The 57,671-nt window shown below is 51.7% G+C and carries 46 protein-coding genes, 7 tRNA genes, 1 other RNA gene and 1 pseudogene (1 of these 55 running past the window's edge); 14 read left to right on the top strand and 41 right to left on the bottom strand.

The genetic code is table 11. The features are described from left to right. The 4 genes in view from msbA to B3007_RS07915 are tightly spaced (at most 33 nt apart) and all read right to left on the bottom strand, a layout consistent with a single transcriptional unit that may run on beyond the window. Positions 1–1,522 carry the 5' portion of a lipid A export permease/ATP-binding protein MsbA gene (gene msbA / locus B3007_RS07930; RefSeq protein ID WP_301378619.1) on the bottom strand. It extends 224 nt beyond the left edge of the window, so 1,522 of the gene's 1,746 nt are visible here — the first part of the coding sequence; the start codon lies at positions 1,520–1,522; its stop codon lies beyond the left edge, outside the window. Between the two features lie 4 nt (positions 1,523–1,526). Then, a complete protein-coding gene (locus B3007_RS07925) occupies positions 1,527–1,949 on the bottom strand; it encodes an ExbD/TolR family protein (protein ID WP_076517940.1) in 423 nt (140 codons plus the stop codon). After that, complete coding sequence (locus B3007_RS07920; RefSeq protein ID WP_068444293.1) at positions 1,946–2,581, bottom strand: MotA/TolQ/ExbB proton channel family protein; 636 nt, start codon at positions 2,579–2,581, stop codon at positions 1,946–1,948. Before B3007_RS07920 ends, B3007_RS07925 begins: the two co-directional genes overlap by 4 nt. Positions 2,582–2,614: 33 nt before the next feature. Next, positions 2,615–4,963 carry a DNA internalization-related competence protein ComEC/Rec2 gene (locus B3007_RS07915; protein ID WP_301378615.1) on the bottom strand — a complete coding sequence of 783 codons (2,349 nt, stop codon included), beginning with the start codon at positions 4,961–4,963 and terminating at the stop codon, positions 2,615–2,617. Between the two features lie 57 nt (positions 4,964–5,020). Here B3007_RS07915 and B3007_RS07910 point away from each other — a divergent pair, with 57 nt between their 5' ends. Further along, positions 5,021–5,557: a DUF2062 domain-containing protein gene (locus B3007_RS07910; RefSeq protein WP_273088158.1), complete on the top strand. Its 537-nt coding sequence runs from the start codon at positions 5,021–5,023 to the stop codon at positions 5,555–5,557. Here the strand turns inward: B3007_RS07910 and B3007_RS07905 are convergent. Both B3007_RS07905 and B3007_RS07900 read right to left on the bottom strand, forming a co-directional pair. Further along, entirely contained in the window at positions 5,545–6,225 is a 681-nt protein-coding gene (locus B3007_RS07905; protein ID WP_301378612.1) for an ABC transporter ATP-binding protein, read from the bottom strand. The genes B3007_RS07910 and B3007_RS07905 overlap by 13 nt on opposite strands. Beyond that, positions 6,218–7,459 (bottom strand): lipoprotein-releasing ABC transporter permease subunit, encoded by a 1,242-nt coding sequence (locus tag B3007_RS07900; RefSeq protein WP_068444281.1) that lies wholly within the window; start codon positions 7,457–7,459, stop codon positions 6,218–6,220. Before B3007_RS07900 ends, B3007_RS07905 begins: the two co-directional genes overlap by 8 nt. A gap of 199 nt (positions 7,460–7,658) precedes the next feature. On the opposite strand from B3007_RS07900, the gene B3007_RS07895 reads away from it, so the two are divergent. Continuing rightward, positions 7,659–8,288, top strand: coding sequence for a hypothetical protein (locus tag B3007_RS07895; RefSeq protein ID WP_297532524.1), 630 nt, complete (start codon positions 7,659–7,661; stop codon positions 8,286–8,288). A 189-nt stretch (positions 8,289–8,477) separates the two neighbouring features. Next, on the top strand, positions 8,478–9,749 hold the full coding sequence (locus B3007_RS07890; protein ID WP_301378610.1) for an alpha/beta fold hydrolase: 1,272 nt from the start codon (positions 8,478–8,480) through the stop codon (positions 9,747–9,749). Positions 9,750–9,841: 92 nt separating this feature from the next. Here the strand turns inward: B3007_RS07890 and dinG are convergent, their stop codons facing one another. The 6 genes from dinG to B3007_RS07860 form a co-directional block, all read right to left on the bottom strand. Continuing rightward, on the bottom strand, positions 9,842–11,932 hold the full coding sequence (dinG, locus tag B3007_RS07885; protein ID WP_301378608.1) for an ATP-dependent DNA helicase DinG: 2,091 nt from the start codon (positions 11,930–11,932) through the stop codon (positions 9,842–9,844). Further along, entirely contained in the window at positions 11,932–12,594 is a 663-nt protein-coding gene (locus tag B3007_RS07880) for a general secretion pathway protein GspB (RefSeq protein ID WP_068444275.1), read from the bottom strand. Before B3007_RS07880 ends, dinG begins: the two co-directional genes overlap by 1 nt. 1 nt (position 12,595) lies before the next feature. After that, positions 12,596–14,056, bottom strand: coding sequence for an ExeA family protein (locus B3007_RS07875; protein WP_301378605.1), 1,461 nt, complete (start codon positions 14,054–14,056; stop codon positions 12,596–12,598). An 88-nt stretch (positions 14,057–14,144) separates the two neighbouring features. Beyond that, positions 14,145–15,230 carry a hypothetical protein gene (locus B3007_RS07870; protein ID WP_301378604.1) on the bottom strand — a complete coding sequence of 362 codons (1,086 nt, stop codon included), beginning with the start codon at positions 15,228–15,230 and terminating at the stop codon, positions 14,145–14,147. Continuing rightward, the gene (locus B3007_RS07865; RefSeq protein ID WP_301378602.1) at positions 15,223–18,285 is read right to left on the bottom strand and encodes a hypothetical protein; all 3,063 of its coding nucleotides are present in this window, start codon (positions 18,283–18,285) and stop codon (positions 15,223–15,225) included. The genes B3007_RS07870 and B3007_RS07865 overlap by 8 nt, the downstream gene beginning before the upstream one ends. A 138-nt stretch (positions 18,286–18,423) precedes the next feature. Next, positions 18,424–20,598 (bottom strand): malate synthase G, encoded by a 2,175-nt coding sequence (locus B3007_RS07860; protein ID WP_301378600.1) that lies wholly within the window; start codon positions 20,596–20,598, stop codon positions 18,424–18,426. A 333-nt stretch (positions 20,599–20,931) separates the two neighbouring features. Between B3007_RS07860 and B3007_RS07855 the strand changes: the two genes are divergently transcribed. Beyond that, the gene (locus B3007_RS07855; RefSeq protein WP_068444259.1) at positions 20,932–21,150 is read left to right on the top strand and encodes a hypothetical protein; all 219 of its coding nucleotides are present in this window, start codon (positions 20,932–20,934) and stop codon (positions 21,148–21,150) included. 48 nt (positions 21,151–21,198) lie between these two features. Here B3007_RS07855 and B3007_RS07850 read toward each other — a convergent pair whose 3' ends face one another. Further along, a complete protein-coding gene (locus B3007_RS07850; protein ID WP_301378598.1) occupies positions 21,199–24,135 on the bottom strand; it encodes a hypothetical protein in 2,937 nt (978 codons plus the stop codon). 175 nt (positions 24,136–24,310) lie between these two features. Between B3007_RS07850 and B3007_RS07845 the strand changes: the two genes are divergently transcribed. After that, on the top strand, positions 24,311–25,144 hold the full coding sequence (locus B3007_RS07845) for a 6-pyruvoyl trahydropterin synthase family protein (protein WP_301378597.1): 834 nt from the start codon (positions 24,311–24,313) through the stop codon (positions 25,142–25,144). A 33-nt stretch (positions 25,145–25,177) separates the two neighbouring features. Here the strand turns inward: B3007_RS07845 and B3007_RS07840 are convergent, their stop codons facing one another. Next, entirely contained in the window at positions 25,178–25,741 is a 564-nt protein-coding gene (locus tag B3007_RS07840) for a DedA family protein (protein WP_301378595.1), read from the bottom strand. Between the two features lie 233 nt (positions 25,742–25,974). Here B3007_RS07840 and purB point away from each other — a divergent pair, with 233 nt between their 5' ends. The 3 genes from purB to B3007_RS07825 all read left to right on the top strand — a co-directional run bounded on the left by purB (position 25,975) and on the right by B3007_RS07825 (position 29,556). Beyond that, positions 25,975–27,339, top strand: coding sequence for an adenylosuccinate lyase (gene purB, locus B3007_RS07835; RefSeq protein WP_301378593.1), 1,365 nt, complete (start codon positions 25,975–25,977; stop codon positions 27,337–27,339). A gap of 78 nt (positions 27,340–27,417) precedes the next feature. After that, positions 27,418–28,572, top strand: coding sequence for a cupin domain-containing protein (locus B3007_RS07830; protein ID WP_301378592.1), 1,155 nt, complete (start codon positions 27,418–27,420; stop codon positions 28,570–28,572). Between the two features lie 72 nt (positions 28,573–28,644). After that, positions 28,645–29,556, top strand: a complete 912-nt coding sequence (locus tag B3007_RS07825) for a GNAT family N-acetyltransferase (RefSeq protein WP_301378590.1) — start codon at positions 28,645–28,647, stop codon at positions 29,554–29,556. A 34-nt stretch (positions 29,557–29,590) separates the two neighbouring features. On the opposite strand, the gene B3007_RS07820 is transcribed toward B3007_RS07825, so the two are convergent. From B3007_RS07820 to B3007_RS07750, 16 genes and pseudogenes are all read right to left on the bottom strand, one after another. After that, the gene (locus tag B3007_RS07820; protein ID WP_297532561.1) at positions 29,591–30,007 is read right to left on the bottom strand and encodes a DUF3429 domain-containing protein; all 417 of its coding nucleotides are present in this window, start codon (positions 30,005–30,007) and stop codon (positions 29,591–29,593) included. A gap of 14 nt (positions 30,008–30,021) precedes the next feature. Further along, a complete protein-coding gene (gene kdsB / locus B3007_RS07815; protein ID WP_297532563.1) occupies positions 30,022–30,795 on the bottom strand; it encodes a 3-deoxy-manno-octulosonate cytidylyltransferase in 774 nt (257 codons plus the stop codon). Next, a complete protein-coding gene (locus tag B3007_RS07810; RefSeq protein WP_301378587.1) occupies positions 30,795–31,805 on the bottom strand; it encodes an NAD-dependent epimerase in 1,011 nt (336 codons plus the stop codon). Before B3007_RS07810 ends, kdsB begins: the two co-directional genes overlap by 1 nt. Continuing rightward, complete coding sequence (locus B3007_RS07805; RefSeq protein ID WP_301378585.1) at positions 31,802–32,377, bottom strand: KdsC family phosphatase; 576 nt, start codon at positions 32,375–32,377, stop codon at positions 31,802–31,804. Before B3007_RS07805 ends, B3007_RS07810 begins: the two co-directional genes overlap by 4 nt. A gap of 121 nt (positions 32,378–32,498) precedes the next feature. After that, positions 32,499–32,574 (bottom strand) — tRNA-Glu (locus tag B3007_RS07800). A gap of 22 nt (positions 32,575–32,596) precedes the next feature. Beyond that, positions 32,597–32,672: transfer RNA gene (locus B3007_RS07795), tRNA-Ala, on the bottom strand. A gap of 153 nt (positions 32,673–32,825) precedes the next feature. After that, positions 32,826–34,334, bottom strand: a complete 1,509-nt coding sequence (gene gltX / locus B3007_RS07790; protein WP_301376571.1) for a glutamate--tRNA ligase — start codon at positions 34,332–34,334, stop codon at positions 32,826–32,828. A gap of 98 nt (positions 34,335–34,432) precedes the next feature. Beyond that, complete coding sequence (locus tag B3007_RS15640) at positions 34,433–34,765, bottom strand: CZB domain-containing protein (RefSeq protein ID WP_414716219.1); 333 nt, start codon at positions 34,763–34,765, stop codon at positions 34,433–34,435. A gap of 84 nt (positions 34,766–34,849) precedes the next feature. After that, positions 34,850–35,101, bottom strand: a pseudogene (locus B3007_RS15635) (methyl-accepting chemotaxis protein); the annotation flags it as partial. A gap of 562 nt (positions 35,102–35,663) precedes the next feature. Further along, positions 35,664–36,752 carry an AraC family transcriptional regulator gene (locus B3007_RS07780; RefSeq protein ID WP_301376569.1) on the bottom strand — a complete coding sequence of 363 codons (1,089 nt, stop codon included), beginning with the start codon at positions 36,750–36,752 and terminating at the stop codon, positions 35,664–35,666. Between the two features lie 113 nt (positions 36,753–36,865). After that, positions 36,866–37,468, bottom strand: a complete 603-nt coding sequence (locus B3007_RS07775) for a hypothetical protein (protein ID WP_301376568.1) — start codon at positions 37,466–37,468, stop codon at positions 36,866–36,868. Between the two features lie 80 nt (positions 37,469–37,548). Continuing rightward, positions 37,549–39,339, bottom strand: a complete 1,791-nt coding sequence (locus B3007_RS07770) for a lipase family protein (RefSeq protein ID WP_301376567.1) — start codon at positions 39,337–39,339, stop codon at positions 37,549–37,551. A gap of 175 nt (positions 39,340–39,514) precedes the next feature. Further along, complete coding sequence (locus B3007_RS07765; protein WP_273090649.1) at positions 39,515–40,615, bottom strand: AraC family transcriptional regulator; 1,101 nt, start codon at positions 40,613–40,615, stop codon at positions 39,515–39,517. A gap of 371 nt (positions 40,616–40,986) precedes the next feature. Next, a non-coding RNA gene (locus B3007_RS07760) (RtT sRNA) lies at positions 40,987–41,104 on the bottom strand. 57 nt (positions 41,105–41,161) lie between these two features. Further along, positions 41,162–41,251, bottom strand: a tRNA-Ser gene (locus B3007_RS07755). 178 nt (positions 41,252–41,429) lie between these two features. Continuing rightward, on the bottom strand, positions 41,430–41,996 hold the full coding sequence (locus tag B3007_RS07750; RefSeq protein WP_076517227.1) for a nitroreductase family protein: 567 nt from the start codon (positions 41,994–41,996) through the stop codon (positions 41,430–41,432). Positions 41,997–42,165: 169 nt separating this feature from the next. Between B3007_RS07750 and B3007_RS07745 the strand changes: the two genes are divergently transcribed. After that, positions 42,166–43,632 carry an adenylate/guanylate cyclase domain-containing protein gene (locus B3007_RS07745; RefSeq protein WP_301376566.1) on the top strand — a complete coding sequence of 489 codons (1,467 nt, stop codon included), beginning with the start codon at positions 42,166–42,168 and terminating at the stop codon, positions 43,630–43,632. Here the strand turns inward: B3007_RS07745 and queF are convergent. The 3 genes from queF to B3007_RS07730 are packed head-to-tail and all read right to left on the bottom strand — an operon-like array spanning position 43,568 to position 46,088. Further along, on the bottom strand, positions 43,568–44,395 hold the full coding sequence (queF, locus tag B3007_RS07740; protein WP_348655065.1) for an NADPH-dependent 7-cyano-7-deazaguanine reductase QueF: 828 nt from the start codon (positions 44,393–44,395) through the stop codon (positions 43,568–43,570). The genes B3007_RS07745 and queF overlap by 65 nt on opposite strands. Continuing rightward, positions 44,395–45,171 carry an ABC transporter permease gene (locus B3007_RS07735; protein ID WP_301376565.1) on the bottom strand — a complete coding sequence of 259 codons (777 nt, stop codon included), beginning with the start codon at positions 45,169–45,171 and terminating at the stop codon, positions 44,395–44,397. Before B3007_RS07735 ends, queF begins: the two co-directional genes overlap by 1 nt. Beyond that, a complete protein-coding gene (locus tag B3007_RS07730; RefSeq protein WP_068444217.1) occupies positions 45,168–46,088 on the bottom strand; it encodes an ABC transporter ATP-binding protein in 921 nt (306 codons plus the stop codon). The genes B3007_RS07735 and B3007_RS07730 overlap by 4 nt, the downstream gene beginning before the upstream one ends. Before the next feature lie 26 nt (positions 46,089–46,114). On the opposite strand from B3007_RS07730, the gene B3007_RS07725 reads away from it, so the two are divergent. Further along, positions 46,115–46,492, top strand: coding sequence for a PA2817 family protein (locus B3007_RS07725; protein ID WP_301376564.1), 378 nt, complete (start codon positions 46,115–46,117; stop codon positions 46,490–46,492). A gap of 230 nt (positions 46,493–46,722) precedes the next feature. Here B3007_RS07725 and B3007_RS07720 read toward each other — a convergent pair. The 4 genes from B3007_RS07720 to B3007_RS07705 form a co-directional block, all read right to left on the bottom strand. Next, positions 46,723–46,798, bottom strand: a tRNA-Gly gene (locus tag B3007_RS07720). Positions 46,799–46,800: 2 nt separating this feature from the next. After that, positions 46,801–46,876, bottom strand: a tRNA-Glu gene (locus B3007_RS07715). A gap of 133 nt (positions 46,877–47,009) precedes the next feature. Beyond that, positions 47,010–47,085 (bottom strand) — tRNA-Gly (locus B3007_RS07710). A gap of 16 nt (positions 47,086–47,101) precedes the next feature. Further along, positions 47,102–47,177, bottom strand: a tRNA-Glu gene (locus B3007_RS07705). Between the two features lie 112 nt (positions 47,178–47,289). Between B3007_RS07705 and B3007_RS07700 the strand changes: the two genes are divergently transcribed. Further along, positions 47,290–48,036: a hypothetical protein gene (locus B3007_RS07700; RefSeq protein WP_301376563.1), complete on the top strand. Its 747-nt coding sequence runs from the start codon at positions 47,290–47,292 to the stop codon at positions 48,034–48,036. Between the two features lie 8 nt (positions 48,037–48,044). Here the strand turns inward: B3007_RS07700 and B3007_RS07695 are convergent, their stop codons facing one another. After that, entirely contained in the window at positions 48,045–48,527 is a 483-nt protein-coding gene (locus tag B3007_RS07695) for a glutathione peroxidase (protein WP_076517221.1), read from the bottom strand. 148 nt (positions 48,528–48,675) lie between these two features. Beyond that, positions 48,676–49,080: a peptide-methionine (R)-S-oxide reductase MsrB gene (msrB, locus tag B3007_RS07690; protein WP_301376562.1), complete on the bottom strand. Its 405-nt coding sequence runs from the start codon at positions 49,078–49,080 to the stop codon at positions 48,676–48,678. 82 nt (positions 49,081–49,162) lie between these two features. Between msrB and B3007_RS07685 the strand changes: the two genes are divergently transcribed. Both B3007_RS07685 and B3007_RS07680 read left to right on the top strand, forming a co-directional pair. Continuing rightward, positions 49,163–50,377, top strand: coding sequence for a pyridoxal phosphate-dependent aminotransferase (locus B3007_RS07685; RefSeq protein WP_068444208.1), 1,215 nt, complete (start codon positions 49,163–49,165; stop codon positions 50,375–50,377). Positions 50,378–50,400: 23 nt separating this feature from the next. After that, complete coding sequence (locus tag B3007_RS07680; protein ID WP_068444205.1) at positions 50,401–50,790, top strand: hypothetical protein; 390 nt, start codon at positions 50,401–50,403, stop codon at positions 50,788–50,790. A gap of 27 nt (positions 50,791–50,817) precedes the next feature. Here the strand turns inward: B3007_RS07680 and pdxB are convergent, their stop codons facing one another. Beyond that, entirely contained in the window at positions 50,818–51,960 is a 1,143-nt protein-coding gene (gene pdxB / locus B3007_RS07675; protein ID WP_301376561.1) for a 4-phosphoerythronate dehydrogenase PdxB, read from the bottom strand. An 81-nt stretch (positions 51,961–52,041) separates the two neighbouring features. After that, the gene (locus tag B3007_RS07670; protein WP_301376560.1) at positions 52,042–54,168 is read right to left on the bottom strand and encodes a molybdopterin oxidoreductase family protein; all 2,127 of its coding nucleotides are present in this window, start codon (positions 54,166–54,168) and stop codon (positions 52,042–52,044) included. 426 nt (positions 54,169–54,594) lie between these two features. Here B3007_RS07670 and B3007_RS07665 point away from each other — a divergent pair, with 426 nt between their 5' ends. Further along, the gene (locus B3007_RS07665) at positions 54,595–57,390 is read left to right on the top strand and encodes a bifunctional aconitate hydratase 2/2-methylisocitrate dehydratase (protein WP_301376559.1); all 2,796 of its coding nucleotides are present in this window, start codon (positions 54,595–54,597) and stop codon (positions 57,388–57,390) included. The last annotated feature ends 281 nt before the right edge of the window (positions 57,391–57,671 follow it).

The following is a 57,671-nucleotide window of genomic DNA, read 5'->3' as shown; positions in this document are numbered from 1 at the left end:
GGGCCGAGGTGGCTTCATCCAGAATAAGAATTGGGGCATTTTTAAGAATGGCCCGTGCGATTGCCAAGCGCTGACGCTGACCGCCCGAGAGCATGACGCCATTCTCGCCCACCTGAGTGTCATACCCTTCAGGGAGTTTCTCAATAAATTCGTGCGCATGTGCGGCTTTCGCTGCTTCAATAACGGCTTCGTCGCTTGCATCGGCAAGACTGCCGTAAGCAATATTTTCGCGAATACTGCAATTAAACAGGGTCACACTCTGTGACACGATCGCGATCTGTTCTCTCAATGAGTTAAGCGTCAGCTCATTGATTGGGTGGCCATCAATGCTGATGCTGCCCGACGTTAACTCGTAAAAGCGCGGTAGCAGATTCACCAGGGTGGTTTTACCGCTGCCAGAGCGACCGACAAACGCGACCGAAGTACCGGCTTTGATATTCAGGTTGATACCTTTAATAGCATCCGTTTCTGCTTGAGCATAACGGAAACGAGCCTCTTTAAACTCGACCGCGCCGGTGCTTTTCCCTAATTCTTTTGTGCCGGTATCCTTCTCAGTTTCAGTATCCAGCACACTAAATACAGACTCAGCAGCGGTAACGCCTTTCTGAATAACTGAATTGACATCGGTTAGCGCACGAAGAGGTTTAGCGATCAGAGACGCAGCAGTAATAAACTGGAGAAATTCACCTGCGTCCATGGTGCCACTAGCCACACGCTGAAACATCAGATAAATCATAACACCCAGACCCGTAGCAATAACCTGCTGAGACAGAGGGACGTTGATCGCATTCGTTAACGCGAATTTCATCACCTGCTTACGGTTTTCATTGCTTGCCTTCAGAAACCGCTGTTCCTCAACCGAGGTGGCATCATAGGTGCGAACCTCACGGTAACCGCTGATCGATTCGTTGGTAACCTGAGTTACCTGGCCCATGGATTTCTGGATGCGACGACTGTAACGGCGGAAAAATTTACTTGCTAAAGAAACGAGACCACCAATCACTGGAATAACGACAAGAAAGATCGCCGTCAGAGTGTAGTCCAGCCAGATCAGATACCCCATCAGAAGAGTCACTGTGAGACCTTCCTGAACCACCGTCGTCAACGCTTTGGTGCTGGCGCCGTTGACCTGTTCGACATCAAAAATAACCCGTGATATTACGCGCCCACTGGATTCATTATCATAATATTGGCTGGGCAGACGCAGCATACGATTGAACAGCTGGGTACGCAGTGCATGCACAATTTCACGCCCAACCAAGGCCGTAAAATACTTACCAAGAAAGGTACCGATACCACGAAAGAGGTAAACAGCAAAGAGCGCAGATACCAGAAGGAAAATATTCTCCTGCGTTGGCTCATTCAGGGTTTCTTCAACAACACCCATTAAATGAGCAAGCGCTGGAGCAGAAGCCGCAAACATGGCAAAACCGATGATACTCAGCAAAAAGTACCACTTCTGCGGCCCGAGGTAGGTCAGCAGGCGCTTATAAATAGCGCCTGCAGTTGCTTCAGTAGACATAGTTTCAGTCACCACCGGCAGATTTGCGTGTGGTAATGCTGAGGTTGATCAACCCCAACTGACCTGCCGCATCCATGGCGCGCACAACAGATTCATGGGACGTTCTGGCATCCGCTGAAATAACCACGGGAGCGATTTCACGTCCGTCTAAGATTTTTTCAATGGCACGTTTAAGAGTTTCTACCTTGGTATTCACCAGAGGTTGGCCATCAATACTGTACTCTCCGCTCTCTGAAATCAGGATCTCAATCGCTTTCGGCGGTTGGCCTGTCTCTTCCGAGCTGGACTCCGGCAAGCTGATGCTGAGATGATTTTCTTTCGTGAATGTCGTCGACACCATAAAGAAAATCAGCAACAGGAATACGATATCAATCAGAGGCGTCAGATTAACTGTTACCTCTTCTTTCGACTGACGACGAAAATTCACCCAGCGTTCTCCGGAGCGTCTGCTACTTCACGCTCACCGTGAAGTACATCAACGAGTTTCAGCGCTTCCTGCTCCATGTAAACGACAATTTCGTCGACACGGCGTTGCAGTATGCGATGACAAATAAGCGCCGGAATCGCAACAACCAGACCTGCTGCCGTGGTGATCAGAGCTTCCGAAATACCACCTGCCAGCAAATTAGCCTGACCAGTACCCTGAGCCATAATTTCAGCAAAGACCTTAATCATACCGATCACTGTACCGAGCAGGCCCATCAGCGGTGCGACGGCTGCGACAGTACCAAGAGCATTAAGATAGCGCTCCATTTCATGGATCTCGTGCGAAGCCACCTCTTCAATGCTCTCTTTCATGATCTGGCGACCATGTCGGGAGTTGATCAAACCGGCTGCTAAGACGTTACCTAACGGACTGGAATCTTTCAGAGACCGGATTTTCGCCGAGTCTAACTGTTTATTTTTCATCCAACCCCAAACCTGCGACAGCAGATTAGGCGGCGCAATTTTACCCGGACGTAGCGTCCAGAAACGTTCTACGGTAATCGCGAGTGCCAATACAGAGGCGATGATAATTGGCACCATCATCCAACCACCACTCTGGATGATCTCAAGCATGTCCAGCGTCTCCTGCCAGTTTTTGTTTGCGCGCTACTCTAGCACATGGCCGTGAAGTGAAAAATCCCTTTCCGCGTCTGGCGGCGCGTGCCATCGCGGCATCCACTGGGCGCGCATGAGTTTTATCTGTCCTTCTGGTGTTAATTCGATCAACCCAGACGTTGCTGTATTCACGTAAGGCAGCCCTTCCCGAACTATGCGGCCTATTACATCAGGGTGAGGATGATTGAAGCGATTGCGATAACCCGCACTGAAAACCACTACCTGAGGATCGACTGCTTTCAGCCACATCGAGCTGGTACTGCTGTTGCTTCCGTGATGACCCGCGATCAGGATATCGGACTTTAGCCGCTCAGCGTCGCCCACAATTAAAGCCCGCTCAACCTTCGAATCAGCATCCCCAGGGATCAGGATGCTATACCCTGACCAGTGCAAACGGACCATGCAACTCTGGTTATTGTCGCCATCCCTCACGCCCTCAGGAACTGGGACAAATTCGATGCGAAGATTTGCGCCAGAGACAATATGCGCTTGGTTATCTATCGAGCTTAGAGAATGGCAGTTGATCTGCTGCTTTAAATCTTGAAGCTGCTGCCCAACATAGAATCGCCCAACTGAAACAGCTTCCAGAATATCCCGAGTGCCCCCGGAGTGGTCATTATCCGAGTGAGAAACAATAAGAACGTCCAGATGATCGATTCCTTTCTGACGCATCAAAGGAAGAACAGCGGCGCTCGCTACCGAAAAGGAATCAGAATACGCAGGGCCTGTATCGATCAGTACCGACGTTACACCATCGCTGGCGAGTATCGCCTGCCCCTGCCCGCTATCTACAACCCATACGCCAGAAGCCTGAGAACCGATGCCACCGGAGGTAAAGAACATCAGTCCGTATATTGCAGATACACAGGCAGGAAGCGCCCACGATCGACCCGCCCAGATCCACGCTAAGACAGCGACTGCAAGTACCCCCAGTGTTGAATTGCCATGCAAGTTCAACGACGGCAATTCAGGCAGACCGTCGAGCAAGCCCCAGAACAAGCTAACAGAGAAAGACAGAGCCGGGTCAGCCCATGACATCAATTGCGAGGCACTCAAGAGTGATAGCGGGAGGATTATCAGAGTCACGAGCGGTATGGCAAAGAAATTAGCGATCAGGTGGCCCAGCGTCACCTCCTGACCGAAATAGAGCATAACCGGCAACATAGCGAACAGAATCAGAAGCTGAGGAGTTAGCAGTGCAGAAACACGCGTCGAACGTCGTCCTTCAAAGAAGAACACCAACGCTGCAACCGCACAAAATGAATACCAGAATCCCGCCTGGGTCCAGCTGAGGGGGTTAATGATCATGATAACCAGCGCCGCCATAAGCAACAAAGACGCGCGTCGTACTCGCATTGGTAGCTTCCAGATGGCCAGGGCGACGGCAAACATAAACCACGCTCTGATTAAGGAAATCCCCGAGCCCGCCAGCAGCACGTACGCGGCTGTCACCACAAGTGCGCAGGCGACAGGCAAAGCACGAAGTCCTGCAATCGATCGCTTAACAAGGAGTAGCTCAGAGAACAGTATCAACAACCGAGCGACCAAGGCCCCAAGAAACAACGCCATCGCTCCGATCATGCTGACGTGCAGCCCACTGACGACCAGCAGATGAAGCGTGCCGCTGTCCCTCACCCTCCGCCATTGCTCACCTGAAAAAGCAGCCTTATCTCCGAACACCAGTCCCTTAACCCAGGCAGATGATTCCGGCGTCAAGCCAGCCAACGCAACCTGCTTTATCTTATCCGCCAGATCAGAACCGAGCAGGACGCCGGGCGCTACACTCTCTACCTGCTCGCCGCGAGTCAGGTAGCCAGTCGCATCGATCTTCTGGAACATCATACTGGCGACATAGTCGTAGCTGAGACCATTGGCATAGCTGCGTGGCGGCTTAAGTCGGGCAGTGCCCTTCAGACAGGCTCCTGTCATCAGCCAATCCGGCGCATCAAACCAACTTACCCGCACAGAGCGGAGGCCATGTATTGAGAGCGAATTGGCGTGTAGTTCGAGAAGAAACCTGGCCCGGGATCTTGAAGCTGAGAGGTTCTGTCGATCAACCTCGCCGACAATGCAGCCTGTGACAGAGACATCCTGACCGTATAAAACATCAGGCAAGCGGTGCCCAAGCTGGGCATCGGTAAATCCACTCCCCCATAGCAGTGACAAAGCGAGAGCGCCGGACGTAAGAATAACTTTCAGGCCAGAATTGCGAGCCCTGACAATGACAACCATTGCCAGAGAGCAACTCACAATGGCAACAGATATCAAGGCTGCCGATGACATTGGTATGAGTGTCCCTGCAAGCAAAGCCGCAAGGCATCCCAGAAGGGTCAGATTCATTGCCACTCCATGGCGTAATGTGCATAATTCAGCCGCGATCAATGAACGGCGACCAGCATGCCCAAAAAGCTTTTAAAACGATTTTTCCCGTCGCCGGAACAGGTCCAGCGAAAACGCTCCCTGCGTTTCCTGTCACCACTTTTCAGCAAGCCCAACCTCTGGCACGTTAACCGCCGAGCTGTGGCCCGCGCTTTCCTGATCGGTGTATTTACTGCGTTTCTACCACTGCCCTTTCAGATGGGGATCGCGGCATTTCTCGCTTTCTACATCAATGCGAATGTGCCGATCTCTATCGGCCTTGTCTGGATCAGCAATCCAGTCACTATTCCACCGATCTTTTACGCAACTTACTTGCTTGGCGCTCAGATTCTGAACGCAGATCCGCTGGACTTTAACATCGAATTATCAATCGACTGGGTTCTGAATAATCTGGCCGATTTCTGGGCGCCGCTCTTTGTCGGCTCACTGGTCGCAGGCATTTTTCTGAGCGTTATCGCCTACTTTGCGATCCATCTGGTATGGAGACGCCATGTCAGCAAGGCATGGGCAAAACGCAAGCGCCTGCGGCAGCAAAGAGCGCTTCAGTCAGACTGAAGGCGCCCTTCTATCAGGTGATACACCCGATTCATTCTGCGAGCCAGAGCCTGATCATGCGTCACCGTGATAAACGCGGTTTCGGCATCCGTACGTAGCTCTGCCATCAATTGCTCAACCTCTGACGCCGTTCCCTGATCCAGGTTTCCTGTTGGCTCGTCCATCAGGACGAGCTTCGGACGCGTCACGAGTGCCCGGGCAATGGCTGTCCGCTGTCGTTCACCACCAGACAACTCTGAAGGTTTGTGAACAACACGACTTCCAAGGCGCAGTCTCTCAAGGCTATCCGTTGCCCGGCGCTTAGCTTCAGTGCGCGACACACCACCAAGCAGTAGTGGCATCATCACATTCTCGAGCGCTGAAAACTCAGGCAACAGATGATGAAACTGATATACAAAACCTACATCCTGATTACGCAGTTTCGTCTTTTCGTGCTCGGTGAGCTGACTTAACTTACGCCCGCAGATCTGAACGTCCCCCGCATCCATATCATCCAGACCACCAAGAACGTTCAGAAGTGACGTCTTGCCTGAGCCCGACGCCCCCACGATAGCAACAGAATCACCGGCATCCACCGTCAGGTCGACATCCTCCCAGACCGTAACCGCCTGTGGACCACTGGTGTAGGTCTTTTTAAGGCCTTCAGCGACAAGGATTGGATTACTCATAACGCAGGGCCTCCGCAGGCTGGACGCGCGACGCCCGGTAAGATGGGTACAGGGTAGCGAGGAAGCTGATAGTCAGCGATGCAGACACAACGATCAGAACATCAGACAGCTTCAGCTGACTCGGCAAGTACGAAATAAAGTAAACATCCGCATTCAGAATCTGGAACTGAAATAGCCTTTCCAGAGCCGCAATCAGATCTGAGATGGTCAATGCACCAATAATCCCGAGCGTTGTACCAAGCAGAACCCCTACTACGCCAATCGACAGGCCCTGCACCATAAAGATGCCCATAATGGTACGAGGGGTGGCGCCCATGGTGCGCAGGATCGCGATGTCCGCCTGTTTGTCGGTCACCACCATGATCAGTGTGGAGATAATATTGAAGGCTGCAACCGCAACAATCATCAGCAATAGCAGTCCGATCATGGTCTTCTCCATACGAATCGCCTGGAAGAGGTTGCCGTGTGTACGGGTCCAGTCGGTACCACTGTAGCGGCCATCCAGCTGCCCGACGATTTCCCAGATACCTGCTGGTGCATCAAACAGATCATCAAAGCGTATGCGCAGAGACTGAACCTCTGCGTCAATGCGACCCAGTTTGCGGGCATCATCAATATTGATAACAGCAAGATTCGAGTCCAGCTCAGCTCCGACTGAAAATATCCCTGTGACAGTGACGCGCTTAATACGCGGGAGAACACCCGCTGGAGACAACGTCGCCTCGGGCAACATCATGGTGATTTTATCGCCCATGCCTACTTTCAGGTGCCTCGCGAGAAGCTCACCGATCACTACGCCGAACTCACCCGGCTGCAGCGACTCAAGCTCACCTTCTGTCATATGCTGAGGAAGGATAGATACACGCTCTTCGACGCCGGGCTCAATGCCGGTGATCATTACCCCCTGCACCCGACCGCCATAACCAAGCATCCCCTGGAGCCGGGTTAGAGGTGCTGCCGCGGCAACGCCCGGCAGGCCCTCAACACGCGTTGCCAGAACTTCCCAGTCCTCAATGCCTCCATATTTATAGAGCACTGCATGAGGCACCATACCGAGGATGCGTTCCCTCAACTCACGGTCGAAGCCATTCATCACGGAGAGAACGAGGATCAGAACCGCCACACCGAGCGTCATGCCGATCATCGATGACATTGATATAAAAGAAATAAAGTGATTTCTGCGTTTCGCGGCCAGATAACGCAGGCCAATCCAGAGGGGGATATTGGCTCTCATAGGGACTACAACCAGTGATAATAAAGCGTGCGCGCAAGTGTGCCCTAAGTTGTACCCGTGTTCCAGCTTACAGAGAGCTTACCGTTCAGATTCAATTGTTAACTGAAAGGCCTGAAATGCGGCACTGCTGACGCTAATGTACGCTTGTAACTCTGCGGCATTCCTCTAGGATTAGTAAAACATCAATGGGAGTCTCATCATGAAAGATATCAATAACTTCTCAGTCCTCGCCGGCGCCGTGCTGAGCCTCTCTATCGCTGCATCTCCTCTCACATTCGCCGAAATCACCGAAATTCCGGCTGAAGAGATGACCGAGTCCTACATCCGCGATACCACCGTGATTGTGCGCAAGAAGGCGCCTACTCAACAGAATGAGCGTCGCAGCATTATTCGTGTATCGCCACTTGAAGACGACTTTTCTGAGGGCGAATCCACGTCGCAGTCCACGATTGATATGCGTGAGCAGTATGAGGCGATACCTTATGACATGACGGCTCAGTCAGAATATGAGTTCGCGCGTATTTCTCAGACGATTCCTGATACGCCTATTTATGATCACGACAAGTTCGTTAATGAGACGAGACTTCGCGATGCACTGGGGCTCGACGAAGGCACTCCGATCGATTACGAAAACCTGAGTCTTTCAAACGCGGTGTACCCAGACGGTGCGGTCCCACCATCCGAGCTTGCTATCAACCCGTATTCATTCGAAATCGTTATTCCGAACGCCGGGAACCTGGCGCCAGAATCGCACTCTACTCCTAACGGAGATTTTGATATTGACGTGACGCCTGACGAGATCCGGTTTCAATTTAATTCGCCACGTTAAGAAATGTGACGAGAGCAACAATTTTTTTTCACCGACCCACTCGACTCGCGTTACATTTTTTAAAATAACCATATAAATCAATAAGTTATAAAGACTTCAATGTAACGTAAAGAAAACATACAAGTGTGGCATTCTGTCTATAAGTGCGATAGAGTGATCACACTATAAGAATAAAGAGTCGACACCATCATGCAGTTTGCCAACTACTCCCCAGCAGCGTTAAAGCAAGCACCAAACATCCAGATGATTGGTGACTATAAGGTTGAGTTTGTTGCCTACGAAAGTGAGGGCAACATGGATAAGGCGCCAGTCATGTTTCTTGGTGGTGCTTTCCAGAGCTTTTCTTCGTTCCGTAACGAAGTTGAGCAAATGCTTGAGCACTGCCCTGTTATCCTTGCAGACTTCCCTTCTCAGGGTGGCAACGACCAGCTTGCGCCTGAACTCGATATGGAAGACTTCGCAGACCTGATCGCGGGTTTCCTGACGTCACAGGGTGTAAGCAAGGTTCAACTGATGGGTGTGAGCTATGGCTCTGCAATGGCGACTCTTTTCGCATCTGCTTACCCGCAGATGATCGACCGTCTTCTTATTTCCGGTATCACCTGCTTCCGTCGCGAAAGCCTGATCACACTGCTCGAAGATTCTCTCAAGCTACTCGACAACGGCGACATGGATGCCTTTGCAACCACAGCCGTCTGCAACCTGATCAATCACAACCGTATGGAAGACACTCAGATCGGCGCAACCTATCGTCGCCTTCTGTTCCGTCAGATTGCTCGTCTGAATGATAATGAGCGTCAGCGTTACGCTCAGAACACACGCCGACTGCTGCGTTTCCAGGGCTTTAAGTCGTTCCCGACCTGCGAAACCCTGATTGCGACTGGCGAGTTCGATAATTTCACCCTGCCGCAGGAAAACGCTGCGGTAGCACGTCAGTGCGTTAACGGTAAGTTTGCCGTTATCCGCAATGCCGATCACCTGGCACAGTTCGAACAGAAATCTGCTTCAATGGAAGTCGTATGTCGCTTCATGAGCGGCCAGTCACTCGAAGGTATCCAGGGCGTCGACCTGTATGACCCACAAGCGTACGACTTCGCCAACCAGCGCCTGCAAGCTCGCCTGCGCCCAATGGAGCAGCCGTATAGCCTTCACGACAAGGCCACTGGCAAAGAACACACCGTACGCATCAGCAACATTAACTTCAGCGGTTGCGAAATTGAGCAGATCAACATGGATATGACGCTGAACGAGTCGTCTGATCAGCTCTGGCTGGAAATTCCAGAAACGGGTCACACTTACCATGTTCGTGTTCTGGATAAAGACAAAAAATCATTGCGTTGCCTGCTGATGCAGCGCGAAATGAAAGGTGCAGAAGCCCTTTTGAACTACCTCCAGGACCACCTGCTTATGGTCCGTGAAGATCAACCAACAGTTGAGGAAGTAGCAGGCCAGCTGGCCTGAGACTGAGTGCACGGCAGGACTGCCAGATACACAGCCCGCTTCGGCGGGTTTTTTATTGCCTGAAATCCGAACTGCAGGAACTGAAGCGTGAGTCACACTCGCCGGAACGGAGGCAGAGAATCAAGTAATAACTGCCCGTATCGGGAAGACACCAATCTCTTATCGAGAATACTGACTTTGCCGTGATCGGATTCCTTACGGATCAGTCGGCCGCATGCCTGGATAAGCCGTATAGACGCCGCTGGTAGCGTTAACTCCATAAAAGGATTGCGCCCCCGGCTCTCCATCCACTCCGATATGGCAGACTGGATAGGATCATCTGGTACCGCAAACGGAATCTTAACGATCACAACATGAGTTACGTACTCACCGGGTAAGTCGATCCCCTCGGCAAAGGATGCCAGTCCGAAGATCACATTTCCTTTCCCGTTATCAATGCGTTCCTTGTGACGACGTACGATTTCACTTTTGGGCAGGTAACCCTGACACAGGAGGTGTTCGTACCAGTCGCGAATAAAATAGTCTCTCGTCGCTTCTAGCTGTGCACGCGAACTAAAGAGCACAAGAGTGGCCTCATCTGGGTTCACGGCCTCTTTCAACCAATTCTGAACGTCACTTTCAAACGCTTCGCTCTTCGGGTCTGAAGCCAGCTGGACAACTTCGAGCTGGCCGAGTTCTGGATAATTAAACGGACTCGCGACCCGCTCGTAGACCGCCCAGTCTGGCAGGCCGGCTTCCCATTTCAGCGAGTTGAAACTGTTCAACGCTGTGAGCGTTGCCGAGGTGACAACGGCACCGTAACAGCGGTTCCATAGGTTCCTGCGCAACTGCGCTGCCACTGAAATTGGCGACGCCGACAGTGAAATATCCCAATCATCACCGTACGGACGCTTACTAAGCCACCGGGCCACAGGCAATTCGCCTTCTGCCTCTTCCGCCGCTATCCACGACAGCGCCTCTGACAGCTCTTCTGCGCGAGCTAGCATAATACCGACTGGCGCCTGCCAGGCCTCGGCAACCTCACGCTGAAAGTCTCCAGTCTCATTCGGATCGAGAGACTTCTGCAGCATATCCGACATTTTGTCGAGGCAATGAACTACGGGCTGCAAGGGGGCCTTCATTGTCTGTAAAAGCTCGCGTAGCGATTCGGGTAACACACCAAATTCAAACCGCTGACGATCTCTGTCCTGCATCAAGTCCATCACGAGTGGCCAGACAAGGCTCGCGCTCTGGGACAACGCCTGAAGATTCGCCGGCATCTCTTGCAGCGAATGCATTAACCCTACGGGCATTCCGGCATCAGCAATAAATTGTTCGATGACTTTTTCCAGCTGTTTCAGCCATTGGCGTGTTGAGCGCACGCCAAATTCCAGCCGGAAGTGGTTCAGTGCTTTATCGGCGAGGTGATGCCCTTCATCAAACACATAAATGGTTTTCTCAGGCGCCGGCAAAATAGCACCACCACCAAGCGAAAGATCCGCAAGCACCAAGTCGTGGTTAGCGACGATGACATCTGCGTCTTCCATGGCGCTTCGCGCCTTGTAAAAAGCGCAGTTCTGAAAATGCGGGCAACGACGGTTCGAGCATTCCCGGTGAGTCGCCGTCAGGTGGGACCATTGTTTATGCTCAATTTCATCATCCCAGCGATCCCGATCTCCATCCCAATCACCGCTGCCGTATTTCATCAGCATCTTTTCGTAGAGCTCGCGGTCCTGCTCTTCGGGTGTCTGTTCGAACAGATCGACCGTAGACAGAATGCCGGAGAGTTGCTGCAAGGCTTTATCCAGCTTCGCCAGGCACAGGTAACGACCTCGCCCTTTTGCCAATGCAAAATTAAACGGTAGAGAGAGGTGTTTTTTCAGTGCAGGCAAATCCTTATCAAGGATCTGCTCCTGAAGGGCAACGGTTGCCGTCGAGACCAGTAGTTTACGTTCTCGTTCTATAGCTACTGGCAGAGAAGCGATAAGGTAAGCCAGAGTCTTACCAGTGCCGGTCCCCGCCTCTACGACTGCAATTCCGGCGTCGTTGTCACGCTCGTCTTTTTCGCCTTCATGAATCGAGCCCAGGGCTTTCGCGATTTCTGCAATCATGACGCGCTGGCCATAGCGTGGACGTAATTCCAGTGCTTTGATCGCTTCGCGGTAGAGCGACTGAATGCGCTCTTTAGTTTCTTTTTGCAGCATCAGCGAATAGCCTTCCATCCGCGCGTACGACCAATCACTACAGGCCACCCGGAAACGTCGAGCAGAATGCCGTCGCGCGTAATCTCCTGCAGAACTACACCGTCCACCAATTGCTCACCTTCTCGCCAGAGACGGTCGTTCATGGTCACTGTTCGCTTAGCTGGCACGGAACTGAACGTATGCCCCGTAATATTCAGATCCGGAATTCGCTCCAATGCTTCGAACGGTGCTCGCGCTTCTTTAAGAGGCGCTTTTGGCTCAACGTCGCTTTGTTCCGCCTCAATATCCTCAATTGCACTTTCTGCTACCACGATTTGAGTTGCAGAAAGCTCTGCCGTCGTCATAACCGCTGCAGGTTCTGAGTCCGTTTCAGAAAGCGAAGTCTCTTCGGCAGCCGATGGTGTAGCGCCCTGCTTGTCAGCGGGCGAAAAATAAAAGGCTGTAGCGATAGCACCTAAGATAAGCACAACGGCCAGAGCGGCAGAAATTCCCATGCGAGCAGAAGTATTACTGTCCGTATTACGTTGCTGCTCGTGCTCTGAAGCCACTTTTCCAGTCTCAGCAGATTCTGAGATCAGGCCCTTTTTAGGCGGCATTTGGGCCGGGTTGCGCTCATCCCGCTCTTGTTCGGATTTCTTCAATGCATCGAGGATGTATGACATGCTATTGCCTCGCCTGCAGATACATCAGGGTTTTCGGCCCAATAATCCGATCTGCTTTTAAACCTTCAGCGATCTGAAATTCAGCAACTGCTCGTTCTAGCAATGGGTCGTAAAATTCCGGGTTGACCTCAACCTGAACACCACCCGGCCCGATACTGGTCCACTCCTTATCCCAGCCAGCGCCGAGACGCGAGCGCACCCAACGAATCACTGGAGCTGTTTCCCCTGGCTTTACAGCACTGGTGTAGTCGGCAGGCGCCTGCCATAAAATCACAGCCTCACCAGCATACCCACGCTCGTATTCTTCAAGGTCATACCATTCTGCTTCTGCACCCCCGCTCCCCACTCTGACGACCGTGATCTGATTCAGCTCGCGCAATTCAGAGATATCCCAGTCGACCGGAATACACCGCCAACCTGAAGAGTCACAATTCGCGGCGCCCTCAGTGCGGGAGGCCTCAAGTACGGCATACGGATCACTGCGGTCTAATGAGACCGTCTTAAGTGCAGGAATATTCTGGTACGCAATCACACCCGCAAAGACAAACACAGCAGCCGCGCAGAAAGCGAGTGCACTTTTTAATATGTATTTGCCTGAGGTCTCTGCAATGCCAGCCGCCCCTTTTCCTACATGAACTTGAGGAACTGCATCATAATCTGCCCCAAGCACTTCAATAATCGCCTGACTTGCGATATCCGAACTGACCAGGTGACTGCCCGTGGCATAAGCACCCAATAGCGCTCTATCGCAAATACTGTTAATCAGGCGTGGAGTTCCCTCACTGGCCCGCCAGATAGTCTCGATCGCGGCAGGATCAAATAACATCTGATTCCCGCCAGCGCAGACCAGGCGGTGCTCAACGTATTCGGAGGTTTCGGTCAGACTCAGCAAATCGAGGTGATAACGAGCAGTAATGCGCTGATTCAGCTGGCGTAGATCATGACGCTTAAGCAGATCGCGAAGCTCTGGCTGCCCTACCAGAACGAGTGTCAGTAGCTTTTCCCGGTCTGTTTCCAGATTAGTCAGCAGGCGAACCTGCTCCAATAGCGCGACAGGCATGGACTGGGCTTCGTCGATCACGCAAATAATACGCTGATGTTTCCCGTAGAAGCTCACCAGTGCTTCATTGATCGATGCGTAAACTTCCTTGAGCGTTGCGCTTCTTTCATAGGCGATGCCAAGGTCATCGCAGATGCTTTGCATTAACTCTATAGGCGAGAGCTGCGGATTGAATATATATGCAACATGATCACCTTCTGGGATAGACGCCATAAGCGCCCGGCACAGTGTCGTTTTACCCGTACCCACTTCGCCAGTAAGGCAGATAAGCCCGCCCTGATCCGTCAGGGCATAGCTCAGATGTGCCAACGCTTCCTGATGCCCAGGTGAAGGGTACAGAAAATCCGGATCCGGAGAGATGGTAAATGGCAGTTTGTCTAAGCCGAAGTACTCAAGGTACATGCTGCATCCTGTCTGATTGATGCCGGCATGATACCGGAATTGCACGTCTGACGCAGTGGTGACTTAGCCTGAAATCGCCGGCATCAGCTTACCAGCGATACTGATACGACAACCCTATACGGGCATCGCGGACTTGTTTGATATTAAGATCATCTACGATGTAGCTGGCTGAGAGCCCCCGCCAGTATATAGCAGCACCGAGCTGACGCTTCGACGTTCCAACAATACCCACCTCACCATTACCAAAAGGATATCGTTTTTCGACAGATAGGTTCCGGTAAACGTCATGCCAGTAGTACTGAACGTATACATCGAGCGGCTTATAAACCCCGTTCGCGATTACGGTAGACTTAATCGATGTTTCCAGTGTCTGCGGGTTATCGTCGCCACTGGCAGCTCCTCCACTCGAACAGACTGGATTAGTAACTTCACCGACTTCTGCGCATATAGAACGATGTCCTGAGTTACCCATATCGAGAAGATTCCAGAGATCTTTCACTTGCAGAGCAAGTTCCAGCTCATCCGTGGGGGCCCAGGTTCCTGAAAGAGATGCACTGTAACCAAACCACTCCTGAGATGCAGTGCCTTGCGGGTCTTCATATTCAGGAAGCGTATCGAAAGAAGGAAAGCGATACTCGTCAAAATAGTACGACAGGCTTGCCGAGAAATTAGAGCCCTCGTCAGCAAAGCTTCTCCCAACAAACGAACCAAACTGATAATGAATCAGCTTGTACACCATAAAAGCGGGTGACACCGTCCAGTTCTTACCCTCAAAGTGATAGGAACCACCAATACCGCGAGCCTGAAATACCTTGGCCACCAGATTAAGGTCTCTATCCTGCTGGGTTTCTATTCCAAACTCGGCGTCCAGGTAGACCGCTGTTGTGTCAGGAGAAAACTTAAGAGAATAGAACCAGCGACGCTCCGCATTCAACGTGAAGTTCCGGTAAGACGCCGATGCTGCGAGACTCATATCCGCATACGCGTACTCGCCGGTATCAGCGTCCTGCTCCCAGCCTTCGATCATCTGATCAATCGGAACGGGCTCAGAGCTTGCCTCAGCGGACAACGCGAAGCGGACCTCGCCTAAGTGCTCCTCAGACTGCCCTGCTGTCGCATCAGCAATATTCGCTATTGCGATAGCAGAAGACAGCAGTATGACCTTCTTAATCACCAATAATCATCCAGGTGCCATCAACGAAACGGGCGACAAATACGTTCTCGCGCTCTTCGCGAATTGTGCCTACGAGTGCACCACGTACCGTCAGATAGGCGACTGCTTCGCAGCCATCATTTGAATCTGCATCTGTTGGCGCTGCTGCTGACAATTTATCGCGGTCGTTAAAGCCGCAGGCCGTTTCATCGTTGCCTTGCGTGTATTCCGTACGAGTAGCTATTTGAGCAAGAACCGATTGATCAGTACCACCCATAGATACGTTTGAGCGGGAAATCAACCAGTAACCACGTTCGACTTCGATGGTTTTCAGTCCGCCTTCCCCATCACTGATCTGCTCTTCCGAGACGGCCAATTCGAGATAAAAGCCCTGTGCATCTCCGCCAGCAACAACACCTAACTGGTTGCTGATATTTTCATAAGTTTCCTCGGAGCCGAAGCCGTACGAGGCACTCAATGCGAACTCGTCCTCAACCTGTCGTTCAAGCGCTAGCTCGAAGATAACAGGAATCAGCGCTTCGTCTTCTGGGTCTTTGAGGTAACTTTCTGCAACGGCAGTAAGACGATCTATCCCCAGCTCTATATCATCATAGAAGGTACCGCTGAACGGCCCATACTCTACGCCTTCTGTCAGACCCTGATACTCAGTACCAGATACAATTGCAGACGTAGACAAATCGATTTCATATATCCCGTTGCCAGGCACGCTGTATCTGGATAAAACATTATTTTCGAAATTTCTCTCGAGAAGCTCATCAAGGGTTACTTCTCCGGCCAGCTCAATAACTGTATCGCAACTCTGCTCAACTCTTTCATCATCCCCGTCCATATCGACATCCACCCAGGATACGTTACAGGATTCGGAACGGGTCGTATTGGTACTAGAGTCGTAGGGGTACAACTTGATCCGACTAATGAAGTCCCTCCCACGAAGCTCTTCATCAAAATATTCTATAACCCGACCATCCGATAAGACGGTCTGGTCGCGATACAGGCTTTCAACGAGATCTGTAATTTCCGTCGGAGCATCTGGACGCCCAAGGAAAAACTCATGGGTAGCAGGCCATTTACTGGTTGGGTAATACGATGAAGAATTCGTCGTTCTGAGCTGAACGTTCAGATCAGTCCTGTTTTCTGCATCCGGTTCCAGCGTGGACCTTGCACGGACGACAAATGTAACTGGGTTATACCTGGTCTGGGAGGCATCATCGAGCGGGTCTTTGACCCCTACCAGGTTGGCCTCAATGAGCGCGTTGAATTCATGTTCACCATTATCGCCCGCCTGGGCGCCATCGATATTGCCTTCAAACCTGACCAACGGCCAGACAATCGCAATCTGCGTTGGCGCAACGTGTGAAGGATCTGAGTCATCCAGAAATGATCCAGCAGGAGGCGACGCGTAGCTATCCTCATAAAACACCCGAACATAAGGACGAGTAGTGATGCTTCCGTCAGAGATGGCCTCCGTGTACCAGTAAAGCTTTTTACCATTACCTAGTGCCAAAGCATTCTTAATTTCGGCTGGAATAGCATCAACCCCCTCATCAGGGTTATCAGCCGACTCTATTTCGAAATCAAACACATTATAGAGCCCGGCATCCGCATCCGTGGTTTCAATCGGGCGCATAACAAGCCGAAGTGAACCGTCAATAAGTACACGGTCACTAGGAAGCCCTGCCGAATCGCTCTCATCAGTTTCGATGGCGAACCCCACTGGCGGGGTGCAATCACCCTCTCCGAACTCACAACGAGCAAGGATCTCAGCACCTTCCAATATTTCATTGAGAACACCAGTAGGCCCAAATGCCAGGTCTGCCACTGTGTTCAGCGCTGTTTCATGCGCCAGATAATATGAATCAACGCGACGTCCATGAACAGGATCGATGAAGCTGGGCTGATTTTCATCATAGCCCCAGAAATTCTTCACTGCCGCAGTAAGGTCCGTCAGAAAATATTTGCTGTTTTCTATTGCAGTACGCCAACCCGCTAACCTGGCTGGCACATCGACATCTACCGATGTTTCAACGTCCTCTCTCATAGAGGCTGCGACGCCGTCGAGCCGTTCGAGAGCTGTGACTGCACCAGCAGGGACTCTGGCACCAAGCCCGTTAAAGTAATTGATGTTATCCCGGAGTATTGTGCTGGCCGCAGAGAAAATCTTGAACTTAGTTACAACATCCGAGGCGTTACTTTTTTTCTCCAACAACTGCCCGCGCCGATCAATTACATCACCGGTAATTTCACCCAGTTTCGTTACGAAGTCGGTGTTAGCCGAATCAGCGAGATACGGCAAAGCAGCAATTAACGCACCGTAATAGACCCCTTCGACCAGAGCGTCACCTGAAACTGTCTCAACTTGCGTAATCTGACTGGGGGCAACTACAGGCGACGAAATAATATCCGTCAGACCGAAGAGCTCAGAGACATGAAGATTGGCCAACTCCATCGTGTATTGGTTATACACACCTGTTTTCGCTTTCTCGATGTCATCCAACACAGCCTGATTGATGTCCGCCCGGTCGTCTGCAGAAAGGCCGTTCGTGACTGCGTCGATATAAACCGTTCTGGCCATACTGCTTGCAATATCAGTAATCCAGTTGACATTGACCGTCATGCCGTCGAGCAATTCACCGACGCCAGCCCGGACATCCAGATCATCTGGAAGCGGAACATATTTCCCGTAAGCGAGCGAGTCGCACCCCTGTACTCGCTCACAGCGATAGAACACATCCCCGTTGTCCGTATTCGCGATAAAGATAAACGATCCTGATACGTCTTCGGCCTCTGCCGTCAGCTCGTAAGTACCCGTTTGAGAAGACTGCGAAGCTGCACCATCGTATACAAGATTACCGCTATCGTTTTCTATGAGCGTCGGGCCACCCTCATAGTTGATCGGTGTTGCACTGATTCGGCTACCCCAGGTCGCCGTCCCTATTCGACCGCTAATACCATAAGTCTCCTCTTCACCGCTGACGGTGCGGGTAGAACTGGAGTTCCCTGAACAGGCCTGAAGGAGCACGCCGATAAGGATTACTGAGGTAAGCTTATGAACCATCTTCTTATTACTCTTATTCTGTTCTATGTCATTCTACGTTTGGAGTAGGCACAGGATAGCTCTCAGACAGGTGTTTTACTGCCCCTTTACACAAAAAAACCCGGCATTTGCCGGGTTTTTTACAGTGCTTGACGCTACTTACTGAGCTTTGAACTTCAGACGGTATGCGTGCAGCAGCGGCTCGGTATAACCACTTGGCTGCTCTTTACCTTTGAAGATCAGGTCAGACGCCGCTTTAAACGCGATAGTGTCGAAGCCTGGCGCCATATTGATATAAGAAGCGTCACCCGCATTCTGACCATCAACAACCGCAGCCATGCGCTTCAGGCTGTCTTCAACCTGTTCGCGGGTACAGATACCGTGTTCCAGCCAGTTAGCAACGTGCTGAGAAGAGATACGCAGCGTTGCGCGGTCTTCCATCAGGCCAACGTTGTTGATGTCTGGCACTTTAGAACAACCAACACCTGCATCAACCCAGCGAACAACGTAACCCAGGATACCCTGACAGTTGTTGTCGATTTCCTTCTGAATCTGTTCTTCAGTCAGAGCTGAAGCTTCTTCAGCGGTCATCAGAGGGATGCTCAGGATGTCGTCAACAGACGCGTGCTCACGGCTCTTCAGTTCGTTCTGAACAGCGAATACGTCTACCTGGTGATAGTGCATCGCGTGCAGAGTAGCGGCAGTCGGAGATGGAACCCATGCGGTGTTCGCGCCAGACTTAGGATGGCCGATCTTCTGCTCCATCATCATGCCCATCTCATCAGGGATAGGCCACATGCCTTTACCGATCTGTGAACGGCCCTGCAGACCTGTTTCCAGACCAGTATCAACGTTCCAGTTTTCGTAGGCGTTGATCCAGGTCTGCTGCTTCATGACAGTCTTAGGTACAAACGGACCTGCCAGCATAGACGTGTGGATTTCGTCACCAGTACGGTCCAGGAAGCCAGTGTTGATGAATACAACACGGTCTTTCGCAGAACGGATACATTCTTTCAGGTTAACCGTGGTGCGACGCTCTTCGTCCATGATCCCCATCTTCATAGTGAAGCGTGGCAGACCCAGTGCGTCTTCGATGCGACCGAACAGTTCGTTGGCGAATGCCACTTCTTCTGGGCCGTGCATCTTAGGCTTAACGATGTTGACAGAACCGGTAGTCGAGTTCTGGAACGGGGAGTTACCCTTCAGATCGTGCATAGCGATCAGGGTAGTCATCATGCCGTCCATGATGCCTTCTGGGATCTCGCTGCCATCGGCCAGCAGGATCGCAGGGTTAGTCATCAGGTGACCCACGTTACGAACGAACAGCATTGAGCGACCTTTCAGCTTAACGGTTTCACCGTTCAGGCCAGTGTACTCACGGTCTGGGTTCATAGTACGGGTGAAAGTCTTGCCGCCCTTGGTTACGTCTTCCGCCAGGTCACCCTTCATCAGGCCGAGCCAGTTACCGTAGGTCACGACTTTGTCTTCTGCATCAACAGCAGCAACAGAGTCTTCACAGTCCATAATGGTGGTCAGTGCCGCTTCCATCAGAACGTCTTTTACGCCAGCAGCGTCGGTTGAACCGATTGGGCTGGTTGCGTCGATCTGAATTTCGAAGTGCAGGCCGTTGTTAACCAGCAGAATCGCTTCTGGTGCAGCCATTTCGCCTTTAAAGCCAACCAGCTGAGAAGCATCTTTCAGGCTGGTAGTGCTGCCGTCTTTCAGCGTAACGACCAGTTTACCTGCGTCGATAGCGTACTTAGTGCTGTCAGCGTGATCGCCAGCCGCCAGTGGGGCTGATTCGTTCAGGAAGTTACGCGCATAAGCGATAACTTTGTCACCACGTACTTTGTTGTAGCCCTGACCTTTCTCAGCACCGTCTTCTTCAGAAATGACGTTAGTGCCGTAAAGAGCATCGTACAGTGAGCCCCAACGAGCGTTCGCAGCGTTCAGAGCGAAACGAGCATTCATAACCGGTACTACCAGCTGAGGACCAGCCATCTGGCCGATCTCTGGCTCGACGTTTGCGGTAGTTGCTTCGAAGTCTTCGCCTTCTGGCAGCAGGTAACCGATTTCCTGCAGGAACGCTTTGTATTCTGCAGCGTTGTGAGCCTGACCTTTACGCTCAGTGTGGTAAGCATCGATTTTGGCCTGCAGATCATCACGCTTAGCCAGCAGCGCCTTGTTCTTTGGAGCCAGTTCATTGGCAATAGCATCAAAGCTCGCCCAGAACGCATCCTGTTCAATACCAGTGCCTGGCATTGCTTTGTCATTGATGAAATCGTACAGCTCCTGGGCGATCTGGAGTCCACCCTTCTGAACGTATTCTGTCATTGTTTAGCCTCAACTCTTTTGGGGACACAGCCAAATGTACGGCTGCATCTTAGACCGGTGAAATTTCAGGGCCGGGAGTATAACGCAACTGTTTTCGTATCGCGACCACGTATCGCAGCCCCCCTCTCCGACTCCGTGCCAGATATTCCCGGGCAGCCCCTCAAAAACCTCCATACCATTGCCTGCCAAAAGCAATACAAAACCTATACATACAATATACAAGGTGTTTATAATGACCCAGGAGCTTGGCCGCACCCGAAGTAACTGACATTGACTCTGCCGTTAGCAGTCTGACTTACAACCAGATCTGACGCGGCGCACAGGAGAACCGATATGGCTTCGAAGAAAGGTGCAGATAGACGTAAAGCAAGTCCCGAAGAGCTTCGTCAGCAACTGGAAGCTGACGTACAGGCTTACCTCACGAGCGGCGGAAAGATTCACCGCATTAAAGAAGGAATTAGTGGGGAGACCGGCTGGAAGCGCCCGCGCAACGGATACAATCCCAATACACGGGTGAATATACAGCTTCCTATCTCCTACGGAACACTCTGATTCAACACGGGAACCCCAATAGCACCGGCGCTGCCGGTGCTTGCAGAATCAGTTCAGTGACTCCCAGGTGCCATCGATATAACGGATGATCCAGACACCGCTTTCATAGACAATTTTTCCGTAAACCTTATCGCGATAATTCAGCACGTAGACGGCTTCCTGAGGATCGCGACTGAACGAAGGCTCGGCCGTGTTTGACACAACACAGCGACGGTACTCGCCATCATCACCGACGATATAACGATAAACCGGTGCACCATCGACCAAATCAAGGTTGCTGCCCAGGATAATTTCGCTGTCCACCGTGTCGGTTGAGCCATCAGCGAGAGAGAGTTCAACACCGTCTTTAAATACAGACAGGCTCGTGGCTTCAACCGTACCGCTCTCAGTACTGAAATCGAAAATCAGACGATCAAGGTCAGCGCCCACGCCCTGATAGAGACCCGTAGTATTGACGCTCGTATAGTCATGTGACACTGAAAGCGACACATCAACCTGTTCACTGTATGGGGCTGTCACCTGAATATCGACAAGCGTTTTCGGTTCAGTCGCCGTTGAGTAGTCGAGCACGACTTCACTGGTAAAACGTGCATTCGACAGGCCCAATTGCGCGCTTCTGTACAAGGTGCCGTCCAATGAAGATAGAGATGTCGGCAACGGAGAAAGTGTCAGGCACCCTTGATCATCGGCAGCTTCAACTGGGAATTCAACGAAGTACACACCCTGCCCCGGTACTTCCGGGCGGGAGAAAACGCCAATCTGCCACAACTCATTCACCGCATTCTGCAGATCCTGTTCAGCATTTAACCGCTGCTTCGGCTGGCAACGCTCAATCACTGGCGACTCAGCAGTACCGCTCAGTAAACACGCTTCATAATCATGCGTAGCAATTAGTTCTTCGGTATCACCATCACCATCGATATCACTGACGTCTTCGCGCTGTACCGTTGGGTAGAATCGATAACGGTAATCGTCCCCACCTTCAACGAAATAGTCCAGATATTGAGTCTCGCGCCCGTTTACGGTTTGCGTACCAGTACGGTACTGAACCAGCCCACTAGCAACTGTCCCTTCAGGGTAAAGGGGTGCCCGCTCAAAGAATGCATTGAACGAAGCAAACTCAGACTCTGGGTAATAATCTGCTGCCTGATTGGCACTGGCCGTGAGAAATACCGTCGTAATGTTTGAATCCGTGCCGTTATCGTCTTCATAAACATCAGAGATGCGACTATTCAGAACCACTTCTGAGATATTAAAACGACGCCCGGAGACACCGTCAGGGTCATCGACGCCCTGGTACAGGATACTGAATGCACCGGTAAGCTCAGTTTCGTTAGCGCTACCAACATCGCCTGCATCGTAAAGGGTGAAATCGGTCCAACGAATCTGGTAGGCCAATGCCGGGGCAGACACCTCATCCTGAAGAACCGTCACGGTATTTTCATAGAAAATACGCAAACCGCTTGGGCTGCTGATTTCGTCATCACTGTAGGTATGATCCAGCTCGAGACGCAGACCATTGGCAACTAAAGTCCCAGTCATCAGAATATCTATTGCGCGGGAACTGGTCGGAGCATCATCTTCATCAAGCAAATTAATGTCCGCAACGGCCTGTGATACTTCAAAATCACCGCCGTTAAGCGTCAATACAGGCGCAGAGTAGGTATGACTCTGATACCACTCCCACTCCGGGCTGACTGATGGGCAGCCACTGTTGAGATAGCAATCCCGGTAGAAACCAGCGATTTCCGACACTGCGGTTGTGATTTCATCGAGATTTTCAGCATTGTCTTCACCAACACTCCTCAACAGATCGGCGTAGCTATCCAGTTGCTCCCGGTAACCGTCTTCGAAAAAGCTGTTGCCGTAGTCGCGAAGTTCCTGCACAAAGGCTTTCGTGCGCTGAAGGCCTAACTGATAATCCTCCAGCTCGTCACCGAGCAGCGAGCTCAAAGAAGCCGGTGCAACCGACGTCAGGTCCCCATCTACAAACGCATCGCGCTCCGTCTGTAGTTGAGCAACAACACTGGCAACATAACCAGACACGGTTGAATTCGTGACATTTAAATCATTCAGGTTACTGATGGCTGCGTCATAAAGATCGTAAAGAGCGAGAGTCTGCGCTCCACCGCGCTGCATCAACTGGCCGTCATTTGCCACCAGGTCAGCAGCAACCGCTGAAGCGAAAGATGGCAGATCTGTCGTTGATGTATAGGACAATTCATAGGACTGCCACGCGGCTAAAAGAGCACCATAGCGAATTGAATATTGTGCTTCTGCCTGGTTAGCGCCCCGCCACTCCTCTATTTGAGTCAGGTCTGCGGGTTCCCGACTCTGGATAGAATCGATACCAAACAAGCGTGAAACCTGTGATTCGGCTTGAAGTGTCGAATACACAGAATAGAAACCAGTATCTAACCAACCTGCATCCTGCTGGGTACCAGAATCTTGACTGTATACACGATCGAAAGCGAGCTGAGCTGCCAGATCAGTGAGTGGCGTGATTCGAATGCGCTGGCCATCCTCGATACCAACAGCAACCGATCGCCAACCAGGCGCACCAACAATTGTGTACTGAGCACCGAAAGCGACAGAGCCGCAACCATCAACGAGCTGGCAGCGTCGAGTCGTCGACGTGCCATCGACATTTTCACGCCCATAGACATCGAGATAGACGATTTCAGTACCATCGGCAGAGACTACGGCCTGACCCTCATCATCCGTCGTGAAGCGGGCAAAGCTAAGAACTCCCGGCTGCACCTCTGAAGGCATACCGGTTTCGTCGACAGTTACCCGTCTGAGCATGGCTTCATTGAAATCTTCCTGACCAACCTGCACATCCAGATTGATGGTTGTCACAGACGAGCTGCTGTCATTATCACTGCATGCTGCCAGCGCAGCGACCAGAGGGATAACAACCCAGCGGGAGAAGGAAATATTGTCGGGAAACGCTAAACGACTGACAGAAAAAAGCGGTCTGGTCACACGAGCCTCAAATAAAAAGGGATGTAGATGTGCGCCATCATATCAGCCACGCGTTCTGATGCCACCAGAGACAGCGCCCTTTTGACAAAACCCGGCACTTCGCCATGCCGAATCTGCCTGGCTGCGTCGTCGCCATCTTTGCTCTATAATCGCGCCCATCTGCACCGGAGTATTTATGCACTTATTTGTCGAACAACTCACCAATGTCGATTTCAGCTACCTAGACGCGAACAGAGGGATCGTCGGAGAGACCTGGTGGGCGTCAGCCATCCTTGAAGGAGCACTGGATGACCAGGGCATGGTCTGTGACTTCGGCATTGTTAAGAAAACACTTCGTCAGTGGCTGGATACCGAACTCGACCACAGACTTCTTGTGCCTGCCGAGGCACCTGGCCTCGAAGTTAAGAAGACCGGCGAGCGCGTGAATATTTCTATGCAAACCGGGCGCGGCATCGTCGAAATGAGTGCTCCAGCAGAAGCCGTGACCCTGATCGACTCGACTGAAATTACAGCGGCGAGCGTCGCTGCCTGGTCTATCAAACAGCTCCAGATGTATTTCCCGGATACCATTGACCAACTGACCCTGGACTTCACCCCTGAAACGATTGACGGTGCCTTCTACCACTACTCTCACGGCCTTAAGAAGCACGCAGGGAATTGCCAACGGATTGCCCACGGACACCGTTCGCGCATCCAGATCTGGCTTGATGGTCAACGTGATGAGCAGGAAGAGTCCTACTGGGCTGACCTCTGGCGGGATATTTATATCGGCAGCACTGAAGATCTCGCCTCAGACGACACTGACACATTTTCTTTCGCTTACACTGCACAACAAGGTGATTTCTCACTGACCCTGAACCGCGCACATTGCTATATGATGAGCACCGATTCGACAGTAGAACTGATCGCCGATCACCTCGCTAAAGAAATCAGCAAGCGCCACCCGGGCAAAGATATTCGTGTTCGCGCCTTTGAGGGGGTAAACAAAGGCGCTATGGTACAAGTCTGATCAATACGGCGGCTTGCGCAGCAGCCTGGCCAATCAGGCCGCCTCCTCCATCGATTGGCGAGCGCGACGTTGCGTGTAAATGAACGCGATGATGGCGAACGGCAAGAGAAACCACATCCATTCGTGAAGCTGCTCTCCGAATTGGCGTCCAAGTAGGTAGGTCGTGATAAACAGAGCGGAGGCCCAGGCAATAATCGACGCCAGATTAGCAAAACAGAAAGGCGTTGCAGGTACTCTTGCCAGACCACAGGCAATATACCCAAACGTGCGAAGCCCTGGCATACAGCGAATCAGCATCAGCTGCTTCCAGGGTGAGTTCCTTAGTGGTTGCACCTGCTTCTGTATGATGGGGTGGCGTATTTTACGTCGCAGTTTTGGCCATACGAGGGCCGCTCGTCCTAACAGATATAGCGCTGTATCACCGATAAACATTCCCAGACAAACAGCAAAAAAAGCGATGCCCGGCGCCATTTTTTCGCTCGCGGCCAGCAACGCTGCACCGATAATCGCCAAATCTTCGAGCATAAAAGTAGAGATAACCACAACCAGAACAGGCCAGCCGGGGTGATCGATGTAACCAAATAAACTGTCGAGCATTCGTGGTCCTGCTAAAGCCACCCGTGAAAATTGACCGGCGATTGTACCAGAAGTGCCCAGATTGCCTATGTAACTGGCTTTAAATACCCGAATATTCGCCCTACCGGTAATAATTCACGACTGTTTCCATCATATTGGCTCCCAGATACTGAGATCTCGCTCAAAATCCGTTAGAATCCCGCGCCAGAAAATGCATCGAATGCCCAACCTATTACCAAAGATTGAGAGACCCCATGGAACTGTCTGCACTTACCGCTATTTCTCCGCTGGACGGCCGCTACGGCAGCAAAACTGCTTCACTGCGCGCTGTTTTCTCTGAATTCGGTCTTATCCGTGCCCGTGTTGAAGTTGAGATACGCTGGCTGCAGCGTCTTGCCGAGCACGAGGCCATCACCGAAGTTCCAGCGTTCTCTGCAGACACCAATGCTCAGCTTGACGCCATCGTTGCCAACTTCAGCGAAGCCGATGCTCAGCGCGTCAAAGACATCGAAGCGACAACCAACCACGATGTAAAAGCCGTTGAATACTTCATCAAAGAGAAGTTTGCAGACAACGAAGAGCTCAAAGCGGTTAACGAATTTGTTCACTTCGCCTGTACCTCTGAAGACATCAACAACCTGTCACACGGCCTGATGCTGAAAGAAGGTCGCGACACCATTCTGCCGATGATGCAGAAGATCGCTGACGAAATCCGCAAGCTTGCCCACGAGCAGGCTGCGCTGCCAATGCTGTCCCGTACACACGGCCAGACGGCATCGCCTTCTACTCTGGGCAAGGAGATGGCTAACGTTGTTGCTCGTCTGGAACGTCAGATCAAGCAAATCAAAGCCGTTGAACTGTTGGGCAAGATCAATGGTGCTGTTGGTAACTACAACGCTCACCTGTCTGCGTACCCGGATATCGATTGGGAAGCCAACGCTGAAACCTTCGTAACGTCACTGGGCCTGACCTTCAACCCATACACAACACAGATTGAACCACACGACTACATCGCTGAACTGTTCGATGCCTTCGCGCGCTTCAACACCATCCTGATCGACTTCGACCGCGACATCTGGGCGTATATCTCGAACGGCTACTTCAAGCAAAAGACCATCGCCGGCGAAGTAGGCTCTTCTACGATGCCGCACAAGGTTAACCCGATCGACTTCGAAAACTCCGAAGGTAACCTTGGTCTGGCAAACGCGGTACTCGCACACATGGCGCAGAAACTGCCGATTTCCCGCTGGCAGCGTGACCTTACCGACTCGACTGTTCTGCGTAACATGGGCGTAGGCATGGGCTACAGCATGATCGCGTATCAGGCGTCTCTGAAAGGTATCAGCAAGCTGCAGGTAAACGATGCTCGCCTTGCCGAGGACCTGAACAACGCATGGGAAGTTCTGGCTGAGCCGGTTCAGACTGTGATGCGTCGCTACGGCATTGAGCAGCCATACGAAAAACTGAAAGCCTTCACCCGCGGTAAAGCCATCACCAAAGATGCAATGGGCGAATTCATCGCGTCTCTTGAACTGCCGCAATCTGCGAAAGACGAGCTGAATGCAATGACGCCAGCCTCTTACGTGGGTAATGCAGAGGCGCAGGCTAAGAAGGTCTGATCGAGCCTTCTCCTCTGATAAAGCCTCCGAAAGGGGGCTTTTTTGTACCTTTACCAAGCCCTTTGTGGAGCCCTCCCTATGCACGTCCTCGGCCATCTCACTATTGAAGAGTTCCTGCGCGACTACTGGCAAAAGAAGCCGGTACTTATCCGTCAGGCGATTCCAGGTTTTGAACCTTTACTGGCAGCCGACGAGCTTGCAGGCCTCAGCCTTGAAGAAGACATCGAGTCACGCCTGATCATCGAAGAAGGTAAGACAGGCCCATGGGAAGTGAAAAAAGGCCCCTTCACCGAGACCGACTATCGCGCTCTGCCGGAAAACAAATGGACCTTATTAGTCCAGGCTGTTGATCAGTGGCTACCAGAAGCTGCTGAACTACTGGAACACTTCCGCTTTATTCCCTCGTGGCGTATCGACGACCTGATGATCAGTTACGCCACCGACGGCGGCAGCGTCGGCCCACACTGGGATCAGTACGACGTATTCCTGCTGCAAGCCGAAGGTCAGAGAGAATGGCGAGTCGGCCAGATGTGCTCAGAGAAAAGCAGCATCCTGGAAGGCCCTAGCGTTAAGATACTCGCGGACTTTGCAGAAACAGACCGCTGGGTGCTTGAGCCCGGCGATATGCTCTATCTTCCTCCTGGCCTCGCCCACTGGGGAATATCACAAGGTGAGTGCATGACCTACTCCATCGGCTTCCGGGCACCCTCGACGGCTGAGCTTTTTGAAAGAACGATTGATTCCGTCTTGCCCACACTGACCCAGGATGATCGCTACTCAGATGCTGACATCGCAGCCCAAAGCTCACCCGGAGAGATTGACGATCATGCTGCTGAGCGCCTGAAGTCTCTTTTGATAAAAGCCATTGATGACCCTGCTCTGCTCAAAGCCACGCTGGGACAACTCATGACAGAAGCGAAATATGATGAACAAGCACCGGTTTATCAGGCCTCTGAGGAAGGCTGGGCTGACACGGTTAACGCGCTAAAGGAAGCCGATCAGTGGGCACGCCACCCACAGGCCCGCTTCGCCTATAGCGTCGAGGACACCTTCGTCGCTTTTTATTGCCAGGGTGAAGTAATTCGGTTGCCGACCTCCTCTCGTCAAGATGTTATGCAACTCTGCGATTCTGCATACTATGAAAGCGAGTGGCTGATCGGGTCATTCGCTCTGCCAGAGCTAAAAAAACTACTCACCGATCTGGTTTTTTGTGACCTGATTGTTGCTATTTAAACCTGATACTCCTTGATGATTTACGATTAAGCAGCCATTCTTTTTATTACATAAAGACAGGGAAGCAGAAACTTGGAAATTCGCATCACCGACTGGCGTGCATCCCGCGATATCATCCGAAAGATCCGGGAAGAAGTGTTCATTAAGGAACAGAGTGTGCCGCCCAAACTGGAGTGGGACGAATACGACATTGAAGCAATTCATTTTCTGGCACTGGATGGCAGGAATCCGATAGGCTGCGCACGACTTATGCACACGGGTAAATTCGGGCGCATGGCAGTACTCAGAGAGTTCAGAGGGCAGCACTGGGGCTCACGATTAATCAATGCCATCGAAGACTTCGCCCGAAACGAATTAAAAATCCGCGAAATTCGAGCCGCGGCTCAGGCGCATGCCGTCCCCTTCTATCAGAAGAATGGTTTTAATATTGAAGCGGGTTTCTTTGATGATGCAGGGATTCCGCACCTGAATATATACAAGGCACCTGGCGCGCCTGAAACAAACTATGTTTTTCGCCCGGGTCGCGATAAGAATATTTATCCGCAGAACGACTTAGTTTCACTTGTGGGCTGGGTCGAAATGATTCTCGCCATGCACCCCCGCAACGCTATTATCACCTGCTGCGATTTAACCCACCCATTATGGTGGGACAAAGCAGCACTCAATGCCGTCAGAGAGTTTGCTCTCGATTCACACAGGCGCCGGGTGAAAATTCTGATTCCCTCTGAGCGAGGCGGCATTAACCGCCACCCACTGTTACGATTACAACAGAGACTCAGCAGCCGTATCAGCTTGCGAGTTTCCCCTGAAGTACAGGACGATCTGCTTATTACAGCACCGTGGGGCCTCTTGCAGCTTACCGATGAAACACAAGGGATCGCGACTATGGGTGACGCCAGCCGGGTGAAGCGCATGGAAGCCTACTACAAGCCCCTTACGGAGACAGGTCAGCGCCCACGAGAAGCGCGACGCTTGTCTCTATAGCGCTTGCCCCTGTAAAAACTGGCCTGCGAAGAACTTACGTCAGCAGGCCCCAGAAAGCGACCGCATGACAGGCACTGACCACAAGCGTGAGCGTCCACCTCATGGTCCGGTAATCCCGCTTATAGCTCTGACGAAAGACGGGCTGGCGCTCCAGCCAGACCAGAACCCAGTAGCCGAGTAACAGGCCAGGCAGTCCCGCGAGATGAGGAACGAAGTACATCAGCCAACCCCACAAGAACACGCCAATCGACAATCCGAGCTCTGCCGAAGACACATGATCACGCTGCGCCTGCATAACGCCCCAGCAAGCACCCGCCATGAAGCTGAGAATCAATGCCGAGTAAAGCGTGAAAAAATCGGGGGCCCAGGTACTGCCAGCAAGGACAGATAGAGCAAAAAATACGAACGGGATCAGCCCCGCGTAACCTAACTTCTGGCTAATTCCGTTCATAGTGGCTCCAGACCTTAGTTGTGATGACCTGCTTTCAGAATAGCAGCTACACGTTCAACGTCATGTGGCGTATCAATGCCATGGCCCGGTGCCTGATCAATGACTGACATGTGAATATTCACGCCGTACCAGAGCGCACGCAGCTGCTCCAGCGATTCGGTCAGTTCAATCGGGCAAGGCGCCATCTCACGGTAATCGTTGAGGAAAGAAACCCGGTATCCGTACATACCAATGTGACGGTATACAGGCATGCGCGCTGTCACCTCCTCCTGGCTCTCTTTGTACAGGTCGCGATCCCATGGAATAGGTGCGCGGCTGAAATACATCGCAAAATGCCGCTCATTGAGGACAACTTTTACGACGTTTGGATCAAACGCATCGTGCGCAGTGGTAATCGGCGTACAGACAGAACTCATACCAGCATCTGAGTTCTGCAGCAGACCTTCCGCGGTCAATTCGATCAGAGACTTAGGAATAAGCGGCTCATCGCCCTGCAGGTTCACGACGACAGTATCCGCAGACCAGCCTTTTACCGAGACCACTTCTGCAATGCGTTCAGTGCCGTTCTCGTGATCCGGAGAGGTCATTACAACATCCGCACCAAAGCCCCGGGCAACATCAGCGATCCGGTCGTCGTCGGTAGCAACGACAACGTCTTCGGCGCCAGCCTCAAGTGCGCGCCCATAAACATGCTGGATCATTGGCTTACCGGCCAGATCAATCAGCGGCTTGCCGGGTAAACGGCTTGATGCGAAACGAGCGGGGATTACGATTTTGTATCCAGACATTATTTGACCTTATAGAAGTCTTTATACCAGTCGACGAAGGTGCCGATGCCGTCTGCCAGTGGCGTATTCGGGGCAAAATCAACATCAGCCGCCAGATCATCCACGTTCGCATAAGTGGCCAGCACGTCACCGGGCTGCATTTCCATATAGTTTTTATCGGCCTCAACACCCAGCGCGCCTTCGATCGTTTCAATGAAGGTACCGAGCTCAACCGAATTATGATTACCGATATTGTAGATTTTGTACGGCGCGGAGCTGCGTGAGCAATCACCAGATTCCGGCGTCCAGTTCTCGACCGGCTCTGGCACTTTCATCGCGATGCGCACTACGCCTTCAACGATGTCATCGATGTAGGTGAAATCACGCTGCATCTTGCCATGGTTGAAGACATTAATGGTTTTGCCCTCAAGAATCGCCTTAGTGAAGCTGAAGTACGCCATATCCGGACGCCCCCACGGGCCATACACAGTAAAAAAGCGCAGACCAGTCGTCGGCAAACGGTACAGGTGAGCATAGGTATGAGCCATCAGCTCATTGGATTTTTTCGTCGCCGCGTACAGTGACACCGGATGATCCACCCGGTCGCCTGTGCTGTACGGCAGGTGTGTGTTGAGCCCGTATACTGAGCTGGATGAGGCATAAACGAAATGCTCTACCTCATGGTGACGACAGCCTTCCATAACATTCACGAAACCAATCAGGTTGCTGTCAACATAAGCATGAGGGTTTGTAATGGAATAACGAACGCCAGCCTGTGCAGCAAGATGAATCACACGATCGAATTTGTGTTGATTGAACAAGCCCTCTACTGCAGCGCGATCAGCCAGTTCGAGTTGCTGAAATTGAAAACCAGCCATCGGCTCAAGCCACCCAAGACGGCCGTGTTTCAAAGCGACATCGTAGTAGTCGTTCAGGTTATCAACGCCTATAACTTCATGTCCCATCTCGACCAGTTTTTTGCTGGTGAAAGCACCGATAAATCCGGCAGCGCCGGTAACTAAAATCTTCACTTTTTATCCTTCGTGTCATTCAGACTTTCAAATTCAGGAAGCATGGCTTTGATGTAGGCTTCCTCTAATGGCATACGGCTGCCGAGTACGATATCGGCGACTTCACGCGCCACCCCTTTGCCACCGGCAGCTTCGGTCACCAAATCAGCTCGGTCGCGGACCATCCAGAAGCCATCCGCTGGAGAAATCGCCAGACCGACCCGGGTCATCACCTTCAGATCGATCACATCATCACCCACGTAACAGACCTCAGCAGGGTCCAGCATCAGTGAGTCCATGAGCTCAGACAGCACTGGCCATTTATCTTTAGTACCCGGGTAAAAGTTGGTAATACCCAAATCTGACGCACGCTTGGCTAGGGGCGCCGAATCTTTCGCAGAGATGATCGCAGTGTCGATATCGAAAACATTGAGCAGCTTAATCCCCACGCCATCTTTCACGTTAAAGTGCTTAACCTCTTCGCCAGACGCCGAATAGCTCAGCGTTCCATCGGTGAGTACGCCGTCTACATCAAACACGACAAGGCGTATTGCGCGGGCTTTTTCTTTGATTACGTTAGGGAGATGAACCATATCTAACCACCAGATAATTTGCCGCTATTGTACCGGTTCAAGGTACAGGACACCAAAAATCAGGCAATAAAAAACAGGTCACAACGACTTGGAGGTTTTGGACTAATAGAAAGAAAAAGAGTGGCATCCCCAAGGGGATTCGAACCCCTGTTACCGCCGTGAAAGGGCGGTGTCCTAGGCCTCTAGACGATGGGGACACAAGGACAAGCAAGAAGGTTTTGGTGGAGCCTAGCGGGATCGAACCGCTGACCTCAACACTGCCAGTGTTGCGCTCTCCCAGCTGAGCTAAGGCCCCGTCTCAAAACGTGGGCAAATATTAAGGGTGCCCCTCTGAGCTGTCAACTCTTTTGAGAAAAAAATTCACATAAACAACAACTTACAACGCCAGCACAAACAAAAAGAGCGGCATAGAAGCCGCTCTTTTGGTTAATCAGTACTGCTGAGCTGATCAATCAGCTTGCTGAGCGTTTTCCATGGCAATAAGAAGCGAGGTATACTCTTTCTCAAGCTTCTTCAGCTTCTTCTTACCCGGAGCACCCAAAGTATCGACAGCATGACGAACACGCGCACGACTCATATCCGGGCCGAGCAAGTCCATGGTATCGAGTACCGAGATGGTCGAAGATGTTCCGGCAATCGCGATAAAGAATGGATACAGGAAGTCGCGGATTTTGATATCCATCTGCTTCGCTAATCCAAACAACGCCTGCTCAATATTTTCCTTTTCCCAGTGACGGATAGCTTCCAGTTGCCACAAGCCCATCTGAAGGATGTTGGTTGTTGCTTCTGTATCCAGCACTTTGTGCTCAAAGCTTTCAGGCGTCAGCGGCGTCATTCCCGACAGGAAGTGCCCGGCTAACGGTGCAACGTCAGAAAAGACTTCAACCCGCGGTTGAACATGTGGGATCACCGGCAACACATTCTCCGAACGGAAACCCCACTGTGCGAACTTTTCAACAAACTGCTCAGGAGACAGTTCACGTAGCCAAAGACTATTCAACCAACGCAGTTTTTCGACATCAAATACCGGGCCACCCAAAGACACACGATTGATGTCGAAATTGTTGAACATTTCATCACGGCTGAATTTCTCGCTCTCGTCTGGCATAGACCAACCCATACGGCCGAGGTAGTTCAATACGGCCTCAGGCATAAAGCCCATGCGCTCATAGAACATGATCGACGTTGGGTTTTTACGCTTACTCAGCTTGCTCTTATCCGGGTTACGCAGCAGCGGCATATGACACAGCTCTGGCATATCCCAACCAAAGTATTCGTATAGCAGCTTATGCTTAGGCGCTGAGCTGATCCACTCTTCACCACGGATCACGTGAGTAATTGCCATCAGGTGGTCATCAACCACGTTGGCCAGGTGGTAGGTTGGCATACCGTCAGATTTCATCAGAATCTGAGCGTCAACTTGAGCCCAGTCCAGTTCAATCTCACCGCGCAGCATGTCTTTAACGACACAAACGCCCTCTTCCGGAACATTCATGCGCACAACGTAAGGCGCGCCTGCTGCTTCACGCTCGTTAACCTCGTCTTCAGGTAAAGCGAGGTCAGATACTTTCAGAGCAGTCTGGTTACCGCTTTCCTGTTTCTGCTGGCGCAAGGCATCCAGCTCTTCGGCGGTGCGATAGCACTTGAAGGCCTTACCGCTATCAAGCAGCTTCTGTACGTGTTCTTCATAAATCGCACGGCGCTCACTCTGACGGTAAGGGCCGTAATCGCCACCTACATCAGGACCTTCATCCCAGTCCATGCCAAGCCAACGCAAGCTGTCGAGAATCGCCTGTTCAGATTCAGGGGTACTGCGTACCTGATCGGTATCTTCAATACGCAGGAGAAATTGACCGCCGTGCTGGCGGGCAAATGCGAGATTAAACAGAGCAATGTATGCAGTACCTACATGGGGATCGCCGGTAGGAGACGGCGCGACGCGTGTGCGGACAGTCATGATGGATCTCGGTTAACTCAAAACTGCCGCGATTATAGAGAAATACCGGGTCGATTGCATGACGAATGCGCACGGGACACACATTCGCCAGCACTAGGTCAACGAGCTACCGCTTCCTCAATTTCGGTCAGAGTGGCGATCACTTCGCGACTGGCCGTTTCCATGGCTTCCAGATACCCCAGCATCGCGTCGCGGTTGCCTTCTGAGTGCGCCTTCATGGCCTTAAAGCCGTTCTCGTGTACGCCCTTGTGAGGAGCGTCCAGGCGACGATAAGCATTCAGATGACCGTACTTTTCCCGACCTTCACCCTCTGCATACCACTTACCAAGCCGACACATCGTGTGATCTACCAGAGTCGGCAACTCAACGTCCTGCTCCTGGCTGATCGCAGCATAAACCTGCCCCTTCCAGACAATATGATCCAGTTTCACTGTTTCAAGGAAAGACTCAGCGGATGTACGCTCAAAGCTCTGACAGACCTGCCCGGCAACGTCACCAATCTCATTTATGTGAGATGACACTGTGCCAACCTCATCAGAGAGCACTGCGCCACGCTCCCCAAGCGCTGCAATACCTCGTGCAACCCGATCAACTTCACCACCAATCGTAGAAATAAGTGCATCAATCTCTGCTGTCGCGTCGGCTGTGCGCTGTGCCAGCGTGCGCACTTCATCTGCAACAACGGCAAAGCCCCGCCCTTGTTCACCTGCCCTCGCCGCCTCGATTGCTGCATTAAGCGCTAGCAGATTCGTCTGTTCAGAAATACCCTTAATGAGACTGACGAAGTCCTCAATGCCGGACGCCACAGACTTTAAGCCGCCTACCGCAGTAGACGCCTCTTGCGATTCATTCTGAATAATATCCAAAGATTCAGTTAACTTACCGAGTGTTAAAGAGATCTCTCCAACCCGAGCGAGAGAAGCCTGCACACTATCATTCTCATCCCGCAGACGTGTTGCAGAGCCAGCCATAGTATTGCGGATACTGTCGATGGCATCCGTCGAACTGAACCAAAGCGACTGCAGATCCTTAACGTACTGATACTGCGTCAACCCGAATTCACAGCGCATCTCAGCCACGATTTTCACCTTGTGCAGAAGCTCATTCTCCTGCTCAAGTTTATGGATATGATCGTTGCACTCTGCAGTAGGGATGGTTTCTACGGCTTTCTTCTGGGATCGAAAGAACACTGGACGGCTCCGCATACATAATTATTTACAACCATTAGCGACAATTTTTTCAGACGACGTCGCTCGTATAAGGTTAGTAAAGAAAACGCACAGCGCCAGCCCGATTGACGCATTTAAGCGCGTCAGAGAACAACAACCGCTAGGCCTTTTTGATAAAGGCTGATGGGCTCTCTCCCGTCCAGCGCTTAAAAGCCCGACTGAACGCCTGGGTTGTACTGAAGCCGAGCAACTCGGACAACTCACCCACAGACTGACCTCCACGAGCAAAGTAGCCTCGTGCAAAACGCTCACGGATTACATCCAGCTCTTTTTGGTAGGTAGTGCCACTTTCTGCGAGACGCCTTCTGAAGGTACGACTACTCATACCCAACTCACCCGCGGCGCGCTCAAGCGAAGGTAATGCTCCGTACGAGCGCACAAGAAAGTGCCTCAAGCGCAGGGGCAGAAACTGCATCGCTTTCGTTGGAATCCGCTGAAAGAGAGTTTTTTCTGCAGTCATCGCCAACAATCGATTGGCCAGAGGCAACTCAAAGTCGGCACTGCTCGCCTTACGGATGATTCTGGTCTGAGCGCAGGAAAAACGCACAGGGCAACGAAAATAGCGACGGTAAATATGCCCCCAGGCTGGCTCCGGGTAACTGAACTCAATAGCTACTGGCTCAAGTTCGGGGTCGCGCCCGACAAGGTCACAGACGATGTTGTAAAAGCTGATACTGTTCAGCTCCATAAAGTAATGGGTGTAGGGAGAAAGGGAGACGTTCTCATCGATTGCCAGCCAGACCAATCCGTCAGCCTCGTGAACTGACATATCCAGGGCTGGGAACAGCTCCCGGCATAAGCGCGCTGTTGTCTGACTACATTCTTTCAGAGTCGGCTGGGTAATGCTCATCAGGCCCGCGTATCCATGATGGGACACCGTCATGATATTTCCGATGAAAAGCCCCAGATACGGCATGCGCATATGTTCAATGGACTGCTCTACCAGACCAAGTACCTGCCGGGTGGAGATATATCGACCAGCGACATTTCCCTCGCTGAGGTCGACACCGATCTTACGGAACATTTCATTGTGATCGAGCCCCATAGAGACCTGCATCAACTTATTCAGCTGCACAGCACGGGCGTCTTCGTCCTGTTCATTAACACCCAGGTCAAGATCAGGTTTCTGAGCGATATTAAAGTACGTCAGTATGTGCCCGAGAGGGATGCAGGGAGTATCCAGGTCCATAAATGTTCCAGATGAATTTTATGGACCTGAAAGTATCAATAGCCAGAAGGCAGATCAACGCCAACCGAAAATTAGAGTGACTGGCTGAGTGCTTAAATGCTCAACGGGCCAGATTAAGACGCTTTAATGCTGAACTCCGCACCTATGCGGCGGGCCTCTTCAGCCGCCCTGTCGCGGATATCGCGGTCATCAGAATAGATCTGAGAGATCAATTTCAACTGGATCGATTGCGCTTTTTCTACCGACATTTCCTGATTCTCGATGCGCTTCGGCAATTGAGCCAACACCGCCTCAATCAGCACTTTGCGCTCTTCTGCGTCGGAAGTTCGATCCAGAGCCTCCAGTTGCTTGTTAAACCGCAACAGATTAACCAGACGAAGAAGCTCTGCTTGTGGATCAGTCTTCTGGTCAGCAACCGCCTGAAGCATCATCCACTCCGCCGGTGAGACGAAATCAGGCCGACCTTCAATGCGGTTCAGCTCACCGACACTGGTAGCGGCTTCTTTTGCTGAGTTAAGCGCGTCTTTCTGCATCTGGATCAGTAGATTGGGCGTCATCGCAGCAAGCTCTTCACGCGTATACTCCACAGATTGGGATATAGCCTGAGAGTGCTGAGGTTCTACTGACGTCTTCAATACCTGTATCCCATCAAAGCCAGAGTAGTAAGCGAGCCCGCCAATGGCGATAACACCTGTCACAATCGCTGTCTTAAACATAATCTGCACCTTATAAATTCTGAGAAAAATGCCAGGAACGGAGTTTCCTCTGTTCCTGGCCAAGGAGCCCATCAGGCTATTTACAGACGCTCTGGCGCCGGAGGTACAAGACGGAAGCTATATTCCTGACCTGGGCCAGCCACCAGGCTGTTGAACAGCGCTGTCATCCAGCCACACTCAAGTTCCGAGAACTCGGTTTCACCCTCGAACACAATGCCACCCGCACCGAATTCGGCAATTGGGCCTTCCCAGGCGAGATTGAAGTTCGCAGGTTCAATGGTTTTACAGTTGAACGGTAGCTTCAGCCAACCGAACCCCGCAGCGTTAATAAGAACATTTGCCTGAGTCGAACCATTGATAGCGAGTATGCCATCACGGCTCAGACTATTGGTCGCTTCTATCTGACCTACGGGTTCAACCGACAGTGCAACATCGAGGTTAACCAGAATATTCAACTCTGTTTCAAAGTCTGGCACATACAGATCACCTACCAAGCTTTCATCGGTAATGTTGGCATCTGCTGTGATTGAGGTATCTTCTGGCAGCTCAACGGTCTGATTCAGAGTGTTCAGCAGAATTTCAGCATCAAGATTCCACTCATCCAGAGTAACAATGAAATCACCGCCGCCCGGATTAGCATTTGATACAGGATCAGCAGCAAAGCTGTAGCAGCTGTTACGCGGATTCTGGCCAGCAAAACGCTCGTCAAGCCAGGTCAGAACGGTTGGGGCCGCCTGGAAGAGCGTCACGATGTGCTCACTTGGATAAACGTCGTAAGTGACCTTATCGAAGCGTCGGCAGTAGTCTTTTTTCAGCTCTACGCTTTGCTCAATCGGAATGAACTCATCCGCAGTACCGTGATAAAGCAACACTGGGACATCAGCACCCTCGCCACCCAGATTCTGCTCATTGATGCGCTGACCAATAGAAGGCACCATCAAAAGCTCATCCAGATCTTTGTTGCCAACGGTGTAAGAGCTGAGAGATTCATTCATGTAGTCGAACAGGAACTCAAAAGTACACTTGTTTTTATAGTCAGCGATGGCTGCTTTACCGTTCGCACTGGCAAGCTGATCGACTGGGATATCATCCGGATATTGCTCGGCAAGACCAATGATCCCCCCAAGAAGGAAGGATGCACCTGTACTGCCATTCAGATAATCAGCAACCACGGGGAAGTCAGCCGGAGTACCACCTGATGCAACACCTACCAGATCAAGTTCTGGTGCATAGTCGTCTGCAATCTGACCGACCCATGCAGCAGTCTGCCCGCCCTGAGAGAAGCCCCAAACAGCAGCAGGCGCTTCAGCATCTATCCCTGCACGAGGAATCTGAGAGGCGGCACGGAAAATATCCAGTGCGGCGTGCGCCTGCGACTCACCGGCCAGATAGGTAGGTGTAGCACCCGTGGTATAGCCCTGATAGTCAGTTACCAGTACCGCATAACCCTTTTCAAGAGCGGCACGAATGTTACGGATTTCATAATCGCTACCGGCCTGTAGTTGCAAGGACGGAGCGCAAGACTGGTCCAGACCATGTGTACCCACGGCATAACTCAGCGTTGGGCGCTCACCCGCACCACTCCACTCATTGCTTGAAATTAAAACAGTACCAGTAACTGCGTTCTCGGCACCGAGTGAGTCAGTAGAGCGGTACATAACGTTGTATGCTTTAGCCAGCGGGGCCCCAGCACCGAGATTTACGCTCGCATCGCGATACCAGATCAGGTCTCCGTTCTGGTTGGTATTGATTGATGGAATATCGTAAAAGTCCATTCCGGACGGACCTTCTACTGCCGCGTGTGCGGCGACCGGAGTTAGCAGAGCTGCGCTCAGAGCAAGGGCGCCGGCCTTCAGTTTGAAGTCAGACATGGTAGATCACCTTTAGTGTTTCGTTATTTTTATAACGGACGGATGTTTCCGAACCTGTGATCTACCTTACGCCCCAATTATGTGACTGTGCTCGCAATTGTCGGACAGTGATCGGTCTGAAATGGCCACTGCCAGACGGTGTTTTCGGCCACCTTGAACCGATGGCCACTTAACGTCAGGTCCTGGCCATAATTGACGCCATGTACTCTTTGGGAGACATGTTTGTCCAACGGCGAAAGGCCTTTGCAAAAGCAGAAGAATCAGCAAAACCAAGCAAATGGGCGAGCTCGGTTACAGAGTCGCCACCGCGAGCAAAATACTCACGGGCAAATTTCTGTCGTACAAAATCCAGCTCCTGCTGATAAGACGTACCGTCATCTTTTAACTTACGCCGCATAGTACGGCCACTCATACCCAATTCGCTGGCCGCATTTTCCAGGGATGGGAAAGCACCGTAATAACGAATAAGTAATCGCCTCAACCGTAACGGCAGATACTTCATTGCCTTTGTCGGGATATTTTCGAATAGCGACTTCTCAGCCGTCATTGCCATCAGACGATTCGCAAGAGGCAACTCATGGTTTGCCAACATCGACTTACCGATGATACGAGACTGATGACAACCGAAAACAACCGGGCATTTAAAGTAACGTCGGTAAATGTGACCCCACCCCGGCTCCGGGTAACCGATCTCCACGCGGACCGGCATCAGGTCCGGATCATTAGCCACAAGATCGCGGAAGATGTTGTAAAAACTCACCAGATTCAGCTCAACAAAGAAGTGCGAATAAGGATCCAGCGGAATGTTCTCGTCGATAGCAAACCACCCTTCCTCACCATCAAGAGTGACACTCATTTCCAGAGGCGGAAATAACTCACGGCAAAACCGCACCACCGCTTGCCCACAATCCCACAGCGTAGGCTGAGTTACAGCAGCCAGGCCGGCCATACCATGGTGTGACACTGTCATCAGATTACCCATCGCCAGGCCGATATAGGGCATCTTCAAAGCGTCCATTATCTGCTCAACGAGATTAAGAACCTGCCGAGCAGAAACGAACATACCTACGCCGTCTTCTTCGCCAAGATCGATGCCTGCGCGCGCATACATGTCTGCAGGCTCCAGGCCGGTAATTGACCGCATCAGCTCATCGGGATTATCAGGAATGATGCCCGTGCGCTTCATCAGCCAGTCAGCATCAACCTCGATCGATTTCTTCAGATTGAAATAGGTCTGTATGTGACCCAAAGGTATACACTTAGTGTCTAGATCCATAGCTCGCACCGCGCTGTTGTTATTTTATGTCGCGCAAATTGAGCAAACAGGATACACCTCGCGCTGAATTGGCAGCAATGCGCACAAGGCCTTTTTTGACCGTAATGGCCACAATAAACCGAAAAACTTCCTACCAGAAACGCTGAAAATTCAGCAATGACGTCGTATAACTCGAATGTGATCTCAAATGACTGGCCGGATTAAGCCTGATCGAAGGGCAATACAAAACCCGGCCAATTGACCGGGTTCTTCGAATTAGTGGCCGGGCCGAGAAAGTGGAGGGTTCGAATCCCTCCCTCACCGCCTTTAGCGATAACCATTGGGCATAAAAAAACCGTGAACTTCTTCAAGTCCACGGTTCTTTGGAATAATGGCGGTGAGGGAGGGATGACTCGCGCCCTTCGGGCCGTCGTCGCAGGCTCCGACGTTGTCTCACTACGTTCGACTCGAACCTGCGAGGGTTCTCACCCTGCCCTCACTGATCACTGGCAACCTGAACGCCAGCCAATAAAAAACCCGGCCAATTGACCGGGTTTTTAGAATTAGTGGCGGTGAGGGAGGGATTCGAACCCTCGATAGGGATAAACCTATACACGCTTTCCAGGCGTGCTCCTTCAGCCACTCGGACACCTCACCTTGTTTGTCTACGTCACCCCATATAAAGGGGCTGTAAGTCGCACGCTGCCGTGCTCGTTACCGTCGTCGTAAACTCCGACGTTCTCTGCGAGTCAGTCACCAGGACGCCTCACCAGCGCCGCGCACTATACGCATGGCACCGTATGAGGTCAACCTTTATAGGCTAATGCCTTGTTTTTTAACTGGTTTCGCCCGTCCACGCAGTCACGTACTCAGACAGCTCGACGTCAGGTACTGGTTTAGGTGTAGTATTGATGTGGCCAACATACAGGAAGGCTGTAATGACATCATCACGATTCAGGCCCAATGCTTTCCGAACGCCCTCGCATTCAGCCATGGCACCCGTACGCCAGATAGCGCCCAGTCCCATTGCATATGCGGCGTTCAGCATATTCTGTACGCCCGCTCCCGTAGAGAGCAGCTGCTCATCGCGAGGCACTTTAGGGTGTTCTTCCAGATGTGTAATGCCAACGATCACCAGAGGCGCTCGCAACAGCATATTTTTGATCTTTTTGGCCTTCTCCGGCGAAAGGACTTCACGGCCAGCCTGGTACTTGTAGAAAATCTTACCCAGCTCTTCTCTCGCCTCACCTTCGATGGTCAGGTAACGGCTTGGCCTCATCCAGGCGTGGTCAGGCGCGCGCAGAGCGGCCTTAAAAAGTATCTCTTTTTGCTCTTGAGTGATGTCAGGTCCGGTGAGCTGTGCCACCGACACCCGCTCGGTAATCGCTCTAATTGCGTCCATCAGGGCTCCAATGTATCATTACAGGCCATGCGTGAGTATTTACGCAGTATTGTGACAAATGGGTCAGGGTCTTGCCGTGTAGTCAGAATGTCTATATAAGTATGACTAAGGCAAAGTTATTAGTTCCGCCCCGCTCCGCCACATAATAATAAACAATCGGTGAAGTTACATGTCGAGTTCGCAGGCCCAGGCGCAGTTCCACGAAACGACGCTACCAAAACAAGACTATGTCGCACGGATCTTCGGTTACGCGGTAGCCGCCGTCAGTGTCTACACGGGCATACACTTTGGTTATTTCCCGGAGAGCAGCGATGGTATAGCAATGTTCGCGCTGCTTTACCCTCATCTGGTTTATTTCGCGAGCGGGCCATTCCGACGTCGTAAAGCATACACGACACGTCAGTTTCTGATTCATGGCGATGCTCTTCTTTGCGGTATTTTCCTCGGGCTTATCAACTTCCCGATAGAGATCGTTGTGCTCTTCGCAGTGATGATAAACACCAGCTTTATCGTCGTGGGCAGCCTGACCGCCTGGGCATTCTGTATTATTTCACTGGTATCCGGTGCCGGTGCCGCATACCTGCTAACAGGCTACACACAGCCTGCCCCAGTTCCTTATGAAGTCTTTGTCGCGACGGCAGCCGGTGTCGGCTTCCACTTAGCCCTGACAGCACACAACAGTTACCGCCAGGCACGTGACCTGATGCGATTAAAGATGAAGTTTCAGGGGCAGGTTGAACGCTTTCAGGCGCTCTCTCATCAGGTATCGAAGTATGTGGCGCCGCAGATATGGGAATCTATTTTTTCCGGCCGCCGCCAGGTTCGCCTCGAAACTCAGCGTAAAAAGCTGGTGGTTTTCTTCTCTGATATCGTCGGTTTTTCTGCCCTGTCTGAGCAGATGGAAGCGGAGTCCTTCACCGACCTCCTCAACACCTACCTAACCGACATGTCTCACATCGCGCTCAAGTACGGCGGCACCATCGATAAGTTTATTGGCGATGGCATTATGATTTTCTTTGGCGACCCGAAAACCAAGGGCACTAAGCGCGACGCCCTGGCCTGCGTTTCTATGGCAATTGAAATGCGTAACCATATGGAAGTTCTTCGCCAGCGCTGGGCAGATCAAGGCATTTCGGCCCCTCTCCAGATTCGTATGGGCATTAGTACCGGGTACTGTACCGTCGGTAACTTTGGAACCGAGAGCCGGATGGACTACACCATCATTGGAAAGGAAGTGAACCTGGCTTCACGCCTTGAAACCGAAGCAACGCCGGGTGAGATTCTGGTATCACAAGATACCTACACCCTGATCCGCGACAAAATTGACTGCCGCAGTCGGGGCAATGCTGTTGTTAAGGGCTTCCGCGACCCAATTCCTACCTTCGAAGTGCGTGACTACCGCAGTCAGGACGACTCGAATGAACGTCAGTTTATTCAGGAGTCGGAGGGTTTCAGCCTCCGCCTGGATCGCGATCAGATGACCGAAGCGGAACGCTTGAAAGCCGCAGAGACACTGGAGAAAGCCGCTCGACGTCTGCGAATAAACCACAACGCAGACGCCGGAGACATTGCTACTGACGCTGTAACCGAAAGTTCAACGCTTCGAAAGTTTCCTCTGTCGTCCGGAATGGATTGATATCCAACCCACCCCGGCGAACGTAACGGGCATACACCGTCAGACTCTCTGGCGCACAGCGCTGCTGTATATCCCGGAATGTTCGCTCAACACACTGCTCATGAAAATCCTGATGCTGCCGCAAAGAAACCAGGTACGCGAGCAAAGACGCTTTATCAATCTCCTGCCCCTTGTACTGAATATACACTGAGCCCCAGTCCGGCTGACCAGTCACTGGGCAATTTGATTTCAGTAAGTGGCTGCAGATCCATCCATCGAACTGACTGTCTGGAACCACTTTCAGAAGCTCCGGCGACGGTGTGTATGAAGAAATATCGACATCGACATCGTCTATGCACAAAGCATCAGGAGCGGCGGGATAGGCGTAATCCATTCCGTGGAAGGCAACCGTTACTGCTCCTCCAGCAGCGAGAGACAAGTCCCGCTCCATCACCGCTTTAACATCAGACTCATTTTCAAATCGGGTCTGGTTAAAAGAGTTGAGGTACAACTTGAACGACTTCGACTCCACAAGAAACGGGCTATCAGAAGGGACTCGAAATTCCGCAACGCAAACGACAGGCTTCCCGTTCGGTGTTAGCCAGGACACCTCGTAGCCATTCCAGATATCAACGCCATAAAAAGTAATCGCAGAGCGGTCATCGCCTGACGCTTTCCAACTTTCATTGCGATCAATTGGAAACAACAATCCCGCGTCGTACTGCTCAGGATATTCGGATGTTTTGCCAAGTGGATTGGTCTCGCTGTGTACTGATCCCATCATTATTGCCTCATGCCTGTGCCGCGTCGCAGCAACCAGATGCTGTAACTACCCAAAATAAGAATAAACAAAACCAGCATCCCAAAGGCGACGTAAACATTAATATCCGTCACACCTAACACACCGTAGCGGAAGGTATTAACCATGTAGAGAATCGGGTTCAGCTTGGATACATCCTGCCAGAAATCAGGAAGCAGACTGATGGAATAAAATACACCGCCAAGGTAGGTCAGTGGCGTAATAATAAAAGTAGGAACGATCGCGATATCATCAAACTTAGTCGCAAAAACCGCGTTAATAAAACCGCCCAACGAAAACAGAATCGCCGATAAAAGAACAACACCGACCATGACTCCGACGTGATGCACCTGAAGATCCGTAAAGTACAGCGACAGTAAAGTAACAATCACCCCCGTCGCCACGCCTCTCGCTACACCACCGGCAACAAAGCCCAGAAGAATGGTTACCGGATACACAGGCGCAACCATCATCTCTTCAATGCTGCGCTGGAATTTATTACTGAAAAAAGACGAAGAAACGTTGCCATAAGCATTGGTGATAACGCTCATCATGATCAGGCCAGGTACGATATAGGCCATGTAATCAACACCGCCCATCTCACCGATCCGGCTGCCAATCAGATTGCCGAAAATAATAAAATACAACGTCATGGTGATCGCAGGCGGTAATAACGTCTGCTGCCAGATTCTCATAAAACGACGGATTTCTTTGGTCACAATCGTCTGAAATGCAACCCACTGAACGCGCATCGGGCTCATGAATTACTCTCCCGTACCAGGTTCACAAACAACTCTTCAAGTCGGTTAGACTTGGTTCTCATACTGCGGACCTCAAGGCCTTTTTCTGTGAGCATGGTAAATATCCGGTTAATGCTCTGCCCTTTCTCAACCGTAACTTCTAGCGTCTCATCAGCCGGTGAAGAAAACTCAAACCCCTCCAGAGAAAAACCATCCGGCAAAGACTCGCACAGATCAAAAACAAAGGTTTCAGTCGTCAACTGGCTCAACAGTTCACGCTTGCTGGTGCACTGAACGATTTCACCTTTATTGATAATCGCGATATTCCGACACAGCTGTTCTGCCTCTTCGAGATAGTGTGTCGTCAGGATAATGGTTGTCCCCTTCTTATTAAGGTCTTCCATGAACTCCCACATAGAGCGACGCAGTTCAATATCAACACCTGCAGTCGGCTCATCGAGAATCAACACGTCTGGTTTATGCACCAGCGCACGCGCAATCATCAGGCGACGTTTCATACCACCGGAAAGCATCCGCGACGGCGTATCCCGCTTCTCCCAGAGATCCAGAGCCTTAAGCAGCTCTTCGGCATTCGCACGTGCTTCTGAAGGCTTCAGCCCGAAATAACCGGCCTGAGTCACAACGATGTCGTACACCTTCTCGAACTGATTGAAGTTAAACTCCTGAGGCACAACCCCCAGGGAGCGACGAGCCTGAAAGGCATCACCGTTAACATCATGCCCCATAACATAGGCACTGCCAGAGCTCTTCTGAACCAGGCCAGACACGATGCCCAGAGTCGTCGACTTACCGGCACCATTAGGGCCAAGCAAGGCAAAGAAATCCCCTTTGGCAACTTCAAGCGTGATACCCTTCAGGGCCTCGAAACCGTTGCCGTATACCTTGGAAAGGTTTTCAACCGCCAGGGCTGCAACCATAAACTGAATACCTTCTGAGATAGAAAATGAATAACCGACTGAAATACCACCTCGAACTGCTGAACGAAACGCTTTCTCGCATTGAAAAGGCCGCAGCAAACGAGTCAGGGGTCATAGATGCCGACATTCTACAACAATTCCGTGACGTTATTGATCAGCTCACAGAACACAGGGATTCAGCCTACGAGGCAGGACAGGATCTGTTCAGCAAAATCGGTACACACCAGCCACAACTGATGCCTGCTGTAGACCGCGCACTGCTCTGGTTCTTCGGTGGTGAATGCATGCACTTCCTGAGCGATGAAGAAATCTCGCGATTCCAGGATCTCGACGAGATGGCAGCAGAGGCCGAAGCCGAGGGTAAAGAATACGACTACCGCTCGGCGGGCCGTAGCCTGCATTAATTTCGACGCTCACTGAAGCTAGTGATACACCGCCCTCGGCATGTGAGGCGTGCTTTCTCGGGACAATAAAAAAGCCGGTACATCTCTGTACCGGCTTTTTAGAATTTGGAGCGGTATAAGGAGGCCGATCGGACTGGCGCCCCAGCTCACGACCTCGGTCGGGAGTTGAGCCTTCATAATCTCAGAGCAATAAAAAAGCCGAACCACGAATGGTTCGGCTTTTTTGAATTTGGAGCGGGAAAGGAGGCTCGAACTCCCGACCCCAACCTTGGCAAGGTTGTGCTCTACCAACTGAGCTATTCCCGCAATGGCATCCCCAAGGGGATTCGAACCCCTGTTACCGCCGTGAAAGGGCGGTGTCCTAGGCCTCTAGACGATGGGGACACATCGTTTAAGTGCGTTGCATTTTAACTCCATCTCGTTGATTTGCAAGAACTTTTTTCAACAAGATGTTTGCTAACTGCCTAATTGCAAAACACCGATCCTGATTCAGCGTCATGCCACTTTCATGTGAAATTGGAGCGGGAAAGGAGGCTCGAACTCCCGACCCCAACCTTGGCAAGGTTGTGCTCTACCAACTGAGCTATTCCCGCATTTCACACTTGAAAATGGCATCCCCAAGGGGATTCGAACCCCTGTTACCGCCGTGAAAGGGCGGTGTCCTAGGCCTCTAGACGATGGGGACGTCTCAATCAAGGAGCGCGCATTCTATGTACGTTCGTGGGAAGCGTCAATACCTGTAAAGCAAAAAATTTGTCCTATACTGAGAAAACAGCCCTATTCCCAGGAAGCGTCCAATGGACAGTACAACGATGATCTCTGTCGCTATCGTCACCGGCATTATTGCCATCGCTGTGGTGACGGTAAAGAAGTGGCTTGATCAGTACCGACTGGAACAGATGCGCAAATCTGTTGAGCATATCGATTCCATCAACATGACCAGTAACGTGGGTAGCAGCCTGCGCCCATGGTTATCAATCGAAGCACTACGCGCACTGGCCGAACTGACGGATTTCCACGCACAACAGGTGAATACTAAGTTCATCACCATGCCGCCACGCACCTCTAAAGCATTAGACCAGGCTGAAGAGTGGCGAAATAACGCACCGCCCCCCTCTCCGTCCCCGCTCCCGACACAACCTAAGCAAGCAAAAGAATTGCGCGACTCACTGATGGACTACCTTGAGCTGATAAAGAGTGGGCACAAAGAACACGTGATTCCCACAGAATCCGCGCGAGAACGCATAAGAGAAGCGACCGTATTGAACGCCCGGATCTGCGCAAACACCTATCAGGCTCGAGCTAAACAGTCACTGGCGCAGAACGCGCCCAACCAGGCGCTGCACTTTCTGAAGCGCGCCGAGAAAACCATACGGAACATAAAAGACCTGCCACAAGACCTGATGACAGAACTGGATGCACTGGTCGAGGCCATTGATGAACTTGAGCAACATAGAGCCAGCTCTGGCCCCACCCGATTGGCAGAAGGCGCTGAAGAGCTGGCGGAAGCAGAGGAATCCTGGAAGAAGAAAACCTTTGATTAACGCTGGAATCAGGCTTCCAGCGCTTTAAGAATATCGGCCTTCAGAGACTCTGGCGTCGTTGTCGGCGCGTAGCGATCAATCACCTTTCCATCACGCCCCACGAGGAATTTAGTGAAGTTCCACTTAATTCCTTTTGTTCCCATAACGCCGGGCGCTGCCGCTTTTAACTCGTCGTAAATAGGCGCTGCGTCGCTGCCATTCACGTCGATTTTGCTGAACATCGGAAAGCTCACACCGTAGTTTTTCTGACAGAACGCACCAATATCATCCGCGCTGCCGGGTTCCTGCTTACCAAACTGATTGCATGGAAAGCCGAGAATTACCAATCCTTTGTCTTTCAGGTCCTGGTATAAAGTCTCAAGACCATCATATTGTGGCGTAAAACCGCACTTACTCGCGGTATTAACGATAAGAACAACCTTACCCGCGTATTCGCTAAGATCCTGATCTTTCCCGTTCAACAGGGGCATGGTGTAATCAAGAACCGACATTAGGAACTCCATCCGTTAATTTTAAAGCGCTTAAAGTAAACATCAGCCCTTACAGCCGCAAGTGCCGAATGGGCCCAAACCTGTGTGCATTTGGCCCCTGGTGACTAGTAAAAGACCATTACACTAGAAGAAGACCATTAAGTGATCATCAGCCGTTGTCGTCTTTCGCCTCAAACGTCAGCGCGGCAGAATTAATGCAATAACGCAGACCCGTCGGTGCCGGGCCATCGGTAAATACGTGGCCGAGGTGCGCATCACAATGTTTGCAGACAACCTCAGTTCTTACCATGAAGTGGCTCGTGTCGCTGCGCTCTTCTATGTTCTCTTCATCTGCTGGCAGGCTGAAACTTGGCCAGCCACAGCCTGAATCAAACTTATCCTGCGACAGAAAGAGCGGCTCACCACAACACACGCACTTGTAGGTACCCTCTTCCGAAAAATTGTAATACTGGCCAGTAAACGGCCTTTCTGTTCCTGCTTCCCGGGTAACCCGGTATGACTCGGCACTTAACTGCTGACGCCACTCGTCTTCACTCTTGCTAATTTTTTTCATTCTTTGAACCACTTTCCGATAGAGCATCGTAAGAGTATGATTAATCACTTAAATTCAGTTCCGATACAGGCGGCAAAGTTCCATGGAAATCCTCAAATCCAACAAACTGGCAAACGTGTTCTACGACATACGCGGACCAGTGCTGGATGCCGCCAAGCGTATGGAAGAAGAAGGCCATCGAATTCTGAAGCTGAACATCGGCAACCCGAAACCGTTCGGGCTGGATGCGCCTGAGGAAATTATCCAGGACGTCATCTACAACTTGCCAGATTCTGAAGGTTATTGCGACTCCAAAGGGCTTTTCTCGGCGCGAAAAGCCATCATGCAGTACACCCAGCAGAAAAAGATTCCTAATGTCGGGCTTGAAGACATCATCATCGGCAATGGCGTCAGTGAACTGATCGTCATGTGCATGCAGGGCCTGCTGAACAATGGCGACGAGGTTCTGGTGCCTGCACCCGACTACCCACTCTGGACGGGCGCGGTCAGCCTGGCAGGCGGCAAAGCCGTTCATTACCTCTGCGATGAACAATCCGACTGGTACCCAGACCTCGACGATATTCGCAATAAGGTAACCGACCGCACCCGCGCAATGGTGATTATTAACCCGAATAACCCGACGGGGGCTGTCTACCCGGATGAAATTCTGGAAGGCATGCTGCAGATCGCCCGCGAAAACAACCTGATTGTTTTCTCGGATGAGATCTACGACAAGATTCTGTTTGACGGTGTCACCCACACCTCAACCGCATCACTTGCTGATGATCTGCTGATTATTACTTTCAATGGTTTGTCTAAGAACTACCGTCTGGCAGGCTTCCGCTCTGGCTGGATGATCATCAGCGGGGCCAAGCACAAGGCGCGGGATTATATTCAGGGCCTTGAGATGCTGGCGACGATGAGACTCTGCGCCAACGTGCCTTCCATGCATGCTATTCAGACCGCACTGGGTGGCTATCAGAGTATTTTTGATCTGGTCAATGGCGACGGCCGTATTGTTCAGCAGCGCGATATTGCCTACGAAATGCTGAATGACATTCCCGGCGTGAGTTGTGTTAAACCCAAAGGCGCCCTGTACTGCTTCCCGAAGGTCGACACCAAGAAGTTCAACATACGCAACGATGAACGCATGGTTCTGGATTTACTTGAGCAGCAGAAAATTCTGCTCGTGCATGGTACGGCCTTCAACTGGCCAGATCCGGATCACTTCCGCGTGGTATTCCTGCCAAGGCCAGAAGACCTGACCGCGGCGATGCAGCGTATGAAGCAATTCTTCGAGAGCTATCGGCAGCTCTGATACGACCAAAGGCCAGTACGCCAATGCTCGACGTTCATATCGATGATTTCTTCCGGGATGTTGCTGTCACCCTGCTCACAGGGTTGCAGCAATTTCCTGCCCCAAGAACCCTCTTCGTCGAAGATATCTGCGGGCCAGATGACATGGACGAGTTCGGCCTACACTCCCCTCGCCACTTAGCAGCACTGGGCGCCATTCAGTGGCTTCGCGATGAAGAGTATGTTCGCTTCGGGATTGTAGACCGGCAGGAATCTGTCGATGACTTCGTACTGAGCAGCAAAGCATTCACCCGACTGCTGCGTCAGCCAGACGAAAGCGACGAACCATTGTTCCGTCGCCTCCACAGTGCCGTTCAGGAAAGTGATTCTGAATTAATACGGAGACTGCTTCGGGAAGAGTTTCTCGAAGCATAACCCCAGCACAGGCCGGTTTACTCAGCCTTAGCGTGAACGGACATCGAAGCCCGCGGCTTCAAGCGCATCCTGCAGATCGTGAGCGCGTGCAGGAACCCCAACCTTAAGATTGATGGTATCGCGGCGCAGCGGGTAATCCTTTCTCATGCGATCAAACGACTCACGCAGATTCTGGCTGTGTCGTATGACTGAGCGCATGACGCCGTCATCAACCCGAATTTCATACGATGCCCGGATGGCAGTACGCAGCGCCTGATGCACGGGTACTTCGGCAGAAAAGTCGACGCGTCGAATACCAGGCTCCGGTAAAAACTGCCCCAATTTCAGACGTTCAGGTAGCCCAAAGAATTCGCAGGCACCCTGATACACCAATTCCGTACCACGCATCTTGCCGTCGAGAGAATATCCAGCGATATGCGGTGTCGCCAACGCACAGAAATCCAGCAATTCGCGGTTCAGCTCTGGCTCGCCTTCCCAGACATCCAGCACAGCAACGAAATCCGGGTTATCGTGAAGATGCTTCAGCAAGGCATCGTTATCGACAACGGCCCCGCGACAAGCGTTAATCAGACAGGCATCTGTCATCATCTGCTGCAACTGAGCATCACCAATAAGGTGCCAGGTCGGATGGTCACCGCCCTTCTCCATCGGTGTATGCAGACTGACAACATCACAACCAAGGACTTTATCGAGCGTCGTCAGCTCACCGACGTCCTCTTCTTCTTTGAAAGGATCACAGGCAAGAACCGTCAGCCCCATTTGCTCCAGACGCTGGCGCAGAAGCAAGCCGACATTACCTACACCGACAATGCCGACACTCAGGTCACGAAAATCAATTCCGCGACTATCCACCACAACGCTCAAAGCACTGAGAACATAGTCAACTACGGCCTGAGCGTTACATCCTGGTGCACTTGCAAACCCAATCCCGGCGTCTTTCAGGTACTCAAGATCAATGTGATCAGTACCAATGGTCGCCGTGCCAACAAATTTTACGGAAGAACCGTCAAGCAGCTCCCGGTTAACCTGAGTTACAGAGCGGACAAGTAGGATGTCGGCATTCGCTACATCTTCTTGCGTCATGGTCCTGCCAGCGACACGAGTGATGTCGCCAAAATCGCCAAAAAATTGCTCAATTAACGGGATGTTTTCGTCCGCGACGATGTGCACAGTGCTTTCTTCCTGTTTTGTATGATCGATCCATTGTGGCAACTGACTGCCACAATGACAACGACTAGCAAGAGTTCAGCGTCATCGACTAACGGCAGCCACCGATACCGGCACTCCGTTCAGCGCTGCATTTCCGGTCAGTCCATCGAGGCGCGCATCATCGGTGAGCACGTTGGTATTCACCCCGCCAGCCTCTCGTGCGGTCTCCAGACGCACACCGTCGACGTTGTGGCCCCAACCATGCGGCAAGCTCACCACGCCGGGCATCACTTCCTCAGTAATCTCAGCTTCGGTCACCAGCTTTCCGACCCGTGAACTGATTTCCACAGTCCCGCCTTCGGCAATACCGAAACGCTCCGCATCCTCAGGATGAATCATCAGGCGATCACGTCTCGGCCCTTTAATCAGGCGGCGGCTGTTATGTAGCCAGCTATTATTGCTGCGCACATGACGGCGTCCAATCAGCACAAGATCCTCGACGTTCTTGGCCAACAACTGTGGACGCACCCTCTCGAGTTCCTCCAGATACAGATCAGGCGCAAGATGTAGCTTTCTATCCCGGGTAAACAATCGTTCCGGCATGCATGGTCGCAACGGCCCAAGATCCATACCTGACGATGCGGCTTTCAGCTGTTTCAATGTCAGTTTATAGGGGCCGCGTTTGAGCATCGCATTCAGAATACCGGACGGCTTCATCCAGCCCATGATGCCCAGTACGAGACGGCCCTGGAGACGGGTTTTCAGGCTACCACGGCCCATTCGCTTCAACAGACCGTGAATAATCTGCCAGTCTTCCTTCGCACCTTTGTCCGGTGGGAATAAAGCTGGCGCGTATTTCGCGACGTTACGGACGGCGAAACTGTTAAAGATCAGATCGTAATGGTCACGCTCCAGCGGTCCGCAAGGCGGCAAAATCACGTGTGCATGGCGGGTCGTCTCATTGAGGTAATAATCAATCGACACCATAAACTCCAACGAATCCAGCGCCGTCACCAACTGAGTACTGTTGGGCGTCGAGACAACCGGATTCCCCGCCATCGTGACTAACGCCTTCACCTGCCCTTCGCCGGACGTCAGAATCTCTTCGGCAAGCACAGATACCGGTAGCTCTCCCCCAAATTCAGGCAGACCACGAACGCGGCTCTGGTAGCGATTGAAATTTCCGCGGCTGCCGCGTGCAGCCAGAATGGCTGGCAGATCCACCGCAGGATGAGACAGCATCAAGCCGCCTTCCCGGTCGAAATTACCACTTACGATGTTCAACACCATGATCAACCACTGACACAGCCCGCCGTACTGCTGAACTGATACCCCCATTCGGCCATAACAGCTGGCCGACTTCGCGCCCAGCCAGTCACCAGCCAGTTGGCGGATAGCTTCAGCACTGATACCCGTTCGGTCGGCGGCGTGTTCAGGCGTCATACCCGCACAGATGACGCTAAGATTGGCGGGAGCAACGTAGTCCGGCAATGCCGGTAACTGAGCAGACAGTTCATGCACCCAGACGTGGAGCACAGCCAGCAGCAGCTGAATGTCCTGACCAGGACGGATAAACCAGTGCTCATTAGCAACTCTGGCAGTTTCAGTTGCCCGCGGATCAATCACCAGAACACGACCTCCGCGCGCCTGAATCCCTTTAATCCGACCACGGAAATCCGGCACAGTCATCATGCTGCCATTGGATGCCAGAGGGTTGCCGCCGATGATGATCAGAAAATCCGTACGGTCAATATCAGCAACAGGCTGCAGCAATTGATGCCCCAGCATCTGCAGGCTCGCCATGTGATGCGGCAGCTGATCCACAGACGTTGCCGAGAACTTGTTCTTTGAGCCAATCGCCTTAAGCAGCATCGGGCCAAATAGCAGATTGCCGTAATTGTGAACATTGGGGTTGCCAAGATACGATGCCACCGCATCGCGACCGTGCTGATCGCGGATACGCATAAGCTCGCTGGCGGTATGATCCAGAGCCTCATTCCAGCTAACTTCATGCCACTCATCGCCCCTGCGGATCATAGGCAGGCGCAGACGGTCAGGGTCTTCATGAAGGTCTTGCAGCGCCGTGGCTTTGGGGCAGATGTAACCCTTACTGAACGGGTCATCCTTATCGCCTTTAATCGAAAGAATCTGGCCATCTTCATGCCTGACTTCAATGCCACAGGTCGCCTCACACAGGCTGCAGGTGCGTTTATGCGTCTGAATAGTCATTACTTTTTTCCTGGCTGCTGATCGCCGGATGAGACCGGGCTTATTGTTCTGATTGACTATACGCGTTGCTTACCGGTCCGGAGCAGGCCAATTGTGCCAAAGTGCAGGACGACAGAATTCAGAATCCACCAGGCCGGACGCCACAGGAAACTGTCGACGATCTGATAAATTGAAAAAATATTAGAGACCTCCATCATAAACACCATGAATAATGCACATCAGGGGTACAAATACGTCTGAGCCTAAATTTCCGGTATACTCCCGCACTACTAAAAAGAGGGTGACGCAAATACATAGTGACTTTTGTAGCTATGTAGCACTGCTCACCAGACATAACTGCATGGGCGTGGGCTTGCTGCCATCGTAGGACGCAAGTTAACTAAAGTGCAATGAAGTTGTTAACAAGGCTTTGAGAGAGGGTCGCAAATGAGTCTGTATTCAGAATACCTGAAAGAAATTGAGGTTCGTAAGAACGAGCTTGGGTTGAACCCTAAGCCGATCGATGGCGCGGAGCTGCTGTCTGAAATCATCGAACAGATCAAAGATGTGAATAATGAGCACCGTAAAGACTCATTGAACTTCTTCATCTACAACACACTTCCGGGTACGACTCCTGCGGCAGGCGTTAAAGCTGAATTCCTGAAAGAAATCATTCTGGGTCAGGCGTCTGTAGAAGAGATCAACCAGGAGTTCGCTTTCGAACTGCTGTCTCACATGAAAGGCGGCCCGTCTATCAAGGTTCTGCTGGACCTGGCTCTGGGCGACGACGCTGACATCGCAAACGCGGCTGCAGCTGTTCTGAAAACTCAGGTATTCCTGTACGAAGCAGACACCGAGCGCCTGGCTGCTGCCTACAAAGAAGGCAACGCCATCGCTAAAGAACTGCTGGAAAGCTACAGCAAAGCAGAATTCTTTACCGAACTGCCAGACATCGACGAAGAAATCAAAGTGATCACCTACGTTGCTGCAGTGGGCGATATCTCTACCGACCTGCTGTCTCCGGGCAACCAGTCTCACTCACGTGCTGACCGCGAACTGCACGGTAAGTGCATGATCTCTCCTGAAGCTCAGGAAGAAATCACCAAGATGAAAGAAGCCAACCCAGATAAGCAAGTTATGCTGATCGCCGAAAAAGGCACCATGGGTGTGGGTTCTTCACGTATGTCTGGTGTGAACAACGTGGCACTGTGGGCTGGTAAGCCTTCAAGCCCGTACGTTCCATTCATCAACATCGCTCCAGTTGTTGCTGGTACCAACGGTATCGCACCTATCTTCCTGACTACTGTCGGCGTAACCGGTGGTATTGGTCTGGACCTGAAAAACTGGGTACAGAAGAAAGACGAAAACGGCAACGTTGTTCGCGACGAGAACGGCGATGCAGTACTGGAAGAAGTGTACTCTGTTAAGACCGGTACCGTTCTGACCATCAACACCAAGACCAAGAAACTGCTCGACAGCGAAGGCAACGAGCTGTCTGACGTGTCTGACGCTTTCACTCCACAGAAAGTCGAGTTCATGAAAGCTGGCGGTTCTTACGCAGTAACCTTCGGTAAGCAGCTGCAGACTTTCGCTGCAGAAACTCTGGGCGTTGAAGCACCAGCTGTTTACGCGGCCTCTAAAGAAATCTCTCACGAAGGCCAGGGCCTGACTGCTGTTGAGAAGATCTTCAACCGTAACGCGGTTGGTGTTAACTCTGAGACTCCACTGCACGCTGGTTCTGACGTTCGCGTTAAAGTGAACATCGTAGGTTCTCAGGACACTACTGGTCCTATGACGACTCAGGAACTGGAAGCAATGGCTGCTTCTACCATCTCTCCAAGCGTTGATGGTGCGTTCCAGTCTGGCTGTCACACTGCCTCTGTATGGGACAACAAAGCTAAGGCCAACACGCCTAAGCTGATGGCGTTCATGAACGCGTTCGGCGTGATCACTGCACGTGATCCTAAGGGTGTATACCCTGCAATGACCGACGTAATCCACAAGGTACTGAACGACATTACTGTTGACGATCGTGCGATCATCATCGGTGGTGACTCTCACACCCGTATGTCTAAAGGTGTAGCGTTCGGTGCTGACTCCGGTACTGTTGCGGTAGCACTGGCCACTGGTGAAGCAGCAATGCCAATCCCAGAGTCTGTGAAAGTTACCTTCAAAGGCAACATGAAGCCGCACATGGACTTCCGTGACATCGTACACGCGACTCAGGCGCAGATGCTGAAGCAGTTCAGCGGCGAAAACGTCTTCCAGGGCCGTGTAATCGAAGTACAGATCGGTACTCTGCTGGCTGACCAGGCCTTCACTTTCACCGACTGGACTGCAGAAATGAAGGCAAAAGCTTCTATCTGTATTTCTACCGATGAAACTCTGATCCAATCTCTGGAACTGGCTAAGTCACGTATCCAGATCATGATCAACAAAGGTATGGAAAACGAAGCTGGCATGCTGCAGAAGCTGATCGGCCTCGCTGACAAGCGTATCGAAGAAGTTAAATCTGGCGAAGCACCTGCTCTGGCTCCAGACGACAACGCTAAGTACTACGCAGAAGTAGTTGTTGACCTCGACGCGATCGACGAGCCAATGATTGCTGACCCAGACGTAAACAACGAAGACGTATCTAAGCGTTACACCCACGACGTAATCCGTCCGGCTTCTTACTACGATGGCCGTCAGGTTGACCTGGGCTTCGTTGGTTCTTGTATGGTTCACAAAGGTGACATGCAGATCATCGCTGCGATGCTGCGTAACCTGGAGAAGAACGGTCCTATCACGTTCAAAGCGCCACTGGTTGTTGCGCCACCAACGTACAACATCGTTGACGAGCTGAAAGCTGAAGGCGATTGGGACATTCTGGCTAAGTACGCTGGCTTCATCTTCGATGATGCGCATCCAAAAGAAGCGGCTCGTACCAAGTACGAAAACCAGCTGTACCTGGAGCGCCCTGGATGTAACCTGTGTATGGGTAACCAGGAAAAAGCAGAACCAGGTGACACCGTACTGGCAACTTCTACCCGTCTGTTCCAGGGCCGTGTTGTAGAAGACAGCGCTGAGAAGAAAGGTGAATCCCTGCTGGGCTCTACCCCAATGGTTGTTCTGGGCACTATCCTGGGTCGCTTCCCGACTCTGGAAGAGTACAAAGCAGCGGTTGAAGGTATCAACCTGACTTCTTTCGCTCCACCATCGAAAGACCTGGCTCGCCCAGCGATCCCTCTGAAAGCTGTTTAATTAACAGTTTTTGAGGCGATTAGCCCACTGCCTTGACCTTCAGGTTGAGGCAGAGGGCTAAGCAAATAAAAACCGGCACTCGTGAGAGGAGCCGGTTTTTTTTGTGTCTGGAAAATTTTGGCCTTACCAATAGTCGATATGGAGTCTACGCAGCAAGCATTACGTGACGGCAAAAGCCTCAGCCATGTAGGAGGGAAGCTTCTTCCCGACAACCTCTCCACAGAGAACTACCTCTGAAAGGAACCAGCCTGCTTCCGTGTAGGAAATGAGATGGACCCGTC

Origin of the sequence: Thalassolituus sp. UBA675 (assembly GCF_002297765.1) — a bacterium.
Lineage (GTDB): Bacteria > Pseudomonadota > Gammaproteobacteria > Pseudomonadales > Oceanobacteraceae > Thalassolituus.
Note: the sequence above shows the minus strand (reverse complement) of the source record. Positions and strands in the feature narration are given on the sequence as shown.

Bases quoted from the DNA above. Each gene is read 5' to 3' on its own strand.
- B3007_RS07920 (WP_068444293.1), bottom strand. From the start codon at position 2,581: ATGCTTGAGATCATCCAGAGTGGTGGTTGGATGATGGTGCCAATTATC.
- B3007_RS07915 (WP_301378615.1), bottom strand. From the start codon at position 4,963: ATGAATCTGACCCTTCTGGGATGCCTTGCGGCTTTGCTTGCAGGGACA.
- B3007_RS07910 (WP_273088158.1), top strand. From the start codon at position 5,021: ATGCCCAAAAAGCTTTTAAAACGATTTTTCCCGTCGCCGGAACAGGTC.
- B3007_RS07905 (WP_301378612.1), bottom strand. From the start codon at position 6,225: ATGAGTAATCCAATCCTTGTCGCTGAAGGCCTTAAAAAGACCTACACC.
- B3007_RS07900 (WP_068444281.1), bottom strand. From the start codon at position 7,459: ATGAGAGCCAATATCCCCCTCTGGATTGGCCTGCGTTATCTGGCCGCG.
- B3007_RS07895 (WP_297532524.1), top strand. From the start codon at position 7,659: ATGAAAGATATCAATAACTTCTCAGTCCTCGCCGGCGCCGTGCTGAGC.
- B3007_RS07890 (WP_301378610.1), top strand. From the start codon at position 8,478: ATGCAGTTTGCCAACTACTCCCCAGCAGCGTTAAAGCAAGCACCAAAC.
- dinG (WP_301378608.1), bottom strand. From the start codon at position 11,932: ATGCTGCAAAAAGAAACTAAAGAGCGCATTCAGTCGCTCTACCGCGAA.
- B3007_RS07880 (WP_068444275.1), bottom strand. From the start codon at position 12,594: ATGTCATACATCCTCGATGCATTGAAGAAATCCGAACAAGAGCGGGAT.
- B3007_RS07875 (WP_301378605.1), bottom strand. From the start codon at position 14,056: ATGTACCTTGAGTACTTCGGCTTAGACAAACTGCCATTTACCATCTCT.
- B3007_RS07865 (WP_301378602.1), bottom strand. From the start codon at position 18,285: ATGGTTCATAAGCTTACCTCAGTAATCCTTATCGGCGTGCTCCTTCAG.
- B3007_RS07860 (WP_301378600.1), bottom strand. From the start codon at position 20,598: ATGACAGAATACGTTCAGAAGGGTGGACTCCAGATCGCCCAGGAGCTG.
- B3007_RS07855 (WP_068444259.1), top strand. From the start codon at position 20,932: ATGGCTTCGAAGAAAGGTGCAGATAGACGTAAAGCAAGTCCCGAAGAG.
- B3007_RS07845 (WP_301378597.1), top strand. From the start codon at position 24,311: ATGCACTTATTTGTCGAACAACTCACCAATGTCGATTTCAGCTACCTA.
- B3007_RS07840 (WP_301378595.1), bottom strand. From the start codon at position 25,741: ATGCTCGACAGTTTATTTGGTTACATCGATCACCCCGGCTGGCCTGTT.
- purB (WP_301378593.1), top strand. From the start codon at position 25,975: ATGGAACTGTCTGCACTTACCGCTATTTCTCCGCTGGACGGCCGCTAC.
- B3007_RS07830 (WP_301378592.1), top strand. From the start codon at position 27,418: ATGCACGTCCTCGGCCATCTCACTATTGAAGAGTTCCTGCGCGACTAC.
- B3007_RS07820 (WP_297532561.1), bottom strand. From the start codon at position 30,007: ATGAACGGAATTAGCCAGAAGTTAGGTTACGCGGGGCTGATCCCGTTC.
- kdsB (WP_297532563.1), bottom strand. From the start codon at position 30,795: ATGTCTGGATACAAAATCGTAATCCCCGCTCGTTTCGCATCAAGCCGT.
- B3007_RS07805 (WP_301378585.1), bottom strand. From the start codon at position 32,377: ATGGTTCATCTCCCTAACGTAATCAAAGAAAAAGCCCGCGCAATACGC.
- gltX (WP_301376571.1), bottom strand. From the start codon at position 34,334: ATGACTGTCCGCACACGCGTCGCGCCGTCTCCTACCGGCGATCCCCAT.
- B3007_RS07780 (WP_301376569.1), bottom strand. From the start codon at position 36,752: ATGGACCTGGATACTCCCTGCATCCCTCTCGGGCACATACTGACGTAC.
- B3007_RS07775 (WP_301376568.1), bottom strand. From the start codon at position 37,468: ATGTTTAAGACAGCGATTGTGACAGGTGTTATCGCCATTGGCGGGCTC.
- B3007_RS07770 (WP_301376567.1), bottom strand. From the start codon at position 39,339: ATGTCTGACTTCAAACTGAAGGCCGGCGCCCTTGCTCTGAGCGCAGCT.
- B3007_RS07765 (WP_273090649.1), bottom strand. From the start codon at position 40,615: ATGGATCTAGACACTAAGTGTATACCTTTGGGTCACATACAGACCTAT.
- B3007_RS07750 (WP_076517227.1), bottom strand. From the start codon at position 41,996: ATGGACGCAATTAGAGCGATTACCGAGCGGGTGTCGGTGGCACAGCTC.
- B3007_RS07745 (WP_301376566.1), top strand. From the start codon at position 42,166: ATGTCGAGTTCGCAGGCCCAGGCGCAGTTCCACGAAACGACGCTACCA.
- queF (WP_348655065.1), bottom strand. From the start codon at position 44,395: ATGATGGGATCAGTACACAGCGAGACCAATCCACTTGGCAAAACATCC.
- B3007_RS07735 (WP_301376565.1), bottom strand. From the start codon at position 45,171: ATGAGCCCGATGCGCGTTCAGTGGGTTGCATTTCAGACGATTGTGACC.
- B3007_RS07730 (WP_068444217.1), bottom strand. From the start codon at position 46,088: ATGGTTGCAGCCCTGGCGGTTGAAAACCTTTCCAAGGTATACGGCAAC.
- B3007_RS07725 (WP_301376564.1), top strand. From the start codon at position 46,115: ATGAATAACCGACTGAAATACCACCTCGAACTGCTGAACGAAACGCTT.
- B3007_RS07700 (WP_301376563.1), top strand. From the start codon at position 47,290: ATGGACAGTACAACGATGATCTCTGTCGCTATCGTCACCGGCATTATT.
- B3007_RS07695 (WP_076517221.1), bottom strand. From the start codon at position 48,527: ATGTCGGTTCTTGATTACACCATGCCCCTGTTGAACGGGAAAGATCAG.
- msrB (WP_301376562.1), bottom strand. From the start codon at position 49,080: ATGAAAAAAATTAGCAAGAGTGAAGACGAGTGGCGTCAGCAGTTAAGT.
- B3007_RS07685 (WP_068444208.1), top strand. From the start codon at position 49,163: ATGGAAATCCTCAAATCCAACAAACTGGCAAACGTGTTCTACGACATA.
- B3007_RS07680 (WP_068444205.1), top strand. From the start codon at position 50,401: ATGCTCGACGTTCATATCGATGATTTCTTCCGGGATGTTGCTGTCACC.
- B3007_RS07670 (WP_301376560.1), bottom strand. From the start codon at position 54,168: ATGACTATTCAGACGCATAAACGCACCTGCAGCCTGTGTGAGGCGACC.
- B3007_RS07665 (WP_301376559.1), top strand. From the start codon at position 54,595: ATGAGTCTGTATTCAGAATACCTGAAAGAAATTGAGGTTCGTAAGAAC.